Source organism: Halomonas elongata (genome assembly GCF_029081005.1).
Lineage (GTDB): Bacteria > Pseudomonadota > Gammaproteobacteria > Pseudomonadales > Halomonadaceae > Halomonas > Halomonas elongata_B.
The window spans coordinates 1-53275 of the sequence record NZ_JAJQTQ010000024.1; the positions used below are offsets into that span (position 1 = coordinate 1).

The window sequence follows — 53275 nt, forward strand, 5'->3', positions numbered from 1 at the left end:
CCAGTAGCTTTAGCGCCATGGTATGTCTGGCTTGCATAGACCGTTGCCTGCGTGCTGACTTTTCAGACAAAACCTAGTGGCATCAGCCCGCTCTGTTGAAACCACCATGATCCCGAGGATTTCCCAGCTATGGGAGGGAATCCTCCCATAAAGCCGGAATTCCGGTCTTTCCCGCCTGCACCGATGCCACGAAATGACACAACGCACCCAGGGTCAGGCATCGATCAAATCGTTCAGGTTGCTGCCGGGCTACTTTTCCGAACCCATGGCTCATTCCCACGCTGTCGTTGGGTGCCACCATGGTCGCGTATCTGCTAATACAGCGATGACACAGGCAGCCGGATAGGCTACGGTCATTCCAAGAGTCCTCTAACGGCAAGCCGGTATGAGAAAATCTTGTCCCTATAATGGCATGCTTTATGCAATTGAGAAGGCTTTATCATGTGTTCGTATCGAGTTGAGTCTTTCATGTCGGCTTTCGACCCAAAGGAGACATGCCGGCAAAGGCAGCGAGCACGTTCATTGGAGATATGCAGCATGCACGATGATTGGTGTTATGCTGCCGAGCTATACTTAATTATAATGTTTTTCAGTAGGTTATGGGATGTGCGCTGCGCTGTATAACATTGTTGAACGTGCCTTAGCGTTCATTCAATATCAGAGTGTTCCGTCTAATACCTGTTAGGCATGAGCGACGCCAGCTTAACACTGCCACGCCTGTTGAACGTCATCAAAAGTTAACGACTAGGGCCATGGTTCAATGCAATCTTACTCTCCATTTTCAAAAGCTCTCCGCGACCTGCAATCAGCAGACCTGCAGTACCTCAAGCAAGCTTCCGAAGGTTGGTATATCGAGTACAAGCGAGAGGTTCCTAATGCATCAGCCCTAGCTAAAGCACTTTCAGCATTTGCCAACACCTACGGTGGATGGCTTTTTCTTGGGGTTCAGGAGGAATCAAAAGAGAGCCCTGTCGCTGGCTCTTTTCCGGGGATATCGAAAGATGAGGTCGACCCGGCACTCCAGCGGATGCGCAAATCTGCTGCCGACTCACTTAATCCAACACCACACTTCGAAACCTGTGTGCTGTGGGGGCCGGACGCAAGCATCGACCTCGCACAAGATCGTGCGGTCATATGTGCCTGGATTCCGCAAAGCGTTACTGCGCCTCATGTTCACAAGAGTGGCCATATCTACCGCCGCGTTGCCGATTCCTCCGAACCGCGGCCGGAGAATGATCGATTTGTTCTGGACCAGCTCTGGCGTCGCGCTGACGCAATCAAGCGTCACCACAAGGAGTGGTACGACCAAGATCCTGAGTTCTCTGAACGTGAGGAGGAGCTGCCCTATGTTCGACTAATGCTTGTCGCAGATCGCTGGGCAGAACGAGACGTATGGCTCGAGGAAAGCGAAGACGAAGTCCGCGCCTTACTTAGTGAACCTGCTGGTGTGAGCGCAATACCATTTGACACCGTTCATACTTCCTCCGACGGGTTCATCGCTAGGCAGCTTAAAGGCAACGATCCTCAAAATCTAACGCTTACTTGGCGGCTTCGACGGGACCTTACAAGCGATGTTATCATTCCTTTGCCGCTCTATCAGCGTGATCGCCCAGAAAATCTAAGCATCGACTTAAACGGCTACGAATATGCAGAGAACTTCATGGGGGTTCTTGGTAAATATACGACGAGTACATTGAGGGTGGTTGATCTCAACTATTTGTTTAACATCCTCATCGGCGTAGCCGGAATACAGGATCGATTGTGCGAGCTTGCGGGATGGAAGGAAAGCTATTTCTTGAAGGTGAAGGTATTGAACGCTTGGCGAAATATGCTATTTATTGATGTGCAGGAAATTATTCAGAGGTTCGATAAATTTGGGCCACCAATGTGCCTCGACTCTGTCGCACACTTGCCACGAGGCACCGGACCTGAAAGCTACGTTGAGATCTCTCGTCATTCTGACATGGATAACGAAACTGCAAGGATGCTCGTTCAATCACTATTGATGTTTCATCCTCTTGCAGTCTTGTTTGGCGTGCCTAGTTGGATTCCGCATGACGATAACGACACAGTTACGCCTTATCATGAGGCTCTCCAAGGGGCCGGACGTCGAGCAATAGAAGTCCAACGGCGCAGGAACAGCCAGTCCACCCGGTAGGAGCTCTGGGGCGTTCCATCGGAAGGTGATGGGTGCGAAGAAGCAAAAGTGAGGATTTTCTTAACTCGGAGCGCGAGATTTCAACTTTGAAGCGCAACGCCGAAGATCGCCTAACCTGGCGGTAAACCGGACGCTCCGCCGCGTTGCGGCTCCGCGCCGGTTACCTTTTTCGTTATGCAATGGTCAGTGGCACCCGGAGGAGACATGGGAAGCTTTGAAATTACGGAACTGGGCACCGAGAGTTGCCCAGAATGTGGGCGGCAATATCGCGTGCGGTACCAAAGCCTTCCGTTGAAAGATAAAGATGATGCCCGTTGTGTATGCGGCCACGTGTTCCGCAAATGGAATGAAACGGGGATGTATATGTATCAAGAGATCAGCGAAGACCGGGAGTAGCACTGCAGCGCGTTGGAGTGCATTTCCGGCGACGCTGACGATGACGGCGCGGCTGACGCGTCCGGTGTGGAAAATGGGGCAACCAACCAGCCCCATAAGGAGAGAGTAAATGGCTGTAAAGCACACGCCCACTGGCGAAGTACACAAAGGAACCAAAGGCGGCACCACTGGCTGCGGGTTCAATACGCGCGAGAATCCAAGTCATTGGGTAAATACATCCGAACGGATCACGTGCAGTAAAAACGGTTGCAAGAACTGATCAAGCACTTGCATAACAAACGGTTCTAGGCGACCCGGGCAAGCAGCGCGGCTGCTAGCCCGGGTCGCCTGAACAGTGCCGTTATGCGTTACAGGAGGAATTATGCCTGAGAAAAAGCCATACAGACGCCTGAACGTACTTTTGGCGAAGGACGAGTTCTCAGGTAGCGAATACCGCGACCTCCTTAGTCCCGATGCAAAAGTATCCGAACTGGCAATAGAGGAAGCTCACGACTTTGATGGCGTTATATATGTGAAGAACCAAGAGGAAAAGAGACCTCGTTGGGCCCCGTTGATTGACACCTTGGCTGGCACAGAAGTTGATCAACTCTCAAATAGATCGAGCTCCGCCGTGTTTCTTATTCGTGTAGATAGAAAAGTGTTAGCCTTCACGTTCGGTTACGGTCGATTCCTTCTCAATTTAGGGTGCTTTCAGCAAGATTTCGGCTTAAAGACAGCTTTAAATACTCTTAACCATCAAAGCCTTCGAAGTGTTGATCTGCATACGCTTGAAGACCAGCCTATCCAGAAAAGATCGCAAGCCGCACGAGGCTCTGAAGCAAGTGTCTTCGGTATCGATATCTTTCGCGATGTTCTCCGGGCAGTCACTGGTTCGCCACGCTCTGGAGTGGGGTTCAATAACATCTCTGGTGGTGATGCGATTTATTCTTTCAGTCAGGAAATGTTAGTCGAAGAAATGCCTCGTGTAGCCTCACAGCTAATTTACTTTTACGAACTCGATTTATATAAAAGCTCTTTTGGCTGGGTAGACAATATTCGCCGTATTAAGGATGGTGACACTATCTCAGCGCTGGACGGATTGTTGCTGGATGCGGTGAAGAACAAGGACCCAGGGTTGATAATCACGCTTTCGGAAGTCATTGAATGGGACAAGGTTCTAGGCTTCAGCTTTACTAGATCCAAGAAAGATATGACTCCGACTATTGATGCGGACCAATATTTAAATAACGTGGACACAGCTTCTGTATCAATTGAATCGATTAAAAGAGACCGACTGTTTGTAACCGATGTCCATGAAAACGAGTTCGGCCATTCAGTTTACTCTTGTTTGTACTTGGAGCTAGATTCTGGAGATACAAAAAATGTCATATTTGGCGGCAATTGGTATGAGATAGGTAAGTCATTTATGAATGGAGTCGACTCAACACTGGCTATGGTCGCCTTAAGTGATCTAGAGTTTCCCGGAGTCTACGTTTGGGAAGAAGGTGGAAAAGTCAAGATCGAGACTGAGGGCGACTACAATGAAAGAGCCGCCGTGGAGCAAGGATTTTTTCTTTTGGATAAAAAGTTAGTGAAGTGTACACAGACGACCTCACCAATCGAATTGTGTGATTTGCTGACTCAAGATAAGCAGCTTGTTCACGTCAAGCACCGGAAAGGAGGATCAGCAGGATTAAGTCATCTCTTTTCGCAAGGTAGTGTATCGGCTGAAGTAATGTTGGGAGACAAGGAGTTTCGAAAAAAAGCAAGAACGGTACTCCGGCGCGTCAATCCTCGAGCAAGAGATCTTGTGCCATTAAACTCAATTAGAAGTTCCGAGTACGAAGTTATCTTCTTGATCTTGGGTGCTGACGGACAAAGCCTAAAAGAAAGTTTGCCGTTTTTCAGCAAGGTGAATCTTACACGGGTCTATGAAAACCTTTCTCAGCGAGGCTTTACTGTAAAGATCGCCGGCGCTTCACAGATAGAGCGAGATCACGCATAACAATGCAATGCACGCGACAAGCGCGTGCATTGCTGGCGTTATATGAGGACTCTCCGAAAGACCGCTTCTGGCCGAAAGCTGTCCCTTCCGTGAGTACGACGGGTATCCAGATTAAGTGGTTGACGATCTAGCCTTCGTTATCCACGTGGAGCAAACTGGCACGCCTGGGGCACTGCAAAGGGGAACTGACGATGCGCTTGAGGATACTGTCGGACCTGCATCTGGAAGGCTTCGACGAACCGCGAACACTGCCGCAGTCCGATGCCGATCTCGTCATTCTGGCCGGTGACATTCACGCAGGCGTCCAGGGCCTCAGCTGGGCAGTGGAACATTTTTCCGATACGCCTATCCTCTACGTCCCCGGCAATCATGAATTCTACGGCACTGCCATGCCGGCTCTGCGGCGGCAACTGGAGGATGAGGCTGCACGGCTCGGTATCCATCTGCTGGACAATCGCACGCTGACCCTGAACGGTATACGCTTTCATGGCACCACGCTGTGGACCGATTTTGCCCTCTATGCCGGGCAGCCCAACTACGATCCGTCACTCACCGAGGCCAGGGCGCTGGACCTGATGCCAGACTTCCGAATCATCGAGCAGCCGGACGGAGAAGTTTTCACCCCGGCGGAAAGTCGACGCTTGCATGTCAAGGCGTTGGCCTGGTTGGAAAGGGAGCTATCACGGCCATTCAGTGGTCCAAGAGTAGTGATAAGCCACCATGCGCCCCTGTCTGCCTGTATCCCATCACGCTACCGCGGTGATGCACTCTCCCCGGCTTTTGCTTCCCATCTTCCGCAGCTGATGGGCCGCATGGATCTTTGGATTCATGGACATGTGCACGAGCCAGTGGATCTCAATGTGAGCGGAACACGTGTCATCGCCAACCCCGCTGGCTATCCCGACGAGTTCGATCCGCCCTTGTTCTCACCAGACCTGATTTTTGAGGTCAGCCACTCTTGATATGAACTGTATCCGCTGATGAGCTCCTTGCTGTCATAGCCGTCCATCAACCAGTTAATCCGGATACCCAGTACGACTTGATGAGTTCCTCGAGAATCCCAGGTCGTTTCAACCTGCCCCCTTGGTCCCCAGAGGCTCCGAACCTCGAGAAGCCCGAGCCGGTTAGCGCTGCGAGGTTGAGCGATCTCAGCCGGTCGACCAGCGGGCGGGGTGTCTGTGACAGTTGCTCGCTATCCGTTGATGGAGTCGCTCCAGCAGGGTCTGTTCCGTGCCGGGGAGGGCGATCATCCCGAGGTCGGCGTGGGTGTCATCCAGGGTGGCAAGCATTCGCTCGGCCAACCCGGTGCCTTGTTTGATGAAATAGCGTGGCTGGAAGCGCATCGAGCGGGCGAGTGATTCGAGGTGCGATGCCTCGATGCTGCCGGGCCGGTTCTCCCCGTTGACCTGGAAAGCGAAATGCCGTGACAAGCCGCGGTAGAGCGTGGTGCTCATCAGGTCATAGAAGGGTGCCAGCCGTGGCCCTGCTTCGGTGTACAGGAGGGAAAGGTTCTTGGCGTGGCTGTCGTTGTTGCCGATCAACAGGTTGAAGAAGAACCAGCCGATGAGTCGTTGCAGGTCCCTGGCCGGTACGCCGGCATGCTGTAGCAGCTCTCGGCATCTCACAAATCCGGGGCCGCCATCGCTTTCGTACTTGATGCTCGATGGGGTCCCGGCGAGCTGGCAGATATCCAGTTGATGCAGTCTTCGTAATCCTCCTTGCCCGTCGGGGATGCGGTCGTAGCGGCGAACGAGGCAGGCGCGAGTTTCCCGCTGATAGCTGGTTTCCGCTGCATCGAGACCAAGCCGGTTCGCGAGTTGCATGCAGAAGGTCTCGTTCAGTGCAGATCCCCATACACCGTTCAGGCGGCGAATGTCCGGCTTGAGAATATGGCTGGATGGGGCCGATCCCTCCGGGATGGCGGGGAGGCCGTTATCCTGGACCATCAGCAACAGCTTGTCCTGAGCACCGGCCAATGAGATCCGGGTGTCATCGCCGTGCCAGGCAAGTAGCGAGCCTTGCTCGGGATGATGAAGATGCTCGGCCACGGCCTCCCAACTGAGCGGGCGGTAGTGGGGAGAGGCCAGTTCCTCGCCTTGCGGTAACAGGGTGAAACCGCTGGCGGTATCACCGCCGATGGCTTTCAACAGGCCGAAGAGGCTGTTGGTTTGATGGCGGATTTCGAGGTGGTGACGAAGGTCGCCTTCCGGCAGGAGATTTTCGAAGTACGCGATGACATCGTCGCCGACATGGGTGCGGCGGGTAACGGGCAGCGATGGGGAGAGGCTGGTCGCGTGTGGAGAGGCCTGCCAGGTTGGCGCGTACTCGAAGCGAAGTGGTTGGGCGTTGTATAGCCTGCCCACCAGGTCGTGGTCATGGTAGACATCCAGCGCCTGGTCATTCGCCATATGGGGCGTTTCCCTTGCGTTGCACGATGACTTCGAGGCCCATGAGATCCAGCACGTCCAGGACTTTCTGCAATTGCAGCGTGGGTTTGCCGCGTTCCAGGTCCACGATGAAACGGTTGCCGGTGCCGGCCAGTCCGGCCAGGTCGCTTTGCAGCAGTTCCTGTTCGGCTCGGACCTGGCGGACCAGCTTGCCGAGGTCTTCGCTGTGACGAACGTGTTCGCCAAGCGTCTTGGGCGGCTTGAAGTCGGCCATGGACGATCCAGAATTGAGTTACCGTTCGGTAAGTATAGCGTCATGCGCCTGCGCGTACAGCCATGAATTTACCGATCGGTAATTCTTGTCGTCGGCAGACGTCTTCTAACTCAGATTATTACCGATCGGTAATGTCGAGTAGGCAAGCGATTGCCATGGCGTCGGTCGACTCCGTGGCTGGAAGGGGGCGAGAATGGGGTGAGCGGTATCCCCTGACAGAGGAGGTCTGATGTCTCATCAACATGATCATGGCACCCATGGGGGGCACGACAGCCAGCGTCGCCTGGGCTGGGCCATCCTGCTCACGGGTGGCTTCATGGTGGCCGAGCTGGTCGGCGGTGTGCTGTCGGGATCGCTGGCGCTGCTCGCCGATGCGGGGCACATGCTCACCGATGCCGCGGCGTTGGCGCTGGCCCTGTTCGCCGCCTGGATCAGCCGGCGTCCGGCCGATACGCGACGCAGTTATGGGTATCATCGCGTTCAGGTGCTGGCGGCCTTCGTCAATGGCTTGACGTTGATCGCCATCGTCGTCTGGATTGCCATCGAGGCGATCCGTCGGCTGTTCACGCCGATCTCCGTGGCCGGTAGCACCATGCTGGTGATCGCCGGGCTCGGGCTGGTCGTCAATCTGGTGGTCTTCGCCATTCTGCACATGGGGGATCGCGAGAACCTCAATATTCGCGGTGCGGCCCTGCATGTGCTGGGCGATTTGCTGGGCTCGGTGGCCGCGATCGTCGCCGCCGTGGTGATACTGCTGACTGGCTGGACGCCGATCGATCCCTTGTTGTCGCTGCTGGTGGCGGCGCTCATCCTGCGCAGCGCCTGGAAGCTGACGCGGGAGTCCGGGCATATCCTGCTGGAAGGCACGCCGGAAGGCCTGGATGTGGAGCAGGTCAAGCGCGAGCTTGCCGAGCGGCTGCCGGAGGTCCGCGATGTTCATCATGTGCATGCCTGGTCACTGACGCCGGGGCACCATCTGATGTCGCTGCATGCGATTCTGGACGAGGGGGCGGACCAGGAGCGGGTGCTGGTCGAGATCAAGACGATGCTGAGCGACGCTTTCGCCGTCGAGCACTCGACGATCCAGGTCGAGTCGTGGCAGGGCTGTGTCGATGAGACGGGTCACTGAGTGATGGGCGGCGGGCGCCGCCCATCATGACGGCGCGAGGGAAGACTTATTTGTGGCACTGTCACCAGTGGCAGTGATTGGTCACAGCCATGAGCCGGGCTTGTGGCTAGTTAGTGGTCTTCCGGTCGTAATGCCCAGACCGGGTGCTCGGCAAGCCGATCTTCCAGGAATGCCACGAACGCCCGCACTCGGGGCGGCACTAGTTGCCGCTGGGGCATCACCGCGTGAATACCGGTTTCCGGTAGTCGGTAATCCGGCAACACCACTTTCAGCCGGCCGCTGCACAGATGTTCGTGGATATGCCACACCGAGTGCCGGGCGATACCCAGGCCGCCGAGTACCGCCTCGGTGAGCATCTCTCCCTGATTACTGCGTATGCGACCCCCGACCTGTATCGCCTCACTTTGCCCCTGGTTGTCGGTGAGGTGCCAGACATCCTGTCTCTGCCGGCTGCTGGAAAGCACCAGGCATTGGTGGTCGGCAAGATCGGCGGGGCGTTGCGGGGTGCCGTAGCGGTCGAGGTAGCCGGGAGTGGCGCACAGTACCCGTTGGTCGTCGGCCAAGCGTCGGGCCACCCAGCTGGAATCTTCCAGAACGCCGATACGAATGCCCAGGTCGTAGCCCTCGCCCACCAGGTCCGTCATCTGGTCGGTCAGGCTGACACACAGGTCCAGCCGGGGATAGCGGTTCAGGAACTCCGGCAACAGCGGCGAGATGTACTGGCGCCCGAAAGAGTGGGGCAGGGTGACGCGCAGGGTGCCGGTGACATTGTCGGCGCTGCCGCGTAGATCCTGGGTGAGTGCTTCCAGTCCCTCCACCAGGTCGCGGCCTTGTTCCGCCAGCGCCAGCCCCTCCGGGGTGGGATGGAGGCGTCGGGTTGTGCGATGTAACAGCCGCACGTTGAGGCCTTTCTCCAACCGCTGCAGACGCTGACTGGCCACCGCCGACGACAAATCAAGGCTACGGGCGGCGGCGCTGATCGTGCCCAGATCCATCACGCGAAGAAAGAGGGCGATGTCGCTCAGACGATCCATGGCGGGCTCATTATCAATAAAATATTGAAAGTGATTGAAGATAATAAAGGTATCAAGGAAGAAAATTCGAATCTAGCATTCGTCTCATCATTCCTTGAGGGACGTTTCAATGATGACGGCAAGCTCTTCGCGCTCGGTCTCCTGGGCGCTTTACGCCTTGACCATTGGTGCCTTCGGCATCGGCACCACCGAATTCGTGATCATGGGGGTGCTGGAGCAGGTGGCCGCGGATCTGGATGTGAGCATTCGCCGCGCGGGCCTGCTGATTTCCGGCTATGCCCTGGGCGTGTTCGTGGGTGCGCCGTTGCTCACCATCGCCAGTACCCGCTGGCCGCGCAAGACGGTGTTGGTGGTGCTGATGGTTATTTTCACCCTGGGCAACCTTGCCTGCGCACTGGCACCGAGTTACCCCATGCTGATGGTCGCCCGGGTGGTCACTTCCCTGGCACACGGCACCTTTTTCGGCGTCGGTTCGGTGGTCGCCACCGGCCTGGTGGCGCCGGACAAGCGGGCCGGCGCCATCGCGATCATGTTCACCGGCCTGACCGTGGCGACGCTGATGGGCGTACCCGCCGGCGCCTGGCTGGGACATGAGTACGGCTGGCGTACCACCTTCTGGGCAGTCACCGGCGTGGGCATGCTGGCGACTCTGGTGATTGCGCTCGTCGTGCCCCGCGACAGCGGCGACGGCGAGGAATCTGGCTGGCGCGCGAGTCTGGCGGCGATCGGCCGACCAATGGTGTTGCTGGGGCTGCTGATGACGGTGCTCGGCTTCGCCGGGGTGTTCACCGTATTCACCTACATTCAGCCGATGCTGACCGGTATCGCCGGCTTCTCCCAGGAGGCGGTGTCGCTGATTCTGCTGGTGTTCGGCGTCGGCATGATCGTCGGTAACCTGCTCGGCGGAAGACTGGCGGACCGGGGACTGGCGTCGGCGCTGCTGACCACGCTGACAGTGTTGGTCGCCGTACTGGGTCTGTTTCCTTTTGCGCTCGATTACCAATGGACGGCGGTGGTCTTCGTCGGCCTGCTGGGTATGGCCGGCTTCGCCACCGTGGCGCCCTTGCAACTATGGGTGCTTAACCGGGCGGAAGGCGCGGCCAGCCTGGCGTCAAGCTTCAACATCGGCGCGTTCAACCTGGGCAATGCCCTGGGCGCCGGACTGGGTGGTGTGGTGATAGAGCAGGGTGGCGGCTTTACCGCCGTGCCCGGCGCCGCCGCCCTGGTGTCTCTGGCCGGGCTGGCAGTGGCCGCCTGGGCAATCAAGCGAGATCGGGGCACGGCTATCCAGCCCGCCCCGTCAATTTCCTGCGAACAGGAGAGAGTGTGATGGAATACCGTTATCTGGGGCGGTCCGGTTTCAAGATGCCGGCATTGGGTTTCGGGGCCGGTACCTTCGGCGGCAAGGGGCCGCTGTTCAGTGCCTGGGGCAATACCGACGTAGCGCAAGCGAAACGGCTTATCGATGTATGCCTGGATGCCGGCGTCAATCTGTTCGACTCCGCCGATGTGTATTCCGACGGCGCCTCGGAAACGATTCTCGGCGCGGCGATCAAAGGCCGTCGCGACCGAGTGATCGTATCCACCAAGCTGTCGCTGCGCAGCGGCGAGGACGCCAACGACGTCGGCAGTTCCCGCCACCACCTGATCCGCGCTACCGAGCGCGCGCTGAAACGGCTGGAAACCGACTATATCGATGTGCTGCAGCTGCATCATTTCGACGCCATGACGCCGGTGGAAGACGTCATGTCGGCGCTGGATGATCTGGTGCGGGCCGGCAAGGTGCGCTACCTGGGCGCTTCCAATTTCTCCGGTTGGCAGTTGATGAAGTCCCAGAGCGTCGCCGAACGCTACGGGTATGCGCGCTTCGTGGCCAACCAGACGTACTACTCGTTGGTGGGCCGGGATTACGAGTGGGAACTGATGCCCCTGGGACAGGACCAGGGGCTGGGTGCCTTGGTGTGGAGCCCGCTGGGCTGGGGGCGTCTGACCGGCAAGATTCGTCGTGGCCAGCCGCTACCCGCGGGGAGTCGTCTTCACGAGACAGAGGGGTTCGCGCCACCGGTACCGGACGAACGATTGTATCGGGTATTGGATGTGTTGTTCGAGATTGCCGAGGAAGTCGACAAGACCGTACCGCAGGTGGCGATCAACTGGTTGCTGCGACGGCCGACGGTGTCGTCGGTGCTGATTGGCGCCCGGGACGAAACCCAGTTGCGGCAGAATCTCGGCGCCGTCGGCTGGTGTCTCGACGACGCTCAGGTCGCGCGTCTGGATGCGGCGAGTGCGGTGACCCCGCCTTACCCCTATTACCCTTATTGGAACGGTCAGTTCGCGGAACGTAATCCACCATTGGTATGACTGAAGCGCACTGAAAAAGGGGCGCTCAGGAGGCGGTGTGAATGGGCGGCGGGCGCCGCCCATCACGACGGCGTGAGCGGAGACTTATCCGGGAACGCCCTGGCTGCCCAGGTAATCGTCATAACTGCCACTGAAATCGACGATGCCGTCGTCTTTCATCTCGATGATGCGCGTGGCCAGCGAGCCGACGAATTCCCGGTCGTGGCTGACAAAGATCAGCGTGCCGGCATAGTGTTCCAGTGCCAGGTTGAGCGCTTCGATGGACTCCATGTCCAGGTGGTTCGTGGGCTCATCCATGATCAGCACATTGGGCTGTTGCAGGATGAGCTTGCCGAAGAGCATGCGCCCCTGTTCGCCACCCGAGATGACCTTCACCGACTTGCCGATTTCATCGTTGGAGAACAGCATCCGCCCCAGGGCGCCGCGCACGGTCTGCTCGCCGCCGGTCGTCCACTGCTGCATCCATTCGAACAGCGTCTCGCCGCCGTCGAAATCTGCCGCGTGGTCCTGTGCGAAATAACCGACTTCAGCGGCATCGGTCCATTTCACTTCACCGGCATCGGGCGGCATCGTGCCCATCACGCAGTTGAGCAGGGTGGTCTTGCCGATGCCATTGGGCCCGATGATGGCCACGCGTTCCCCCGCTTCGACTCGCAGGCCGAGGCGCTCGAACAGAACGTTGTCGCCCCAGGCCTTGGAGAGGTCTTCCACGTTCAGGGCCTGACGGTGAATCTTCCTGTTCTGCTCGAAGCGAATGAAGGGGCTGACGCGCGAGGAGGGCTTGACCTCCTCGAGCTGAATCTTGTCGATCTTGCGCTGACGCGACGTCGCCTGCTTGGCCTTGGAGGCATTGGCCGAGAAGCGGCTGACGAATTGCTGCAGTTCGGCGATTTCCGCCTTCTTCCTGGCATTCTCGGCGTGCAGGCGCTCCCGCGCCTGAGTAGCGGCGGTCATGTACTCATCGTAATTGCCGGGAAACAGCTGTAGCTCGCCGTAGTCCAGATCCGCCATGTGGGTACAGACACTATTCAGGAAGTGGCGGTCGTGGGAGATGATGATCATGGTCGACGAGCGTGCCTTGAGGATGTCCTCCAGCCAGCGAATCGTGTTGATATCGAGGTGGTTGGTCGGCTCATCGAGCAGCAGCACGTCGGGGTCGCTGAACAGCGCCTGGGCCAGCAGCACGCGGAGTTTCCAGCCCGGCGCGACAACGCTCATCGGCTGGTCGTGCTGCTCGAGGGGAATGCCCAGGCCCAGCAGCAGCTCGCCGGCACGGGCCTCGGCGGTATAGCCATCGAGTTCGGCAAAGCGCACTTCGAGATCGGCGACCGCCATGCCATCTTCTTCACTCATCTCGGCCTGCGAGTAGATGCGCTCACGCTCCGCGGTGACGTTCCAGAGTTCTTCGTTGCCCATGATCACCGTATCGATGACACGCTCGTTCTCGAAGGCAAACTGATCCTGGCGCAACTTGCCCAGTCGCGTGGTGGCGTCTTTCATCACCTGACCGCTGGTAGGCTCCAGGTCTCCCCCGAGAATCTTGATCAGGGTCGATTTGCCGCAGCCGTTGGCCCCGATCAGGCCGTAGCGATGGCCCTGGCCGAATTTGACGGAAACGTTTTCGAACAGCGGCTTGGGGCCAAACTGCATGGTGATGTTGGCAGTAGAGAGCACGGCGGAGAATCTCGCGGGAGGATCATGAATGAGAGACTTCGGCCGACACCGGGAGCGGCTTGGACCAAAGGGGAGGGCGCATTGTACGCGCCGGACCGCGGGGCTATCTACACGCACTGCCGACCGGCCGCGTCAGCGCGGTTCGGCATCCAGCCGTCTCCACGGTGGGATCATGCCTTGACCTCGAGCAACTCACTCCAGCGAGTGGTATAGCGCGATGAGAGGTTGCCGCAGCGCAGCTTCCAGGGGGCGTTGGCGGCGGGGAGGCCGAAGCCGATGGTGTGGCGGCCCATGCGCCGGTTCAGGGTATCCAGCGTATTCATCAGGCGTTCGCCGCATTGGCGTTCGGCGTCGTCGGGGGCGTCCAGCAGCGAGAGCTGCTGGTGCTCGATGTCCAGCAGGTCGAGCAGCATCACGCCGGCCTTCATGTAGTGGTAACCGGGACGATGGATGCGGGCCAGTGCCCGGCGGGCGGTGGCGATGATCGGTCGGCTGTCGTTGGTGGGATGGGGCAGCTCGACGACGAGTCCGGGCGTGTGCTGGGGCTGGTCGTGGCGGTGTCGGTTGGTCCTGAGGAAGACGTACAGGGCGCAGGCCAGACCGCGCTGGTGCCGCAGTTTCTCGGCGGCGTGCTGGGCATGCTGGCCGATGGCCTCGCGCAGATGCCGCCATTCGCCGGTGGCACGACCGAAGGAGCGGGAGACCATGATGCGCTGGCGAGCCTCGTCGTCCTGCATGGTGATGCAGCCGATGCCACGCAACTCGAGGAGGGTGCGTTCCAGCACCACGGAGTGATGGCGGCGCAGGGTCTTGGCGTCGGCGTTTCGCAGGTCCCAGGCGTTGCGCAGGCCCAGCAGCGCCAGGCGTTCGGCCATGCGACGGCCCAGTCCCCAGATATCGCCGAGCGGGGTGCGCTGCAGCAGGTGCCGTGTCTCGTCGCCATCGGCGGCAAGGACACAGACGCCCCGATACGCGGCGGATGACTTGGCGACATGATTGGCGAGCTTGGCGAGGGTGTGGGTGGGCCCGACGCCGACGCACACGGGCAGGCCGGTATGGCGCCGCACGTCGTCGTACAACGAACGAGCCAGGCGCCGCAGCGCGGCATCGTCGAAGCCTTCGAGCCGCACGAACATCTCGTCGATGGAGTAGGGCTCCACCTCGTCGACCCTGTCCTCGAGTACCATCCTGACGCGGGCCGACATGTCGCCGTAGAGTTCGTAGTTGGAAGACTGCAGGTGGATTTCGCCACGTTGCAGGCAGGACTGCAGCCTGAAGGCCGGGGTGCCCATTTCCACGCCCATGGCCTTGAGCTCGCTGGAGCGAGCGATGACACAGCCATCGTTGTTGGACAGCACGCCTACGGGCCGGCCCTCCAGGCGCGGCTGGAAGACACGCTCGCAGCTCACGTAGAAGTTGTTGCAGTCGACCAGTCCGATCATATCGGGAACTCATGAATGACCGAGCGCACCACGCCCCATATCTGCAGGCTCTGTTCATTGACGGGGATGGGCGCGTGTTCGGGATGCCCGGAGCAGAGGAAGGCGCGGCCGTGGCGCTGTTCGAGGCGCTTCACGACGATCTCGCCGTCGACCAGGGCGATGACGATGTTTCCGAAGCGGGCCGTCACCGAGCGGTCCACGATCAGGATATCACCGTGGTGAATGGCATGGGCCTGCATGCTGTGCCCCTCGACACGCATGAAGAAGGTCGCGGCAGGGTGTTTCACCAGGCGTTCGTTGAGGTCCAGTGTGCGTTCGGCATAGTTCTCCGCGGGAGAGGGGAAGCCGGTGAGCCCCGCCCGTGCGGTGGTCGACGGGAAGGCACCGGGGCGCTGCGGCGGCGTCTGGGGGGTGGTGTCAGGCATGATGCGGCACCCGAATGCTGTATTTATATATAGTATCGGGCGGGAGGTGGCGGCAAGGCAAGTCCGTTTGCGCTGGATGACCTGTGGGGAGAATGCTTCATTCGTGGAGGTTAAGGCTCTCATGGCCTATCGAGGATGTCTTACAGGATGTGCCTCCAATGGCGTGCGGAGCCGTCGGAAGGGATGCGCCATGCTCAAGGTGTGACGCAGATTCCGCCATGCGTGCTGCCCCTCCTTCTCGGCTCGCGTTCCCCTGCTGCGTCACGCTCTCGGCACCCCGGCCATTCAGGCCGGGGTGCCGTCTTGTTGATGGGCCGTCGTTTGCTTGCCGCCGGCGACCGGATATGGCTCATCCCAGCAGCAGGGCGCCGTAGCCGATGCCGAAGCACACGACCAGGGCGGGGTGGACCCGGGTCGTCGTGAGCAGGAGGGCGGCGACTCCGCCGATGATGGCGGTATGCAGCCAGCCGAGGGTGTCGAGGCCTTCGTTCAGGAAAGACCAGGTCAGGTAAGCCATCAGCACCATCACCACCGGGCGGACCCACTGGCTCATGGCCCTGACCCGGGGCGAGTTCCGATAGCGGTAGAGTGTGCCGAGGGCGACCAGCATCAGCAGCAGCGAGGGGGCGACAGTGGCCAGCACGGCGATCAGCGCGCCGGGTAGGCCGGCCACGTCGTGGCCGATGTAGCCGGCCATCTTGGTGGCGATGGGGCTGGGCAGGGCATTGCCCAGCGCCAGGGTCTCGGCGAATCCCTGGGAGGTCATCCAGCCATAGCGGCCGACCACCTCGTTCTCGATCAGCGGGATGATGGCGGGGCCGCCGCCGTAGCCGACGATGTTGGGCACGAAGAAGGCCAGGAACAGTTGCCAGTAGATCATCGGGTGGGCTCCTCGGCCGAGGTTCGGCGCATGGGACGCAACAGGGCGGCGATCAGGATGGCGCCGATCACCAGGCCCGGATGCAGCCCCAGGCCATGGATCAGGCCGCCGGCGGCGAACCCCAGCATCACGGTCGCCAGCCAGCCCAGGCCGGCTCGCGACTTGGCGAAGAAGTCGAACGTCAACTGGGCCATCATGACCATCACCACGGGAATCACGCCCTGGCCCATGCCCTGGACCCAACGCTGGTCGCCGTGGCGGGCGTACAGGCCCAGCAGGGCGATCATCGCCAGGATCAAGGGCACGGTGACGGCGACGACCGCGTTGACGGCGCCCAGCGGGCCGCCCACCCGATAGCCGATGTAGCCGGCCATCTTGGTGGCGATGGGGCCGGGCAGGGTGTTGCCGATGGCCAGCACGTCGGAGAAGCCGTCATCGTCCAGCCAGGCGTGGCGTTGGACGGCCTCCCGACGAACCAGCGGAATCATCGAGGGACCGCCGCCGAAGCCGAACAGGCCGACGCGCAGGAAGGCCATGAAGAGTCGAGTCTGCCGTTGCCACATGGTCACAGCACCGCGATGCTGGCGTCGGTGCGTGGCTCGGTGCCCCCGCTGTAAACGCCGCTGTCGGGATCGCGCAGGATGACCTGACCACGCCCGAAACTGCGCTCGTCATGAGCGATCCGCATGTCGTGGCCGCGCTCGGCCATCGCCTTGACGAGATGCGCCGGATAGCCGCGCTCGATGCCGATGCGTCGATCGCCCAGCCACTGCCAGCGGGGCGCGTCGAGGGCGGCCTGGGGGTTGAGGCCGAAGTCGACCAGGTTCATCACCACCTGCACATGCCCCTGGGGTTGCATGTAGCCGCCCATCACGCCGAACGGGCCGAGCGCCTTGCCGCCTCGGGTCAGAAAGCCGGGGATGATGGTGTGGTAGGTCTGCTTGCCGGGCGCCAGGGCATTGTCGTGGTTCGGGTCGAGGCTGAAGTCGTGACCGCGATTCTGCAGGGCGATGCCGGTACCGGGTACCACCACGCCGGAGCCGAAGCCGTGATAGTTGCTCTGGATGTAGGACACCATGTTGCCCTCGGCATCGGCGGTGGCCAGGTAGACCGTGCCGCCGGCGGGCGGCGTGCCGGGGGCGGGCGTCAGGGCGTGGTCGTCGATCAGTCGGCGTCGCGACTCGGTGTAGGCATCGCTCAGCAGGGCCTCGACGGACTGGCTCATGTGGTCGGGCTGGGTGATGTAGGCCTGGCCGTCGGCGAAGGCGAGTTTCATGGCCTCGAGTTGACGGTGCAGCACGTCGGGGTCGTCGCGGTGGCCGGGCTCGAACCCATCGAGGATACGCAAGGCCATCAGAGCCACCAGGCCTTGCCCGTTGGGGGGAATCTCCCAAACATCGACGTCGCGGTAGCGTGCCGAGATGGGCGAGACCCATGTCGGCCGGTAACCGGCCAGGTCCTCGGCACGCAGATAGCCGCCGGTGCGGCGCGAGAAGGCGTCGATGCGCTCGGCGAGCTCGCCGCGATAGAAGCTCTCGGCGTCGGTCTCGGCGATACGTTCGAGCGTGGCGGCCTGATCGGCGCAACGATGCCACTCACCGGCTCGGGGTGCCCGGCCGTTCGGGGTAAAGGTCTCGAACCAGGTCTGGGTCGCTTCGCCCTCCAGGTGGCGACGGAAGGTGGCCTCGTCGCGTTGCCACAGGCTGGCGATCACCGGCGAGACGGGAAACCCATCGCGGGCCAGGCGGATGGCGGGTGCCAGCAGGCTGGCGAAGTCGAGCCTGCCGAAGCGTCGCGATAGCTCGGCCCAGGCGGCGGGCGTGCCGGGCACGGTGACCGGCGTCCAGCCATGCAGGGGCATCTCGGCATGGCCGGCGGCGGCCACGGCCTCCGGCGTCAGGGCGGCCGGCGCGGTGCCGCTGGCGTTGAGACCATGGAGATGGCCATTGCCGGTATCGTCGCTGGCGATCCACACCAGGGCGAAGGCGTCGCCGCCGATGCCGCAGCCGGTGGGCTCGACGACGGTCAGTGCCGCCGCCGTGGCGATGGCAGCATCCACGGCGTTGCCGCCCTGGGCCAGGATATCGCGACCCACCTGGCTGGCCTGCGGCTGGGACGCCGCCACCATGCCGTGACGTGCGTAGGTGAGGCTGCGCTGCGAGGCATAGGGGGTGGAGGCGGAAAGGGGTGTTGGCATGCCATCTCCTGCTGAATTAAATCGTTTATAATAAAAAAATCGATTTTATGGCAATGACTATGGCGTCAGAATTGGATACCGTCAACCGAGGACATGCCCCGTGGGGGCGATCAGCCAGAGCGATATCATGAGCACTGTCATGAGTACACCAGACGCCAGCGGGGCCGACTCGGTTTCATCGGGCGCTACCGCCGCCAGCCGGGTCTTCGATGCCCTCAAGCAGGATCTGATTTGCGGACGTTTTGCGGCCGGGGAGAAGCTCGCCATCGGCAGCCTGAAAACCCACTATCGGGTGGGGCTCAGCCCGTTGCGCGAGGCGCTCAACCGCCTGGCTGCCTATGGGTTGCTGGAGCAGGTCAACCAGCGCGGTTTTCGCGTACCGGCCCTGAGACTCGATGAGCTGGACGACATCGCCGACCTGCGCAGTCAGCTCGAGTGCAAGGCGTTGACCCAGGCCTTCCAGTACGGCGATGCCGAATGGGAGTCGCAACTGCTGGCGGCGCATCATCGGCTGCGGCGTGCCGATGAACGGCCGGAGCATGTGGAGGAGTGGGAGCAGGCGCACCTGCGCTTTCATCGGACGCTGCTGGCGCCCTGTGGCTCGCCGTGGCTGTTGCGTTTCATCGAGCAGTTGCATGATCAGTTTGATCGTTACCGGCGCCTGGCGCCGCCCGACCCCGGGGTTCGCGAGGTGCTCGACCGGCAGCATGGCGAACTGGTGCAACTGGCGATGGCGCGACGCATTTCACAGGCCCGGGCGTTGCTCGACGAGCACATCGGCCTGTCGCATGGCGTGGCGCGGGGCGCCTGCTCGGCCCCCTGAGTGCTTTTCGTACAAGATCTAGGCGATGCCTAGGCCATGGCCCCTTCGTGCCCGTCACGATCGGGTGGCGGCTGGCTGACCCATTCCAGGGCGGCCCGCTTGTCGCGCACGCGGAAGGTTCGCATCTCCATGGAGCGGAAGACGTGGTTCTCCAGCTTCACCAGGTGGCGGATCCAGTGCTTGTCACTGACCGTGGCGGCCCGGTAGTAGCGTCCCATGTCACCGATCTGGGTCAGGCCGTAGCCGAGATCGCGCAGGAAGGCCGTGAAGGTCATCCAGCGGATGTCGTCGATCTCGGCGTAGAGACTGACACGCGGGTTGGCCTTCTTGGCGGACTCGATGGTGTCGATGGCCCGCTGCAGGTCATTGGCGTCGACGCGCCCGCTGACGCGCATCGCGACCACGTGAGCGGCGCCCGAGGGCAATAGTTCCAGCATGGTTCGATCCTCCTTGGAGGGGCTTGAACGCGCCGGCTGACGGGCCACACTCGGTGGGCAGGCTGGCGCGTATCAATCGCCATGTATTCGGTGCTTCCCCACAGTATGGCACTGATCGGGTGACAGGCATGCCGACGCCGGGTTCCAGCCGGTGCGCTTCACCTTCGATGCCGACAGCGACAGGTATTCCATCATTGGCGCACGTCGTCCCTATCGGCATGGAAAGCCTCGATGGGGTGGTATTATTGTTATGTTATAACGTATATTATTTGCCGTGCTGCCATGTTGAATGCGGGACATGCCGAATGGAGGAGAGACGACGATGACAAATGTCCGGGAGCCGCTGCCCGTTACCGTGCTGTCAGGCTTTCTGGGTGCCGGCAAGACCACCTTGCTCAATCGCATCCTGGCCAATCGCGAGGGGCGACGCATCGCCGTGATCGTCAATGACATGAGCGAGGTGAACATCGATGCCGACCTGGTGCGTGGCGATGGAGGCGGGCGTGGCGATGTGGCGTTGAACCGCGCCGAGGAGCGCCTGGTCGAGATGAGCAATGGCTGCATCTGCTGCACCTTGCGCGAGGATCTGCTGGAGGAAGTGGGACGCCTGGCCCGCGAAGGGTGTTTCGATCAACTGGTGATCGAATCCACCGGCATTTCCGAGCCCCTGCCGGTGGCCGAGACCTTCACCTTCGAGGACGAACTGGGACGCAGCCTGTCGGATGTAGCGAGGCTGGACACCTTGGTCACGGTGGTCGATGGCGTAAACTTCCTCGAACAGTATCGCCAGGCCGACTCGCTCGAGCAGGCGGGGCAGAGCCTCGGCGAGGACGATGAGCGCAACCTGGCCGATCTGCTGGTCGATCAGGTGGAGTTCTGCGATGTGCTGTTGATCAGCAAGGTCGACCTGCTCGAAGCCGAGCAACTGGCGGAGCTGGAGGCCGTGCTGCGGGCCCTCAACCCGCAGGCCGAACTGCTCGCCATGCGCCATGGCGAGGTGCCGCTGTACAAGGTGCTGGATACTGGCCTGTTCAATTTCGAGCGCGCCAGTCGGGCGCCCGGCTGGCTCAAGGAACTGCGTGGGGAGCATAAGCCGGAGACGGAGGAGTACGGTGTCTCGAGCTTCGTCTATCGGGCACGGCGTCCCTTCCACCCTCGGAAGTTTTTCGACCAGCTGCACGAGCGTGGATTCGGCGACCGCCTGCTGCGTTCCAAGGGATTCTTCTGGCTGGCCAGTCGGCCGCGCCATGCCGGCCAGTGGAGTCAGGCAGGCGGTATTGCGCACCACGGGTTGGCCGGGATGTTCTGGAAGGCCATTCCCGAGGAGCACTGGCCCGATGAGCCGGCCTTTCGGCAACGCATTCTCGAAAAGTGGCAAGAGCCGTTCGGCGACATGCGCCAGGAACTGGTCTTCATCGGCCAGGACATGGACGAGGCCGGCATCCGGCGTGCCCTGGACGATTGCCTGCTCGACGACGAGCTGCTGCAGGCAGGCCTCGATGCCTGGCTCGCCTTGCCCGACCCGTTTCCGAGCTGGAATACCGTCGATGAACGGGAGGCGTCATGATGTCGGAGACACTCGAGGACGTGGCCGCGGGCCGCACGGCGAGGCATGGCACGTTGAACTGGGTGGGCATGGAAGGAATTGCCCTGCCGGTGCGCGTGGCCGGTCACCCCGTCGACGCACGGGTGGCGGCATCGGTCAGCCTCGACGATCCCGGTGCCCGGGGCATTCATATGTCCCGGCTCTACCTGTTGCTGGGGGAACTGGCGGAACGCGAACTCGGTGTCTCTCGACTCGCCGGACTACTGGAGGCCTTTCTGGCGAGCCACACCGGCCTCTCCCGACGGGCGCGGATCGCGCTGACGGGCGAGTTGACGTTGCGGCGGCCGGCGCTGGTCAGCCCCTTGGCGGGCTGGAAGGCCTATCCCGTCGCGCTTCGAGGCTGGCGCGAGGGCAACAACGTCGAGACGCAGATCGAACTGACGGTGGGCTATTCCTCGACCTGCCCCTGTTCGGCGGCGCTGGCGCGCCAATTGATCCAGCAGCAATTCGACCGGGACTTCGGCGATGAGGTCCCCGAGCCTGCGGTAATGCGCGACTGGCTTGGCGAATCGCATGGCATCCTGGCCACGCCCCACAGTCAGCGCAGCGAGGCACGGATCACGGCGCGGCTTGCCCATGGGGTCGATGCGCCGCCCTGGCTGGCCTTGATCGAGCGGATCGAACAGGCGTTGGGCACGGCACTGCAGACAGCGGTCAAGCGTGTCGACGAGCAGGCCTTCGCCCTGGCCAATGGTCAGAACACGATGTTCTGCGAGGATGCGGCGCGTCGATTGCACCAGGCGTTGAGTGAGGCGCCGGGCATCGAAGGGTTCCATGTACGGGTGGCGCATGCCGAGAGCCTGCACGCACATGATGCGGTGGCGGAGACGCAGGCTGATTGGTGGTGGATAGATTGACGGTTGCCGGGTTTCGGCGAGCTGCCTATGTTGAGGCTGTACCCAACAGGAGCCAAACCGATATGCAGCCCAGGATCAGCATGATCACGCTCGGGGTCGATGATATCGAGCGGGCCGTACGTTTCTACGAGCAGGGGCTCGGCTGGCCGCGGCTCGAGTCGCCGCCGGAAGTGGCCTTCTTCACCTTGAACGGCACCTGGCTGGGGCTCTATGGCCGCGTGGCCCTGGCCGAGGATGTCGGCGTGCCCGCGGGTGAAAAACCGGCGTTCGGCGGCGTGGCGCTGGCCCACAACGTGGCGAGCGCGGCCGAGGTGGACGCGGTACTGGCCCGGGCGGTGGACGCCGGGGCCAGCCTGGTCAAGCCGGGCCAGAAGGTCTTCTGGGGTGGCTATTCCGGTTACTTCGCCGACCCCGATGGCCATCTCTGGGAAGTCGCCCATAACCCCTTCGTGTGGATCGGCCCCGAAGACTCGTGAGGCCTTTTCATCCCGAGAGTACCTGGGGCAACCACAACGCCAGCTCGGGCCAGACGCTGATGATCAGTGCGGCCAGGCACATCAGCGCGAAGAACGGCGCCGCCGCCAGGGCCACGCGGCTGATGCTCTCGCCGGTCAGCCCCTGGAGCACGAAGAGATTGAAACCCACCGGCGGGGTAATCTGCCCGAGCTCGACCATGATCACCAGGAAGACGCCGAACCACAGCGGGTCGTAACCGGCCTGGATGATGATGGGCAGGGTGATCGGCAGGCTCATCACGGTGATCGAGATGCCGTCCAGAAAGAGTCCGAGCAGGATGTAGAAGAGCGCCATGGCCAGCAACAGGGCGATCGGCGAGAAGCCCTGTCGGGCGATCCAGCCGGCGAGCTCGCTGGGGAGATGCAGATAGCCCATGGCCGTCGAGAGCAGGGCAGCGGCGACCAGCAGGCTGCAGACCATGACGGCGGTGATCAAGGCGCCGCGCAAGGCGGAGAGAAACAGGCCGAGGGTCAGCTGGCGCTCCATGGCCAGCAGGATCAGGGTAGCCCCGCAACCGATGGCGGCGGCTTCCGAGGGGGTGGCGATCCCCGTGTAGATCGCGCCGAGCACCACCACGACCAATCCCAGTACCGGGGCCAGCAGGCACAGGGCCTGCCAGGGCGTGGTCGAGTCGACCACCTGCCGTGGAGCCAGGGACGGACGCGCCAGGCAGCGCAGCATGACATAGCCGATGTAGAGCAGCGCCACGATCAGGCCGGGCAAGACGCCGGCCATGAACAGCTTGCTGATCGAGACCTCGGCCTGGACGCCATAGACGATCATGACGATCGATGGCGGGATCAGCAGCCCCAGGCTGCCGGCACCGGCCAGCGAGCCGATCGACAGGCTCCGGTCATAGCCCCGGTCGGCGAGCTCGCGGGTGGTGATCTTGCCGATGGTCGCCGTGGTGGCGGCGCTGGAGCCGCTGACGGCAGCGAACAGGGTGCAGCCCAGCACGTTGGTGTGCAGGATGCCGCCGGGCAGGCGTCGGGTGAGGGGCGTCAATCCCCTGAACAAGCGCTCGGAAATGTCCGAGCGAAAGATGAGTTCTCCCATCAGGATGAACAGTGGAATCGCCGAGAGCTCCCAACTGTTGGCGGCACGAAACAGGATCTTCGACAGGATTAGCCCGATGCGGTCGAAGCCGAAGTCGCCCAGGCCCCAGAGCGACAGCATCGCGACGATTACCAGACCGGCGAAGACCCAACTGCCCAGCGCCAGCACGCCGAGCAACAGGGCCAGGACACCGAGCCCGATCAATAGCATATCCATTCATTGCACTCCGCTGTCGAAGGAGGCGCGCTCGACCAGAATCCTGAGCGTTCGGGCGACGAGTATCAGGCACAGCAGGTATAACCCGACCAGCACGGCGCCCTGGGGAATCCAGAGCGGCGTTTCGGCCAGCGTCTCGCTGACGATGCCGCGGGCGTGGCTGCGCTCGACGGCGATGGTCCAGAAATGCGCCAGCCAACCGAAGACGAGCAGGGTGGAGAGACTGGCGAAAAGTTCGAACGGCCAGCGCCAGCGTTTCGGAAACCGCTCGAGCACCAGCGAGACGCGGATCAGGCCGCCCTGCTCGAGGGCGTAGGGCAGGCTGAGAAAGGTCATGGCTGCGACGCTGTAGCCGATGAACTCATCGAGCACGAAGGTGGAGCGGCCGAACAGTCGCAGGACGATCTCGAGCAGGATGTGGCCGAGCATGTAGACGATCAGCAGCATGCCGAGCCAGGCCCCCAGCCTTGCCAGTCCGGAGGAGACCTGGCAAAGCCGGGTGCCGAGTGTCTCGAGCAGGCCCCGGGGGCGTGCGGGCGTCGTCGGCATTATTGCGGCGCCTGGGCGTTGTCGAAGTCTTCGAGGATGCGTTCGCCGCGCTCGCCGATGTTGTCGAGCCAGTTGTCGACCACCGGAGTGGCGGCGTCCTCGAGGCCGGCACGGAAGGCGTCGGGAATCGGGTCGTGGATGGCGATGTCATGCGATTCGAGGGTCTCGTAATTCTGGGCGACCCGCTCCTTCACGACCTCCCAGTTGTGCTCGTCGGTCTCCCGGGCGGCCTGCATGATGGCGTCCTGCTCGGACGCGTCGAGCGATTCGAAGGCGTCACGGTTCATGTGCACCATGTTGAGCGGGATGGCGTACTTGATCGCGCTGAAGTCGTTCAGGTGTTCCCAGAAACTGCCGTTGGCGCCGGATTCCGCCGAGGTCAGCACGGCCTCGATGCCGCCGGTGGCCAACTGGGGCACGACGTCCGCCCAGGAGAGCTTGACCGGGGCAGCCCCGGCATTGCGCAGGATCTCGGTCCCGTTGCGGTCGTAGGTGCGGATCTTGAGGTCCTGCAGGCCCTCCATGTCGGTGACGGGGTCTTTCGACCAGATGCCGCTGGCCGGCCAGGGGGAAGCGTAGAGCAGCACCTGGTTGTTCTCGCTGAAGACCTTCTCGTACTCGGGGCGGGCAATCTCGTAAAGCGTCTTGGCCGATTCGACGTCGTCGGCGAGAAAGGGCAGTGACGACAGGAGGAAGATGGGATCGATACCGCCGAGGGTGCCGGACAGGGTATCGGCGATCTGCACGGCGTTGTCGGCTACCGCATAGAAATGGTCGGCGGAGCGAAAACCGAGAGAGGCCCCCGTGTGCAGGGTGATCTCCAGTTCGTCGTCGGTCAGTTCCTCGACGCGCTGAATGAACCAGGCGTCGCCTTCGGCATGGATTGAACTGGCATTGTACTCGTTGGAAAAGTCCATCTGAGTGGCGGCTTGCGCGTTCAGCGCCAGTCCACCGGCGGCGGTGCCGGCGATGAGGGCAAGCAGGCCTATGCGGTGGTGCAGGGAATCGATCATGGAGGGGGTCCTTGTAGAATTGTTCTTGAACGGTCGTCGTTTCAGCTTCCGGCATTTGCGCATGGCAAGGAAGGCGCCGACACGACAGACACTGTCTTCATCACGACGAGCTGCATCATGATGGTCTCCACCAAGACAGCCTAGTCGGACGAACTGCATCTCCACCATGTCTTGCAGGGTCGCGTGCTCGTCGTTGCGTCAACGTTCCCCGGGAAAGGCGCTGGGCCACCTGCTCGGCGACCCGGCGGGGTGGGGGATGGCATCAGTGGGAGGGAGGGTGCTCGGCCATCTCGCGATCCAGTCGCTGAGCCACGGCACCGGGAGAACCGGTGCGTCGGGCCAGTAGATCATAGGCCACGGGGACCACGAACAACGTGAACAGCGTCGCGGTGGCCAGCCCGCAGAGGATCACCGTGCCGAGCACCAGGCGCGTCTCGGCCCCGGCGCCACTGGAGACGATCAGGGGCACCGCACCGGCCATGGTGGTCACGGCGGTCATCACGACCGGGCGCAACCGGGTCACCGCGGCCTCGACCAGTGCCTCGTGGAAGGCGTGGCCGGCATCGCGCAGCTGGTTGGCGAACTCGACGATCAGGATACCGTTCTTGGCAGCCAGCCCCACCAGCATCACCAGTCCTACCTGGCTGTAAGTGTTCAATGACTGGCCACTGAGTCCCAGCCCCAGCAGGGCGCCGATCATCGCCAGCGGGACCGTGAACATGATCACCAGCGGATGGATGAAGCTCTCGAACTGGCCGGCGAGCACCAGGAAGACCACCAGTACGCCGAGGGCTAGCAGGAAGGTGGTGGCGCTGCTGGCCTCCTGGTAGTCCCGTGCATCGCCCTTGACGTCGGTCTGTACCTCGGGAGGCAGGAGCTCGTTGGCCGTGGTTTCCAGGTACTCGAGTGCCTCGCCCATGGAGTAGCCGTCGGCGAGATTGGCCTGGAGGGTGATCGCGCGCAGGCGGTTGTAGCGATTCAGGGTGCTGGGCCCGGCGAAGTCGGTGAGGGTGACCATGCTGGACAGCGGGACCAGCTCGTCCGAACGTGACGAGCGCACCATGATGCTGTCCAGTGAGCGGGGGCTGGGCCGGGAGCCGCGTTCGCCCTCGAGGATGACGTCGTATTCCTGACCGTCGTCCACGTAGCGTGTCACGGTGCGTCCGCCGAGCAGGGTTTCCAGGGTGCTGCCGATCTCGCTGACGGTGACGCCGAGATCGGCGGCGCGGGTATAGTCGATGTCGACCCTGAGTTGCGGCTGATTCTCCTCGTAGTCGCTGTCCAGATTGAGCAGGTTGGGGTTGTCCTCCCGGATGTGCTCGATCATGGTGTCGCGCCATTCGGCGAGTTGTTCGTAGGTGCCGCCGCCGAGGACGAATTGCATCGACTGGTCCATGCTGCCGCCACCGCCGAAGCCCTGGGGCATGATCGGGAATGCCTGAACGCCGGGGAGGTCGGCGAGGCGTGAGCGGATCTCGTCCATGATCGGCCAGGCCGCGCGCCGGTTGTCCCAGTCGCTCAGGTTGACGATGACAAAGCCACCGTTGAAGTTCTCGATGGTGCCCCAGCCGCGTGGCGCACGCACCAGGATCCGCTCGACCTCGCCACGCTCGCGCAGTGGCAGCAGCCGTGCCTCGATCTCGTCCATGTAGTCGAGCATGTAGTCGTAGGTGGCGCCGGGAGGCCCGTTGATCAGCACGAAGAAGGTGCCGCGATCCTCCTGGGGAGTGTACTCCCGGGGCAGTTGAGCGTTGAGCCAGACCATGGTCCCGATCAGGGCGAGAAACAGCGCCATGACCGGCCAGCGCCAGCGCAGCACGCGTTCGAGCATGCGACGATAGACGGCACGGCTGGCGTCCAGGGCGCGGTGCACGCCGTGGGCAATGCGGCCTTCATGCATGTCGCGCTTGAGGACCTTGGACGCCATCATCGGCGTCAGGGTCAGTGCCAGCAATGTGGAGATGGCAACGGCGGCGGCCAGGGTCAGGGCGAATTCCGAGAACAGCCGGCCGATGTCGCCTTGCAGAAAGCTCAGCGGAACGAACACCGCGATCAACACCAGGGTGGTGGCAATCACCGCGAAGGCGATCTGGCGACTGCCCCGGTAGGCGGCCACCAGCGCCGTTTCACCGAGCTCTTGCATGCGTCGGTGGATGTTCTCCAGCACCACGATGGCGTCGTCGACGATCAGGCCGATGGCCAGCACCAGGGCGAGCAGGGTCAGCAGGTTGATGGTGAAGCCCATGGCCGCCAGGGCGGCGAAGGTGCCGACCAGGGCGATGGGCACGGTGACTGCCGGGATCAGGGTGGTGCGAAGGTTGCCGAGGAAGACGAAGATCGCGACCACCACCAGCGCCATGGCGATGAACAGGGTCCGCACGACTTCGAAAATGGCGTTGGAGACGAAGGTGGAGGCGTCATGGTGGAGCTTGAGTTCCATGCCGTCCGGCAGGGTCGGCGCGACGCGGGCCAACTCCGCCTTGACCGCTTCGGAGAGGGCCAGGACGTTGGCGGTGGACTGTTTGCGGATGCCCAGGCCGACCATGGGCACGCCATTGCCCCGGAACAGCGAGCGTTCCTCCACCGCGCCGATTTCCACGCGGGCCACATCGCCCAGGCGGACCAGATAACCGTTGTCGTCCCGTGACAATGCCAGGGTCCGGAAGTCCTCGGGGGTGGCGAAGTTGCGAGGCAGGCGCACCATGAACTGACGGTCCAGGGACTCCACGGAACCGCCGGGCAACTCGACGTTTTCCTCGCGCAGGGTATCCTCGACGTCGCTCACGGTGAGGCCCCGGGCGGCCAGGGCGTTGGCATCGAGCCAGACGCGCATGGCGTATTCGTAGCCGCCGCCGACGATGACCTGAGAGGCGCCATCCTGTACCGAGAAGCGGTCGGTGAGATAACGCTCGGCGTAGTCGGTGAGCTCGCCGATGTCGTAGTCGCTGCCCGACAGGGAGAGCCAGATCACGATATCGGAGCCCGAGTCTTCCTTGCGCACCTCGGTGGCGTCGGCGGCATCGGGCAGGTTATCCCGAGCGCCGGCGATGCGGTCACGGATGTCGTTGGCCGCCGCGTCGATATCCTTGTCCAGGCCGAACTCCACGCTGATGCTGGAGCTGCCATCCTCGCTGGACGAGGAGATCACCTCGATGCCGCTCACGCCGCTGATGCGATCTTCCAGCACCTGGGTGATGCGGGTTTCCACCACGCTGGCCGATGCACCGGGATAGTCGGTATCGATACTGACCACGGGTGGATCGATGGAGGGATATTCCTGCAACGGCAGGCGATCGAGCGCGAGCAGGCCGAAGGCCACGATCAATGCCGCCAGTACCGTGGCCAGTACCGGACGCTGAACGGAAATGTCGGACAGGCGCATCAGGCATCTCCTGCATCGCGGTTGGCCTCGAGCAGTTCACGTACCGAGGTGTCATCATCGGCGATGCCCAGCAGGCGAATCCGCGCCCCGTCGTGGGCGCGCTCCACGCCGTGGCTGACGATCAGGTCGCCGGCGGCGAGCCCCTCGAGGATCTCCGCTTCCCCGGGGCGTCGTTCGCCGACTCGGACCTGACGGCGCGTTACACGATCGTCATTGCCTTCGTCTATGACCAGTACATAGTGACGCTCGCCTTCGGGAATCAGCGCCGCCTCGGGTATCGCCAGGGTCTGCCGAGGGTGAAGAGGCACGGTGACTTCCATCAGCATGCCGGGGCGCAGCTTGCGCTGCGGGTTGTCGATCAGGGCGCGAATCGACACGCTGCGACTGACGGGATCGACGCGGGTGCCGATGGTGGCGATTTCTCCCTCGAAATCGGATTCCGGGAAGGCGGCGCTGGTGGCGGTGAGCGACATGCCGGGTGACAGGGAGCCGAGCGCCACCTCGGGGACCTGGAAATCGAGCTTCATGCGGTCGATCTTGTCGAGTGTCGCCAGCTCGGTGCCCGGCGTGACCAGGGTGCCGACGCTGATCTGGCGAAAACCGACCACCCCCGAAAACGGTGCCTGAACCTGGTAATTGTCGAGCTGGGCCTCCAGGGACTCGACTTCTGCCTGTGCCTGGCGAAGCTGGGCGCGACTGTCTTCGGCGTCGGCGCGGGTTCCCAGGTTGCGCTGCTGCAACTGGGTGAGGCGGTTTACCGCCGACCGGCGTTCGTCACGCAAGGCCTCGGCAGCGCGCAGGTCGGCTCGAGCCTCGGCATCGGAGAGGCGTACCAGGACGTCGCCGGCCTCGACTCGCTCGCCGCCCTCGAACTCGAGACCGGTGATGGTCTCGGTCACGGTGGCCGACAGGGTCACGCTCTCGTCGGCCTTGAGGGTGCCCAGAGCATCCAGCGGGTCGCTCCACCGGGCAAGCTCGGCGCGGGCGGCGATCACCGCGGTGGGTTCCCGGGAAGACGGGTCCTGAGCGAACAGGGGAGACGCCAGGCTCAGGCCGAGCAAGAGTAGCGACAGGCGTTTCCGCCAACAGGCGGCTTCGGGTCTCGAGATCATGACGGGCTCGTTGGGTCCAGCGGGTGGTGAGATCGGGCCTCCAGCCCTGGCTAGGGTCTGTACGAAAAGTGCCTGCACTCGGTGATACGGTGTTGAAATCGGTCTCAAACTGCTCATTTACTCCTTGTAAACTGCGCTTTCTCGACCGATTTCGCCTTGTCTCACCTTCGCTCGCCGGCTTTTCGTACAAGACCCAGCATGTCCCAGATTACCCTGCTTCGAGAACCAGAGTGTGGCAAGAATGCACAAGTTCTGATCCGCCATCGGCGGCGTGCTCTGCTAGAATGCGCGGTTTTGCGTTGCCATGGGCATGATGGGGAGACGGCGTGCGTTCTGCAGGGGAGAGGGGCATGACATACGACGTGGTCGTGATCGGTGCGGGCGCCGCGGGCCTGATGTGCGCCTTGACGGCGGGGTACGCAGGACGCCGCGTGCTGGTGGTGGATCATGCCAACAAGGCCGGCAAGAAGATCCTGATGTCCGGGGGCGGTCGCTGCAACTTCACCAACATGGCGACCACGCCGGCGAACTTCTTCTCGCGCAATCCGCATTTCTGTATCTCGGCGCTCAAGCGCTATCGTCCCGAGCATTTCGTGGAGCTGGTCGAGCGGCACGGCGTCGAGCACGTGGAAAAGGCGCCGGGGCAGCTGTTCTGCGCCGGTTCGGCGAAGGAACTGCTGGATGTGCTGCTCACCGAATGCGACTGGGCCGGCGTCGACCTGCGTCTCAAGACCTCGGTGAAGACGGTGGAGCGACTGGGCGAGGGCATGCGACTGTCGACCAGCCTGGGGCGCATCGACGCGGGGGCGGTGGTGGTGGCGACCGGTGGCCTGTCGATTCCGACCATGGGTGCCACGGGGTTCGGCTATGACATCGCCCGCCAGTTCGGCCTGGACGTCACCGAGACCCGGGCCGCCCTGGTGCCCTTCACGCTGACGTCGAACTGGAAGGCGCGTGCAGCCTCGCTGGCCGGCCTCAGTCACGAGGTGGTGGTGCGCTGCAATGGCGGCGAGTATCGCGAGCCGATGCTGTTCACCCATCGAGGCCTCTCCGGGCCTGCCATGCTGCAGATTTCCAGCTACTGGCAGGCCGGCGATGCCCTGACCATCGACCTGTTGCCCGATACCGATGCCTTCGACGCCCTGGTGGCCGCACGCCGGGAGACACCCAAGCGGCGTCTTGCCACCTGGCTCGCCGAGCGGCTGCCGCGTCGCCTCGCTCAGGCGATGGTGGAATGGTATGGCGGGGATACCCCCCTTGCCGAGTGCTCCAATGCCACGTTGACGGCCTGGGCCGGTCATCTCAACGACTGGCATCTGAAGCCTGCCGGCACCGAGGGCTGGCGGACCGCCGAGGTGACCCTGGGCGGCATCGATACCCGTGATCTGTCGTCCAAGACCTTCGAGGTCCAGGGCCTGCCACCGCTGCGTTTCATCGGCGAGGTGCTCGATGTCACCGGCGAGCTAGGCGGCTACAACTTCCAGTGGGCTTGGGCCTCCGGTGTGGCCTGCGGGCAAGCGGTGTAGCGGCAGGCTGGCCAGTCGCCGCTCCCTGCCTTCTATACTGAGGGTGTCATCGCGAAGGGAGGCTGCCATGGGCAAGTCGCTGCAACGCCGTCGCCTGGGGAGCGTGGTCGGTGAGGTCGGGCTGGACCTGCTGAATGATGCGCGCCGAGCCAGGCCGCGCATCATGGATCCCGAGGATGCCGAGGGGCTGCATGATTTCCGCGTGGCGGTACGTCGCTTGCGGGTGTGGCTACAGGCCTATCGGGATCAGCCCGGTGTTTCCTTTCCCAAACCCTTGAGACGCGAGCTGCGCGATCTGGCCCGGGCGACCAATCGGGCTCGGGATGGCGAGGTGATGCTGGTCTGGCTGGAGCAGACGCTACCCATGCTGCCCGTCGCCGAGCGTGGCGCGGGCGAGTGGTGGCGGCAACGCCTCGAGCACGAGGTGTCGGAGGCCTACGACGCGGCGAACCTGGCGATCGAGACCCACTTTTCCGGGCTGGAGGCCCGTCTGCAATCACGGCTCGACAACCTGCGAACCCGCAAGAAAGGCCGGACACCGAGCTTTGGCGAGGCCAGCGCCGAGGTATTGTCGACGCTGCGCCAACGCCTGGTCGCAGAGGTCGAGGCGGCGGGATCCGTGGATGAGGCCGAGTCCCTGCATCGACCGCGCATCACCGGCAAGCGCATCCGCTATCTGTTACGGCCATGGCGCAAGGTGTCGCCGCGTTGTCGGCACGCGGAGCGGGCGATGAAGGATTTCCAGGACGCCTTCGGCGTACTGCATGACGACCTGGTGCGAGGGATGGCGATCCGTGCCATGGCCCTCGATCAGGCGTCCGAGGAACTCGATGCCAGGCTCGCCGAGGCGGCCCGAGGTGCAGCGCCTCGAGCGTCGGCACCGCGTCACCTGCGAGGGTTCATGGGCCTGCTCGGCGAGAACCGGCGGCGCCTGCTGACGCATTACGAGCTTGCTATGGGCGCCGAGGGGGTCGGCAACATCGGGACGCTGTCGGCGCGCCTGGAGTCGGCCGGCACGGCCATGCGCGATGCGTCATCCTAGGCGCTGGTCCAGTTCATGCCACAGGGCCTGGTAGTTCCGGGCGGCGACACTGCGCGGCGCGTAGGTGTGGACCGGAGCGCGCTCGAGTCCCATGCGTTCGACCACGCTGGCCGAGGGAATCACCGTGGAGAGCATCAGCGGCCACTGCGATTGCATGGTGTCGATGACCTCGCAATGCAGCTTGCGACGTCGGTCGGCCAGGGTGATGAAGGGCCAGAAGGTGCAGTCCTGATCCCGGTCGTCGAGGAAGTCTCGCAACTGTTCCAGGGTGCGCAACGAGAGGGTGGTCGGCACGACCGGCACCAGCAGGGCGTCGACGCTCGAGAAGATGTTTTCGGAGAGGTGCGAGAGGCTCGGCGGGCAGTCGAGGATCACCAGGTCGTAGTCGTCGCGAACCGGCTTGAGGATCTGACGCAGGTGGCTGTTGCCGCGCTTGGCCAGCAGACGGTCCATTTCCCGCGAGGCCAGGGCCGCCGGAAGCAGGTCGAGGTCGTCCACCTGGGTGGATCGGATCACCTTGTCGAAGGACGCCTTGCCCTTGACCAGTTTTTCAACGCCGCCTCGTATCTTGGGCTTGCTGCGCAGGTAAAAGCTGGTAGCGGCCTGGGGATCGAGGTCCCAGAGCAGCACGCGGTTCCCGGCGCGGGCGGCCTGGGCGGCCAGGTTCACGGCCGAGGCGGTCTTGCCGACGCCGCCCTTGATGCTGTAGAGCGCCAGCATGCGCATGGGGGGTGGACTCCTTGATCGTCATTATCCGGTTATCGGCTTGACACATAACCATAACAGGAGTGACACACGAGAATGTTACGGCGCGATGATATTAACCCGGCAAACTTTTATGTTGGGTTAATCGCGGCACAGGGAAGTGCCGCCGCCGGCCGTCAGGCTGGCGCGAGCCCGCGCCACACCAGAAGATCCACGTATCTGCGCCAGCGTGGTGCGGGCGACAATCAAATAGATCAGGACGATCTATTTGATTGCCAGGTTAATAGATGGCGGCGAACCGCTCGGGCGCGCCGGCGCGAAGGGGAACGTTCAGTGACGACTGGGCAGCAGTGTCTGGAGTCGCTTCAGGGTCAGGGCACCGAGAACCAGGTGTCGCCCGAGCTTCAGTGCCTTGCCTGGACGTCGCAGCAGGGGCCAGAGTAACAGGCCGCCCACCGTCAGGGCCGGCGTGCGATAGCGCCTCGCCAGTTGCCAGCCGGCCTCGAACGGGCCGGCCGCATCGTGCCAACGCTCGGCGGCCAGCAGGATATCGACGCGTTGCTGCTCGATGGTCGCCTCGAGCGCGGCCTTGCGTTCACGACGGTCCGGCTCATTCCTGCGCGTCACGTTGCGACTCCACCAGTTCGCGGTCCAGGGCCAGGTGCTTCAGGGTGCTGGCCAGCAGGGTGGGGCGACGTGCCAGGTGCATGACCCAGGCCGCCAGCCCCGCGCCGCCGAACAGCAGGACGCCGGCGCTGACGGCAATCGCGGTCAGGCGGTGGCTGTCCCAGAAGGCGACGATGATCAGGGCGGTCAAGGCGCCCAGGCCGAGCAGCAGCAGGATCAGGCTGAGCCCGGCCAGCATCAGCAGGGTGATCAGCCGGGCGCGTTCTTCCTCGAGTTCGAGCACGGCGAGACGCAGGCGCGTCTCGCCGGTGGCCAGCAGGCTGCCCAGCAGGCGCTTGGCGGCGTCGAACAGACGCTGTGCCGGTCCTTGGCTCGCCGACATCAGCGCCGCCCGAGCAGCATGCCGACGACAACCCCGACGGCGGCACCGATGCCGATGCTGGTCCAGGGGTTGTCATGGACGTAACGGTCGCAGGCATCGGCCTGGCGCGTCACATTGTCGCGAGCTTCGTGGTAGACGCGCTCGCCGCGGGCCTCGAGGCGAGCGCGGGTATCCTTGAGGCTCTTCTCGGCGCGTTCGCGCAGTTCCTTGACGTTGTTGCGCGAGTCGTCGGCGGTGGCGTTCACCAGTTCCTCGACGGTCTGGGTGAGGTTGTTCAGGTCTTCCCTGAGCTGCTGGGAAGCTTCACGGCTATGTGGAGTGCGATCGGTCATCGGGTCTTCCTCTGACGGTACATGACAGGTCCAGCATAGCAGGCGCCGTTTGCGGCGCAATCATTCTGGAGTCCGCTCAGCGCTCGAATTCGCCCGAGGAAAACAAGGGGTTCAGGCTGAACCCGATACCGAGTCGGTGCACGCTGCGGTCATAGTCGATCAGGCTGTCCCCGTAGCCATGGAAGTACTGGACATGACCGCGGACCTTGCCGAACAGCGGCCAGGAATAATCGAACTGGGCACCCATGTGGCCGCTGTCCGGGTTGCCGCGCCACATCAGGCTGGCTTCGTGACCGTCGAACAGTCGCCGTGCCACGGTGACATCGCCATAACCCACGAAATCCTTGATGTCGGGATTGTCGTCATCTTCCTCGGATTCCGGTACCCGCCAGAAGGGCGCCAATGAGACGGCCCAATCATCGTTGACGAAGGTGCTGGTCAGGATGACGCGGTTCCAACTGCGTGACATGTCGCCGGAACGTCCGTTGGATTGGTGGTTGAGCGAGAGCCGATTGTGAATATTGGTCCAGCCGGCGAATGCCCAGTCGTTGTCGAAATCGGCGAAGATTTCGGGTTCATAGTTGGTCTCGCGGAACGGTGAGGAGGCATCCGTGTTGTAGGCCTGCCACCAGCTGCGCTGGGTATAGCCGAAATAGAGGTCGCCGCCGGCGGGCAGCAGTTCTTTGGCGAGTTCGAATTTGGCGCTGAACTGGAATTGCATCTCCATGCGATCAGCATCGGCCCCATCGTCGATGCCATCGAGGGTACGGTCGCCAGGACGGGCGGTATAGCTGAATGGCAGCAGGTAGTTGCGCCGGTGCGTGGTGATGGCGAAGGGATTGTGCTCGGATTCCTGTTCGAGCAGGCGGCGCTTGGCCACTGACTCTTCCAGTTCCTGATTCTGGCCGTCCTCGGCGGGCACCTCGGTGCGAGGGACCGTAGCGGTGTCGTCGCGCAGGCGTCCGCGCAGTTGCCGGAGTTCCGACTGCAGGGACTGAATGCGTGATTCGATGGCTTCCCGCTCGGCGTCGGTGAGCGACTCGGCGGCCGCCCCCTCGGAAACCAGGCCAACCAGCATCAGGGAAAGAATGAGTCGTGAGGGCTTCATGCGCCGCCTGCAATTACCGGGGTATAGGACGCCGTTTCTACCATGCCGGTGAGGCAAGTCAACTGTGGCGGCATGGCGACGTCTGGAATTGCCTTGTCGGCGATATGCATCGAGAATCACAGGAATCCCCTTGGTGTCACCGACGATGAGGTGTCCGTGAGCGTAGTGTCGCACCGTGCCGGCATGAAAGTATTGCACATTGTTTGCCTGTTGATGGTCCTGGTCGGCTCGACGGCCTGGGCGGTCGAGCCACCGACCCGCGAGACGATCGAGCAGCGCCTGGACGAATTGCGTCCGTCCGAGGGCCAGGAGCCCGATGCAGCCACTCAGGAAAAGATCGATATCCTGCAGGCGGCACTCGATGATCTGGCGGCGAAGAAAACCGCCGAGACGCGGCTCGAGGATCTCGAGGCGCGAGTGGAACGTGCACCCGCTGAACTCAGGGAATTGCAGCAGGCCCTGTCGGAGAACCAGGACGAGGCACCCACGGCCTCCCTGGAAGCGTTGGAGTCGCTGGAGCTGGGGACGCTGGAGGAGCGTCTGGAGGAGGCTGCCGAGGCGTTGCGTCGCGATCAGGATCGTCTATCGGAAATCGAGACGCGCCTGCTCGGCACCCAGACATTGCCCGAACGCGCCCAGCAGGGCATTTCCGACGCGACCCAGACCGTGGAGGAGAGCCGCCGTACGCTCGAGGACCTGGCGGCCCGCGACGTCGACGCAAGCGACCCACGCCATATTCGGGCTCGTGTCCAGCGAGCCCTGGCCGAGCAGCGCCTGGCGTTGCATCAGCGGGAACTGGCGACCAATTCCCGGTTGCGGGAACTGGCACAGCAGCGTCGCGACTTGCTCGAGCGTCGCGTGACCAGCCAGGAGGCCCAGGTATTGACCCTGCGGCGGCTGATCGACCAGCGCCGCAGGGAGCGCTCCGAGCAGGCCATCGCCGAGGCCGTGCAGGACGAGCCCGATGACGTGGCGAGCCATCCGTTGGTCAGCGAGGCTCAGCGCGTCAATCGAGACATGAGTCTGGAGCTGTTGCGCATCACCAGTCGTGCCAACGAGCTGGTGCGGCAGGGGCTCGAGGCACGGCGGCAGCTCGACCAGGTACGTCAGCTCCAGCGGGGCATGGATGAGCACGTGGAAGCGATTCGCGGCAGTACCCTGCTGTCACAGATCCTGCGCGAACAGCGCCAGGCCTTGCCCAAGGTCGAGGTGCGAGGCGGGTTGAAGGACGAGATCGCCGACTGGCGACTACGCCAGTTCGAGCTGGATCGGCAGCGCGAGTCGCTCAAGAATGCCGAAGCGCTGGCGCGGGAACGGATGGAGAATGCGACGGGCGACGAGGTGTCGACGGCATTGGTCGCGCCGTTGTCCCAGTTGTTTCGCGCGCGCCGCGATCTAATGGATCAGCTCGAGCCGACCTATGGCGAGATGCTCAGCGCGGCCATCGAGCTGCAGCTCCATCAGCAACAATTGCTGTCCACCAGCCGTTCGCTGCGCGACACCATCGACAAGCAACTGTTCTGGGTGGCCAATGCGCGCCCTCTGGATCTTGCCTGGTTGCTCAAGCTGCCGGATCACCTGATGACCGAGTGGCGGGAAGGCGAATGGCGTCATGTCTTGCCGAATCGCTGGACGATGCCAGATGCCGGGGCATTGCTGGCCGTACCGCTGCTGCTGCTGGCGGCAGGGCTGCTGATGCTCAGGCAGCACCTCAAGCGCCGACTGCTGCGCCTGCACGATGAGATCGGCCATCTGCGGCGTGACAGCCAGGCCCATACCCCCAAGGCGGTGTTGTTCAATGCCCTGTTGGCGATCCCCTTGCCTTTGACCCTGGCGAGTATCGGCGTGGTGCTGGTGATGGGAGGGCAGGGAGTCGCTCCGGACATCGGTGGGTCGCTGGCGCAGGTCGCCCTGGCCTGGGCGGTGGTGGCCTGGGCGCGCCGCTTGCTGGTCGCCGACGGCGTCGCCGTTCGCCAGTTCTACTGGCCGCCGGCCTATGTGGCGAGGCTGCGCTACTGGTCGTTCTGGTTGCTCGCGGCGATGATTCCGGTTCTGCTGGTTGCGCCCCCCGCCCGCGATGCCGGCATCAACCTCAACCACCGTCCCCTGGCCATGGCCGTGCTGCTGGCAGGGTTTGCGGGGATGAGCCTGTCGCTGGCCAAGCTGATCATGGCCCATACGCCTTTCTTCGGCGTCAAGTTCTTTCGACTGGTACTCGGGTTGGCGATGGCGGCGGTGCCACTGCTGCTGGGGGGGCTGGTGGTGTCCGGCTATGCCTATACGGCCTTGAGCCTGGTCAGCCGGTTCGTGATCACCCTGTACGTGCTGGGTGTCTGGATTCTCGTCGAGGCGGCGGTGGTGCGTGGCCTGGCCGTGGCTGCCCGTCGCCTGGCCTATCGTCGTGCCCTGGCGCGTCGACGCGCCCTGCAGGAGCATGAGGGCGAGAGCGGGCTGGATGTCGTCGAGGAGCCGCCACTGGACATGCAGCAGGTCAACCAGCAGTCCTTGCGCCTGGCCAAGCTGGCGTTGTTGATCGGCTTCCTGGCCGTGCTCTACCTGGTCTGGGCCGATCTGCTTACCGTGTTCGGTTACCTGGAACAGGTCATGCTGCTGGGTGGCGAGGGCCAGCAGGGGGCCGAGCTGGTGGGCGGCGCGGTGTCGGTGGCCGATACCATCGTGGCCTTGCTGACCATTGCCTTGACCCTGATGCTGGCGCGTAACCTGCCCGGACTGCTCGAGGTGATGGTGCTGTCGCGACTGGAGCTCAAGCAGGGCAGTGCCTACGCCATCAGCTCGCTGCTCTCCTACACCATCGTCGGCACCGGCGTGGTCATGGCGCTGGGAACGCTGGGCGTCTCCTGGGGCAAGCTTCAGTGGCTGGTGGCGGCGCTGGGCGTCGGGCTGGGCTTCGGGCTGCAGGAGATCTTCGCCAATTTCATCTCGGGGTTGATCATCCTCTTCGAGCGCCCGGTGCGCATCGGCGACACCATCACGCTCGGTCATTTGACCGGCACGGTGAGCCGTATCCGCATCCGAGCGACCACGGTCACCGATTTCGATCGCAAGGAAATCATCATTCCCAACAAGACATTCGTCACCGACCAGCTCATCAACTGGTCGTTGTCGGATAACATCACGCGGGTGATCCTGACCTACGGGGTGGAACTCGGCTCCGATCATCGCCTGGTACAGCGCCTGTTGCAGCAGGCCGCCGACGAGAACGAGCGAGTGCTGCACGATCCGCCGCCGGAAATCTTCTTCATGCGCTACAGCGAGAATGCCATGGAGTACGAGCTGCGCATCTACGTCAACAGTCTCGGCGATCGGCTATACGCTACCGACGAACTCAACGGGCGGGTCGGCGAGCTGTTGGCCGCGCACGACTTGAGCATTGCCTTCAACCAGATGGACGTCTGGCTGCACCGTCGCGACGGGGCTCGTACCAAGCTGCCGTCCCGGTCGTCCTCGCCGTCTTCGGGGAGCGAAGCGCCACGTCATCCGCCACCCGGCGCGGCGGGGGATCCCGGTGATGTGGATGGTGGCGGCGATGGTGGGCGTTAAGAGGGTGGTGACAAACGCCGCTTTTTCGGCTGATTTCGCCTGGCCTGGCGGTCGCTCGTGACGTTTGTAAACACTCTCTTGGGTGTCTCAGCGTCGTCGAGCGTACAGGAGAAACTCGCGGTTGCCGTCGCCGCCGCGAATCGGACTTTCGCGCCAGTGGTGAATCGCGAAACCGGTGGTCTCGCAGGCGGCACGCAACTTCGCTTCCACGTCGGCGTAGCGGTGCGGTTCGGTGACCAGCCCCTGAGCGTTGACCCCTTCGGGGCCGACTTCGAACTGTGGCTTGACCAGTGACAGCAGTTCGCTGCCCGCGGGCAGGATGGCAGCCAGTTCGGGCAGGATCAGGGTCTGAGAGATAAAGGCAACGTCCATGACGGCGACGTCCACAGGATGCGAGCGCAGCGCCTCGAGCAGCCGGGCGTCGTCGCGCATGGCCCGGGCATTCAGGCCTTCCAGGCAGAGGACGCGATCATCTTCGCGCAAGCGGTCATCGAGCTGGCCGCGGCCTACCTCCACGCCTACCACGTGGCGAGCGCCGTGGCGCAATGCGCAGTCCGTGAAGCCGCCGGTGGACTGGCCCACGTCGAGGATGCCCCGGCCGCTCAGGGGGAGCGACAGGGTCTCCAGCAGGGCTTCGAGCTTGAGGCCGGCCCTGGACACATAGCGTTCTTCGGGATCTTCATCGACCATCAGCTCCACCGTCTCGGCGAGTTTTTCGCCGGGGCGCCTCAGGACCTTGCCGTCGTCTGTCCGACGTACCCGACCATGACGAATCAGTCGCTGGGCGCGGGTGCGTGAGCGGGCCAGGCCCTGGCCGAGCAGGAGTTGATCGAGGCGTGGCATGATGAGCGGTTCCGGCAGCGAAAAGCGCCATTATGTCATAACGAATGATGGGGCCGGCGCACCGCGGATCCGGTGCGCCGGCCCCGTGGGTATCAGGAACGCGGAGGGGCGCCCCTGGAGGCTTGCAGCCCTGCCGGCGGAAGGCGATCGGCTCCCCAGCTGCGCTCGATAAAGCCGATGACGCGGTCGAGCTCCTCCTGGGGTACCTCGGCCAGTTCGCCGCGTTCCAGTGGGTCGTGGTGGAAGATGTAGAGACGGGAAGCGAACTGGTCGAAGGGCAGCGAGGCTTCGCCGAAGCGCTCGCCCCGACCGGCGGTGCTGACCGTGACGCCATCGCCCCAGTTCTGTCCGCTGTCGTTGTTGGGGTTGTAGAAGTAGACGCGGGTGATGCCCTCGGGATCGATCCCGGCGCGCAGGATCGTGATGGCGTGCCAGCCGATGAACCGGGCGGCGCTGTCGGTCACGGCGATGCCCGCCGGCTGAGGGTGGATCAATGGCTGGTTGCCGTTGTAGTCGGGATGGTAGCTGGCATAGAAATGGCGCAGGAAGGTGTCCAGTTCGCTCAGCTGGCCGCTGGCCACATCGACGTTGATGCGAAAGCCGCGTCCCGACCACCAACCGTGAAACTCGGGGTTGACCCAACGGTGCGGATCGCCTTCCCGGCCGATGCAACGACGGCCCATTTCGGCATAGATCCGGTCCAGGTGGGGCACCACGATCAATGAGACCGGGTCGAGATCCATGGGCAATTCGTTGGCCACGCCTGACAGGCTCGCCATTGACGAGATCGGCTGGCCCTCGAAGTGCATGATGATCTCGTCGTCCCGGGCCGCCCAGGCGACCATCTGCAGCAGATAGTCGGGATCGTTGTAGGCCCACATCGACAAGGCTCGCGCCGATTGGCAGGTCGGATTGTTGCCCTGGCCGATTCCCAGCGGCAGTCCCAGCATGCAGAGCACGCCTTCCAGCAGCCTGGCACGGGGCGGAACGCTCTCGCCGTAGGCCAGGTTGAGGCGCAAGCGGGACCACTCCGATATCACCAGGCCAAGCTGGCGCCACATGGCCGGTGCCACCGGCGGCTGATAGAGAATGCCACGTTCGAGCAGCAGTGCCAGGCCATAGGCCGCCTGGGCCGTTTCCGGCAGGATGGCATCACGGATCAGGGCGCGTACCAGTTCCCGGTAGCACAGCAGACCATCACGTCCCGTGGCGGAGAGACCCAGTGCCTCGGCAAGCAGATGATCGCTGTGATCGGTGAGGTGCAGCAGCAGCACGGGATGATAGGGCGATACCAGGCCCGTGTCGTGCATGGCCCGTGCGAAGCCCGTGGCCTCCGCCTGCAGGGCGGTCGCATCCATGCTTTCCAGGCGCTCGCGATAGATATCGACGCCGGGATCCTCTCGACAGGCCTGGGTCGGGCCGAACAGCGAGCTGACGAGGCGGTCGGCCCCTTGCCCGCTGGCGCCCAGGTCGATGGCCGGATCGGCCTGACAGATCGCGATCTGCGTGATCATGCGCTTGACCGGCTCGACCTGGATCGGTCGCTGATTGAGGATGCGCCAGATCTCGTCGATCAACTGGTCGATGATGTATTCATAGCCGATGCGCGTGGCCAGATGCTGGAACAGCTGGCGAGGCAGGTTGACCAGCCGCCCTTGGGTGGCCCGCTCCGCTTCGGTGGGGGCACCGAACAGCAACGAGAGGTTCAAGGCCATGACCTGGGTCATGTAATGGTGCGCCTGCTCGGTGGAGATCAGCGGATGGCGTGTCTCGCCCTTGGCGACGGGCAGCAGGCGCAGCTCGCTCAGGGCCTCGATCACGACGGTGTTCGGGTCGGGACTATGCAGCGCCTGAACGGTCAACGAGGGCAGCAGAAATTGGGGCGTTTCCCAGTCGGAGCCTTGGAAGATGCCCGCGATCTCCATTTCCGCGGCCCGGGATTCCACTGCCGCGCATCCGCCGTCCTGCAGCATGGCCCGACGAGCCGTGTCCAGCACCTGGGGTAACTTGCCGGGCTTGGCAAAGGCCGGTGCCTCGGCCAACTGGCGGATGGCGGTATCCAGCCTGGTCAGCAGGGCGGCGAGCCTGCCGTCGTCGGACGACTCGCCGTTCTGGGGGTGGTTCGATTGCGTCGTCACGCGGACTCCCGATCATCACTTTTCGTCATGACGCCCCGTTCAGACATAGAAATCAAGTTCTTCCAGCGTCTTGAGCAGGTCGCGCAGGCGATGGGGATCGTCGCCCTTGAAGTAGGTCAGGCCCCAGTGAGTCCCGAAGGCAGTACGCTTGGTGACGGTTTCCTGCAAGGGGGGCGTGAGTTCGTGAGATTCGAAGTAGGGGTGATCTTCCACTTCCTCGGGAATTTCCAGGCGACTGACGACGCGCAGGCGCGGATAGACGCCGAAGCAGCCGGCGTAACCGTCGGCATCGACGACTTCCTTCGGGAAGAAGGCGGCGACTTCCTCGGGGGTGGCCCTGGGATCGAAGACCAGCATGCTGGCCTGGTAGGCGTTGAAGCCGTAGACACGCTCGAGGAGCTCGAAGACCTTGAAGCCGGGCGGGCGATAGGCGACTTCGCCGAAATACATCTCGCCGTCGCTGGTGACGAAGTACTCCGGGTGGATCAGGCCGAACTCGATATCGAAGGTCTTGATCAGTTTCTCGATCTGGGCGGTGATCTGCGGACGGTAGCGCTCGAGCTCGGGAGAGGCGGGCACGAACACCGAATAGCCCAGGGTCACGTACTCGGAGATATTGAGAAAGGCGATCTTGCCGTTGTGGATCCAGGCCTCTACGGCGAACTCCCAGCCATCCAGGTGGGACTCCATCAGCACCGGGAATTCCTCGTCCGGAATGGTATCGACCTCGTCGGGGGTGCGAATCACCCGATGGCCCAGGCAGCCGGCCTTGTCGAATGCCTTGAGGTGAATGGGGTCGTTGGGATCGCCGTCGAGCTTGAGCAGCGTCTGGTTGACCCGCTTGAGAAAGCGAACGACGTCGTCCTTGTCGTGGGCTTCTTCGAAGATGCCGACGCGGATGCCGCCGAGCTGTGCGCGTCGCTTCATCAGGGCCTTGTCGCGCAGCAACAGCGATTGCCCATAGAGCCGCGGATTGTCGAGCAGCACCGAATTGATGGCACCCGCCCATTCCACCGTTTCCTCGTATAACGGGATGGCGACGTCGACGCCCATTTCCTTGAGCGTTTCGGCGATCTCCATGGAGCGGTCGTTCAGGCGCTCGAAGTTCCAGGAAACGTAGGGGAGGTCGTGCTTCTGGCAATACTCCTCTGCCCAGTCAGGCGCCACGACCACATAGCGGCGGTCGAAGTTCTCGGCGGCCTCGATGGCATTCAGGCTCCAGCCCAGCAGGGCGATGTAACCCTTGTCGGGGTCTTTCTGCATAGGTACCTCCTCAGGGTAAACGACGACGTGCCGGCACTCGGATGACCGCACGCTCATGGTGTTCAGCATAGCCGAGTTCCATGGTGGCCGGGCGTATCCGGCGTCAACGGTACCCCCCGTTCGGTCGTCGAGGCTTGCTCGGGGCCATCACGCTTGTTATAGTGCGCGCCCTCGATAAGCACTTGATCGCACGTCGAGTTCGGCATCAAAACATGTCGTCTGTGGTGGCCCCGTCGGTCCTCCCGCAACGCTAGATCGCAAACCCCGCCAGGCCCGGAAGGGAGCAACGGTAGTGATGGACGCGTGTGCCGGGATGTGGCTGTCGGGGCCGCCTCCATTTCGGCCTTGTGTTTCGATGGCCCGATGCGGGTTCTCCTTCCGCTCGTTTCTCCTCATCTCCCTGTCTCTGTATTTCCCTGTCGTCAGCGCTCCACCGCGTTTTCTCGATGGCAATCGTCGCTCGCCTATGGCTCGCTTGATGAAACGAAGCGTCGAGCCGATCATCCAAGGCAGTGGCGAACGCGATAAGGAGGCCAGGATGAACGCCAAGCGCATTCTCGATCAGTTGATGAAACAAGCTGGCAGCAGCGGCTCCGGGTCGGGCGGTACAGACCTCAAGGGCATGGTCGATAGCCTGTCGTCCCAGTTGGGTGGCGGCAGTGGCCAGAAGGGCGGCCTGGATCCGAAACAGCTGCTGGGCGGGGGCGCCCTGGGCATGTTGGTCGGCTCCAAGCGGGGGCGCAAGATGGGCGGCAAGGCGCTCAAGTATGGCGCCATCGCCGGTGTCGGCATGCTGGCCTGGAAGGCCTGGCAGAATTCCCGAGGTAATACCGGCAGCAGTGTCGAAGGCGAAGAAACGCGAGAGGGTCGGCCCATGGATCACCTCGAAGGCAACCAGCAGGAACAACGTAGCCTCGAACTGCTCCAGGCGATGATCATGGCGGCCCGCGCCGATGGCCATATCGACGAACGAGAACGCGCCTTGCTCGCCGAGCAGATCGACGAGATGGGCGCCGATGACGAGCTGCATGACTGGGTGGAGCGTCAGCTCAAGGCGCCGCTCGATGCGCTGGCCCTGGCCCGTCAGGCAGACTCTCCCCAGGCGGCTCGGGAGATGTACCTGGTCAGCGTCGCGGTGATCGACGACGACAACCCCATGGAGCGCGCCTGGCTCGACCAACTGGCATCCGCGCTGGGGCTCGATGATTCGCTCAAGCGCGAGCTGGAGCAGCAGGCGGTATCTTCCTGAAATGCCTGTTCCTGGATGCTACGCTTTGTCTGAAAACTGGCTGCGCTTGCTCACCCAGCGTTAAAAATCGACTCAAAATACTCATTTAAACGGCGTAAACTCCGTCTTCTGACTCGTGACATCCCTGTCACTCGCTCTCCGAGCAGCGGAGCGGCCCAAATCGTCCATCCTGACGATTTGTCGTCGATTTTTGCCTTGTGACCCACATGGATGTGGGAAATGCGCTGGCCCGCCGGGAGCGGGCTTAGCCCTGACTATCGCTCGCCGACTTTTCAGACAAAGCTTGGATCCGGCGATATCCTGTCAGGCTTCCGAGATGCCCAAGGATCCGATGCCGATGTTGACCTTTCACAGCGCCGCCACCCAGCAACGCCGAGCCCGCACCGAGCTGGACGGCGGCGTTCTGGTGACGCCGTACGAGTGCCCCGAGCGGGTCGATCTGGTACTGAAACGTGTCCAGGAAAGCGCGCTCGGCGAGGTACGTGAGCCCGATGATTTCGGGCTCGACCCCGTGCTCGCCATTCATGACCGTGACTATGTGAACTTTCTCGCCGGATGCTGGGAGGAATGGCGAGCCCTGGGGCGCCAGGGCGAGGCGATCGCCTGGATCTGGCCGACGCGGACCATGCCGGGCGATGTCATTCCCGATCACCTCGATGGACGGCTCGGCCACTATGCGCTCTCGGCGGATACCTCGATCTGCGAAGGCACTTTCGAAGCGGCCCAGGCGAGCAAGGACATCGCCCTGTCCGCGGTACGCCACAGTCTGACCACCGGCGAGCCGAGTTTCGGCCTGTGCCGCCCGCCGGGCCATCACGCCGCCACCGACCAGTTCGGTGGATACTGCTTCTTCAACAACGCCGCGGTGGCCGCCCAGTACGCGCTGGATCACGGGCTCGGCCGGGTGGCGGTGCTGGACGTCGACTTCCACCATGGCAATGGCACCCAACAGATCTTCTATGAACGCGACGATGTATTGTTCCTGTCGCTGCATGGTGATCCGCGCCAATGCTTCCCGTATTTTCTCGGTCATGCCGAGGAGGTCGGTCGTGGACGGGGCGAGGGCTTCAATGCCAATTACCCGTTGCCGCCGGGCACCGACTTCGCGGCCTGGGCGAGGGCGCTGGACGATGCCCTGGAACGCATCCGCGCCGCCGGCTGTGAACTGCTCGTCGTTTCGCTCGGCGTGGACGCCTTCGAGCATGACCCGATCAGCGAGTTCAAGCTGACCAGCGACGACTTCATCGAGGTCGGTCGCCGCCTGGCAGATCTGGGGCTGCCGACGACCTTCCTGCTCGAAGGGGGATACGCGGTGGAGGAAATCGGCATCAATGTCGTCAATGTGCTGACCGGTTTCGAGAGCGGGGCGGCGGCTTGAGTGATCGGCATGGGGAGTGCAGGCACTTGCCGCGACTTTGCGCCCCGGCCACCACCCGGTAGAATGATTCGACTTTTACAGGGTTCGCCGTGGCCGGCGGATCAGATGTCTCCGGCTGCCAGCCGGCCCAGCTGCAAGGATTCCGAGCCGCATGAGCTATCAGGTACTGGCCCGCAAGTGGCGGCCGCGCACCTTCCATGAACTGGTCGGTCAGGAGCATGTCCAGCGTGCGCTGGTCAATGCCCTGGATCAGGGGCGGTTGCACCATGCCTACCTGTTCACCGGGACTCGGGGCGTGGGCAAGACGACCCTGGCGCGGATTCTGGCCAAATGCCTGAACTGCACGGCGGCCGGTGCGGGGGATGAGGGCGTGACCTCGCAGCCGTGCGGACAATGCTCGAACTGCCAGGCCATCGACCAGGGGCGTTTCGTCGACCTGCTCGAGGTCGACGCCGCCTCGCGCACCAAGGTCGAGGATACCCGGGAGCTGCTCGATAACGTGCAGTACGCGCCGACCCAGGGGCGCTACAAGGTGTACCTCATCGACGAGGTGCACATGCTGTCGACCAGCAGTTTCAATGCGCTGCTCAAGACCCTGGAAGAGCCGCCGCCGCACGTGAAGTTCCTGCTGGCGACCACCGACCCGCAGAAGCTGCCGCCCACGGTGCTGTCGCGTTGCCTGCAGTTCACGCTCAAGCACATGCCGCCGGAGCGTATCGTCGGCCATCTCTCGATGGTGCTCGAGGCTGAGTCCGTGCCCTTCGAGGAAAGCGCGTTGTGGCTGCTCGGCAAGGCGGCCGAGGGGTCGATGCGCGATGCCATGAGTCTGACCGACCAGGCCATCGCCTTCGGGCAGGGAGAAATCCACCACGCCGATGTGGCGGCCATGCTCGGCACCCTGGATCATCGGCACGTGCTGGCGCTGATCGAGGCGCTGGCCGAGGCGGATGCCGCCCGGTTGCTGGCCGAAGTCGCTTCGCTGGCCGAGCAGGGGCCCGATTTTGCCGCGGTGCTCGATGATGTCACCGCCATCCTGCATCGGCTGGCGATCGCCCAGATGGTGCCGGATGCCCTGGATAATGGACACGGTGATCGGGATGACCTGCTGGCGCTGGCGGCGCGCTTCACTGCCGAGGATATCCAGCTCTATTACCAGATAGGCGTGCAGGGGCGTGGCGACATGAGCCACGCACCGGACCTGCGCACCGCGCTCGAGATGACGCTGCTGCGCATGCTGGCCTTTCGCCCTCAGGGCGTGCCCAAGCCTGCCAGGACGCCGCTGCCGATGCGTGGCGAGAGTGGAGGTGGCGAGAACGGAGGCAGCGGAAGCCAGGGTGGCTCGCCTGCCGGTGAGCAGGGAGGCGTAGCGCCCGCCGCTGTCGAGCCGTCGACACCTTCCGCAGAGGCGGTGAGTGCACCGCCCCCCGAAGCCGCGCCTGGCCCTGCCCGGGAAACGGTACCCGAGCCGGCTCCCGAGCCCTCCGTCGGGCCGACATCCGACGAACCGCCGCAGCAGACGTCGACGCCGCCCTGGGAAGAGGCGCCCGTCGACCTGAATGACGCCGCCGCGCCGGCCTCGGCGCCAGAGGGGAATGTCGAACCCGAGGCGGTCGCGCCCGACGAAGCGGCAGGCACGGCACCGACCATCACGCCGGCCTCCGAGGTCGACAGCGAGCCGCCGACCGAGGTCGCTCCCGAGGAAGCAGAACCGGTGCCTGCCGAGCCGACCGGGGACGCGTCGGCGACACCGGCCGCCGAGTCCGTCGCGTCCGATGGTATCCTGACCCATGAGGTCTGGCTGTTGCGCTTCGATGCCCTGAAATTGTCCGGGCTCACGCGCAACCTGGCGGCTCATTGCATGGTCGAAAATGATGACGGCGAGGCCCTCCATCTGCGGCTGGACCCCTCTCAGGCGGCGATGCAGGCCGAGGTTCATGTGGAGCGCATTCGGGAGGCCCTGGCCGGGGCGGGCTTCGATCGGCGCCTGGTGATCACCGATGGCGAGCTGCCTGGATCGATCGAAACGCCCAGGCAGCGTGCCGACCGGCTCGCCGCCGAGCGTCATGCCCAGGCGGTTGACGCCCTGAAGGCCGATCCCCATGTTAAACAGTTGCAGCAGGCATTCGGAGCGCGCCTGATCGAGGCGTCGGTCAAGCCGTCGGGCGAGCACGCACAGGGGTGAGCACAAGGGGCCGTTTCGGCCCAGTAGACAGGACACAAGCGCCGGTGGCAGAGACTGCCGACGGCGTCGACATATCACGAGATGAGGATACCGCCATGATGAAGGGTGGAATGGATGGCCTGATGAAGCAGGCCCAGGAAATGCAGGAAAAGATGCAGCGGGCCCAGGAAGAGGTCGCCAAGGCCGAAGTTCAGGGCGAGGCCGGGGCCGGCATGGTCAAGGTGACCATGAATGGTCGCCACGACGTGATCTCGGTCGATATCGACCCGAGTATCATGGAAGAAGACAAGGAGCTGCTCGAGGACCTGCTCGCCGCCGCGGTCAATGATGCCGTGCGCAAGGTCGAGGCCAGTTCCAAGGAGCTGATGGAAGAAGCCACCTCCGGGATGAATCTTCCGCCGGGTTTCAAGATGCCCTTCTGAGGAAATACAGTACAAATGCCTGCGCGCGTAAATCACTTCGTTGCGCGGTGCTCGAAAACTCGCCTAACTATTGTTATGTCTCGTTTTCTGCGCTCCGTGCGCCTTGTGCTTTTCAGCGCTCGGCTATTTGAACAGCATTTCCCGCGCCTGCAAAGGACTACGCTCGTCTCCTTTGCACCGGTGGTTTCTCATGTCGCGTCAAGCATGATGTCTGCACGTCATGTTGTTCTCTTGCGAGATCGCGCATCGTGTTGAGTGGCTGATTCATGAATAGCCGCTTCTGCTGCCCCTTGAATGTAGGCACCGTATGAGCTTTTCCCCTCTGGTCGATCGGTTGATGGAGGCCTTCCGGGTGTTGCCCGGGGTGGGCCCGAAGACCGCTCAACGCATGGCCATGCACCTGCTCGAACGTGATCGCGAGGGTGGTCAGCGCCTGGCCGAGGTGCTGGGTGTGGCCCTCGAGCAGGTCGGCTATTGCCAGCGCTGCCGTACCCTGACGGAAGAAACGATCTGCGCATTGTGCGAGAGCGATCGACGTGACGACAGCGTGCTGTGCGTGGTGGAGTCTCCTGCCGATCTGTTGGCCATCGAAGAGGCCAGGGGATATCGGGGGCGTTACTTTGTCCTGCATGGCCACCTCTCGCCGCTGGATGGCATCGGTCCCGAGGACATCGGGCTCGATCAGCTCGATGCCAGGGTGGCCGAAGAGGGCGTCGAGGAAGTGATTCTCGCCACCAATCCCACTGTGGAGGGCGAAGCCACTGCCCACTACATCGCCTCCCAGCTGGGACCGCGAGGCGTGAAGCTGTCGAGGCTCGCCTATGGGGTGCCCATGGGGGGCGAGCTGGAGTACGTCGATGGTGGCACCCTCAGCCGCGCCTTCAATGGTCGCTTGCCCTTCGAGAGCGAGTGACCCCATTTCCTCACCGGAATACCGCATGCCCCTGACTCCCGAGATTCGCTGGATCGATACCCCCGAGGCCCAGGATGATGCCTGCGCCGAGGTGACCGAGGCCGACGTCATCGCCCTGGACACCGAGTTCTTCCGCGAGAAGACCTTTCATCCCGTTCCCGCCCTGATCCAGTTCTGCGTCGGAGGCGCGGCCTATCTGGTCGATCCGACGACGGTGGCCTGCACCGATGCCTTTCGCCGCCTGCTCGGCGAGGGGCCTCTGAAGCTGCTGCATGCGTCCAGCGAAGATCTGGAGGTCTTCAACCACTGGGCCGGCGTGGCGATATCGCCGCTGGTGGACACCCAGATTGCCCAGTCGCTGCTCGGCGAGGTACCGGCGATGGGGTATCAGAAGCTGGTCGAGTTCTGGGTCGGCGAGACCCTGCCCAAGGACGAGACGCGTTCGAACTGGCTGGTACGTCCCTTGAGCGAGACGCAGAAGACCTATGCCGCCCTCGATGTGATCTACCTGCTGTCGGTCTGGCAGGGCCAGCGCGAGTCGCTGGAGCGCCATGGGCGGTTGGGCTGGCTGGAAGAAGAGTGTCGGAAGCTGGTCGAGCAGACGGCGCGCGACGAAGAGAGCGATGGCCAATGGTACCTGCGACAGCGCCAGCTATGGCGGCTCTCGCCTCGCCAGATCGAGGCGTATCGGCGGCTCACCATCTGGCGTGAGGGGGAGGTTCGCCGTCGCGACTTGCCGCGCGGCTGGCTGGCCAGCGACAAGTTGCTCTACGGCATCGCCGAACGCATGCCCGAGAACCGCTTCGAGCTGGCCGGCGTGGAGGGCATGAAACCGCCTCTGGTCAAGCGTGAGGGTGATACCCTGCTGGCGCTGGTGCGCGAGGCGCGCCACGTCGAGGAGGGGGAGTTGCCGACGCCTCCCTGGTCGCCGATGGAAGCCGCCTTCAAGAAACGCTACAAGGCGCTGAAGAAGGTGGTCGGTCGCGAGGCCGAGGCCTTGGGGGTGGCGCCGGAGGTATTGTTGCGTCGCCGAGATCTCGAGGCCCTGGTGAGTGCCTCGCTGCGGAATGAGCCACTGCCCATGCCCGGAGGCTGGCGAGGCGAGTGTCTCGCCGAGGCCCTCGCGGATGTTCTCCACCAGGCATCGGAGGCATCATGACGTATCTCAAGGGCAAGTTGTTTTGCGAGGTCTTCAAGAGTTCGCACAAGGACGAGATGTATCTCTTCGTGGACAAGCGTGCGGGGCTGACCGAGGTACCAGACGCCTTGCTCGAGCGCTTTGGCAAACCGATACCGGCCATGAGCCTGCTGCTTACCGAGGAGAAGGTGCTGGCCCGAACCACCGGGGCCGCCATCATGGCGGCCATCGAGGAAAAGGGCTATTACTTGCAGATGCCGCCGGCCAAGGAGGATTACCTTCTGGATCTGTATCGCACGCCGACGGAAGCAAAGTATTGAAGTGACGAGCGACGAGTGAAAAGTTGCGAACCTCGTGGCTCGTAGCTGTCGATGGGAGAGGCATGAGAGAACGTTTCTGGGAGCGCTTTTCCCTCGAGGAATTGACCGACGAGGAGTGGGAGGCGCTGTGCGATGGTTGCGGCCAGTGCTGCCTGATGAAGCTCCAGGACGATGACGGGGATCTGGCAGTGCTCAACGTGGCCTGCGAGCTGCTGGATATCGGCAGTTGTCGGTGCGGTGACTATGAGCACCGTTTCGAACGCGTGCCGGACTGTCGGCAGTTGACGCCCGACCGCGTCGAGGCGTTCAGCTGGCTGCCGGGCTCCTGCGCCTATCGTCGTCTGGCCGAGGGGCGCAAGCTCGCCGGCTGGCATCCGTTGATTTCCGGTGACACTGAACGGGTCCACCGCAAGGGGATCAGCGTGCGAAGCTTCGCCGTGCCGCCGGAAGGGATATCCGAGGACGAACTCGAGGAGCATGTTATCGCGATTCTCCCCGTCAACGGTTAGGGAGACACTGAATAAATGCCTGTGCATGCAAATCGCGTCGTTGCGTGGTGCTCGAAAACTCGCCTAACAACCCGTTATGTCTCGTTTTCTGTGCTCCATGCGCCTTGCGCTTCACTATGCTCGGCGACTTATTCAGCGTCTCCTTAGCCACGAGGCCACGGTATGACCCGTACCCGACATGAGATTCCGAGCCTGCAGCTCAGGCTGGTCGCCGACAAGGACGTGGTGATCGGTCCCGGCAAGGCCGACCTGCTCGATGCCATCGAACGCACCGGGTCGATTTCCTCGGCTAGCCGAGAACTCGGCATGAGCTACAAGAAGGCCTGGCAGCTGGTGGCGACCATGAATCGTCACCTGCCCGAGCCGGTACTGGATACGGCCTCAGGGGGCCAGCAGCGAGGCGGTGCGCGGCTGACGACCACCGGCCATGAACTACTGACGCGCTATCGCGCCTTGCAGGCGCTTCTCGATCCCGACGCATCGCCTGCCGCCGAGCGCCTGCTCGAGCTGCTCGATCCTGCCGATCTCCCCGATTCCCCCACCTCGTGACCCTGGCGCTACGCCGCCCTTTGTCGCTGCCGGATCCCGGTGCCGATGCCCCATCGATAATCGCCGCCTTGCGACGTCGTGCGCGAGATGGGCGGTGGCGCTGGGTGGATGCTTGTCGCATGGTGTGTCGCGGGGCTATAGTATTTTCGTTATTTCCATTTATACATAACGGGGTCTGCAGCAATGCGGGGGACACGAATTCGGCGTGGGCAGGGGGGCATGGTTCTGACGTTGCTGGCGATGGTGGCGCCGGCGTCGGCGGACGATCGGGTCGAACTGTTCGCGGCAGCCTCGATGACCGATGCCATCGACCGGGCGGTAGCACGCTTCGAGGCGTCGCACGATGTGGATGTGGTACCGGTCTATGCGGCCTCTTCCACGCTCGCACGCCAGATCGCCAATGGGGCACCCGCCGAGCTGTATATCTCCGCCAATGTCGAGTGGATGGACTGGCTCGGCGAGCAGGGGGTGACGCTGACCGAGCGCACCGACCTGGTCCACAATCGCCTGGCTCTGGTGGCGCCGACCGATGCGCGCCGAGAGCCTTTCACTCCCGACGCGGGGGAGACAATCGCCGCGCGGCTTGGCGAGGACGAACGCCTGGCCGTCGGTGACCCGTCGCATGTACCGGCCGGTATCTACGCCAGGCAGGCGCTGGGATCGTTGGGGGAGTGGGAGGTGCTGGCACCGCGTCTGGCGCGTGCCGATAACGTGCGGGCGGCGCTGGCCCTGGTCGAACGGGGCGAAGTGCCCCTGGGGGTGGTCTATCGCACCGATGCCGAGGCCAGCGACGCCGTCCAGCAACTGGGCCTCTTCCCGTCGTCCTCCCACGAATCGATCACCTACCCGATCGCTGCGATCGGCGAGAATCCCTCGGAAGGAGCCCTGACACTGCGCCGCTGGCTGGAGAGCGACGATGCCATGGCGATATTTCGGAGGGAGGGGTTTGGAAGCCCGGGCTTCGCCCGGAGCGATAAGCCATAAGCTTGAAGCTGGAAGAAAACCCACCCGGGCTTCGCCCGGAGCTATAAGCCGTAAGCTTTAAGCTGGAAGAAAAACCCGGCCGGGCTTCGCCCGGAGCTAGAAGTCATAAGCTTGAAGCTGGAAGAAAAACCCTTGACCCCATGCCGTCGGGGTTCATGCTGCCTTCCAGCTTCCAGCTTCCAGCTTCCAGCTTCCA

Annotated in this window: 46 protein-coding genes and 1 other RNA gene; 24 read left to right on the forward strand and 23 right to left on the reverse strand. The window is 63.1% G+C overall.

Annotated elements, in window-relative coordinates; all coding sequences use genetic code 11:
• The first annotated feature begins 760 nt into the window (after nucleotides 1-760).
• The 3 genes from LU493_RS15215 to LU493_RS15225 all read left to right on the forward strand — a co-directional run bounded on the left by LU493_RS15215 (nucleotide 761) and on the right by LU493_RS15225 (nucleotide 5500).
• Complete coding sequence (locus LU493_RS15215; protein ID WP_275288646.1) at nucleotides 761-2158, forward strand: AlbA family DNA-binding domain-containing protein; 1398 nt, start codon at nucleotides 761-763, stop codon at nucleotides 2156-2158.
• 757 nt (nucleotides 2159-2915) lie between these two features.
• The gene (locus tag LU493_RS15220; protein ID WP_275288647.1) at nucleotides 2916-4538 is read left to right on the forward strand and encodes a TIGR04141 family sporadically distributed protein; all 1623 of its coding nucleotides are present in this window, start codon (nucleotides 2916-2918) and stop codon (nucleotides 4536-4538) included.
• Between the two features lie 191 nt (nucleotides 4539-4729).
• Complete coding sequence (locus tag LU493_RS15225; RefSeq protein ID WP_275288648.1) at nucleotides 4730-5500, forward strand: metallophosphoesterase; 771 nt, start codon at nucleotides 4730-4732, stop codon at nucleotides 5498-5500.
• A 186-nt stretch (nucleotides 5501-5686) separates the two neighbouring features.
• On the opposite strand, the gene LU493_RS15230 is transcribed toward LU493_RS15225, so the two are convergent.
• Both LU493_RS15230 and LU493_RS15235 read right to left on the reverse strand, forming a co-directional pair.
• On the reverse strand, nucleotides 5687-6946 hold the full coding sequence (locus LU493_RS15230; protein ID WP_275288649.1) for a type II toxin-antitoxin system HipA family toxin: 1260 nt from the start codon (nucleotides 6944-6946) through the stop codon (nucleotides 5687-5689).
• Complete coding sequence (locus LU493_RS15235) at nucleotides 6936-7199, reverse strand: helix-turn-helix transcriptional regulator (RefSeq protein WP_275288650.1); 264 nt, start codon at nucleotides 7197-7199, stop codon at nucleotides 6936-6938. Before LU493_RS15235 ends, LU493_RS15230 begins: the two co-directional genes overlap by 11 nt.
• A 229-nt stretch (nucleotides 7200-7428) precedes the next feature.
• On the opposite strand from LU493_RS15235, the gene LU493_RS15240 reads away from it, so the two are divergent.
• A complete protein-coding gene (locus LU493_RS15240; RefSeq protein WP_275288651.1) occupies nucleotides 7429-8328 on the forward strand; it encodes a cation diffusion facilitator family transporter in 900 nt (299 codons plus the stop codon).
• A 110-nt stretch (nucleotides 8329-8438) separates the two neighbouring features.
• On the opposite strand, the gene LU493_RS15245 is transcribed toward LU493_RS15240, so the two are convergent.
• The gene (locus tag LU493_RS15245) at nucleotides 8439-9362 is read right to left on the reverse strand and encodes a LysR family transcriptional regulator (protein ID WP_275288652.1); all 924 of its coding nucleotides are present in this window, start codon (nucleotides 9360-9362) and stop codon (nucleotides 8439-8441) included.
• A 109-nt stretch (nucleotides 9363-9471) separates the two neighbouring features.
• On the opposite strand from LU493_RS15245, the gene LU493_RS15250 reads away from it, so the two are divergent.
• Together LU493_RS15250 and LU493_RS15255 are read left to right on the forward strand one after the other, a co-directional pair.
• Entirely contained in the window at nucleotides 9472-10692 is a 1221-nt protein-coding gene (locus LU493_RS15250) for an MFS transporter (RefSeq protein WP_275288653.1), read from the forward strand.
• Complete coding sequence (locus tag LU493_RS15255) at nucleotides 10692-11723, forward strand: aldo/keto reductase (RefSeq protein WP_275288654.1); 1032 nt, start codon at nucleotides 10692-10694, stop codon at nucleotides 11721-11723. Before LU493_RS15250 ends, LU493_RS15255 begins: the two co-directional genes overlap by 1 nt.
• 84 nt (nucleotides 11724-11807) lie before the next feature.
• On the opposite strand, the gene LU493_RS15260 is transcribed toward LU493_RS15255, so the two are convergent.
• The 6 genes from LU493_RS15260 to LU493_RS15285 all read right to left on the reverse strand — a co-directional run bounded on the left by LU493_RS15260 (nucleotide 11808) and on the right by LU493_RS15285 (nucleotide 18341).
• On the reverse strand, nucleotides 11808-13397 hold the full coding sequence (locus LU493_RS15260) for an ABC-F family ATPase (RefSeq protein ID WP_275288655.1): 1590 nt from the start codon (nucleotides 13395-13397) through the stop codon (nucleotides 11808-11810).
• 170 nt (nucleotides 13398-13567) lie between these two features.
• Nucleotides 13568-14839, reverse strand: coding sequence for a Y-family DNA polymerase (locus LU493_RS15265; protein WP_275288656.1), 1272 nt, complete (start codon nucleotides 14837-14839; stop codon nucleotides 13568-13570).
• On the reverse strand, nucleotides 14836-15264 hold the full coding sequence (locus LU493_RS15270) for a LexA family protein (RefSeq protein WP_275288657.1): 429 nt from the start codon (nucleotides 15262-15264) through the stop codon (nucleotides 14836-14838). The genes LU493_RS15265 and LU493_RS15270 overlap by 4 nt, the downstream gene beginning before the upstream one ends.
• A gap of 349 nt (nucleotides 15265-15613) precedes the next feature.
• Complete coding sequence (locus tag LU493_RS15275) at nucleotides 15614-16144, reverse strand: chromate transporter (protein ID WP_275288658.1); 531 nt, start codon at nucleotides 16142-16144, stop codon at nucleotides 15614-15616.
• The gene (locus LU493_RS15280) at nucleotides 16141-16707 is read right to left on the reverse strand and encodes a chromate transporter (protein WP_275288659.1); all 567 of its coding nucleotides are present in this window, start codon (nucleotides 16705-16707) and stop codon (nucleotides 16141-16143) included. Before LU493_RS15280 ends, LU493_RS15275 begins: the two co-directional genes overlap by 4 nt.
• 2 nt (nucleotides 16708-16709) lie before the next feature.
• Nucleotides 16710-18341, reverse strand: coding sequence for a gamma-glutamyltransferase family protein (locus LU493_RS15285; RefSeq protein ID WP_275288660.1), 1632 nt, complete (start codon nucleotides 18339-18341; stop codon nucleotides 16710-16712).
• 139 nt (nucleotides 18342-18480) lie between these two features.
• Between LU493_RS15285 and LU493_RS15290 the strand changes: the two genes are divergently transcribed.
• Nucleotides 18481-19164 (forward strand): GntR family transcriptional regulator, encoded by a 684-nt coding sequence (locus LU493_RS15290; protein WP_275288661.1) that lies wholly within the window; start codon nucleotides 18481-18483, stop codon nucleotides 19162-19164.
• Nucleotides 19165-19193: 29 nt separating this feature from the next.
• Here the strand turns inward: LU493_RS15290 and LU493_RS15295 are convergent, their stop codons facing one another.
• Nucleotides 19194-19601, reverse strand: a complete 408-nt coding sequence (locus tag LU493_RS15295) for an STAS/SEC14 domain-containing protein (protein WP_275288662.1) — start codon at nucleotides 19599-19601, stop codon at nucleotides 19194-19196.
• 322 nt (nucleotides 19602-19923) lie between these two features.
• On the opposite strand from LU493_RS15295, the gene zigA reads away from it, so the two are divergent.
• The 3 genes from zigA to LU493_RS15310 all read left to right on the forward strand — a co-directional run bounded on the left by zigA (nucleotide 19924) and on the right by LU493_RS15310 (nucleotide 22540).
• Nucleotides 19924-21168: a zinc metallochaperone GTPase ZigA gene (zigA, locus tag LU493_RS15300; RefSeq protein ID WP_275288663.1), complete on the forward strand. Its 1245-nt coding sequence runs from the start codon at nucleotides 19924-19926 to the stop codon at nucleotides 21166-21168.
• Entirely contained in the window at nucleotides 21165-22064 is a 900-nt protein-coding gene (folE2, locus tag LU493_RS15305) for a GTP cyclohydrolase FolE2 (protein WP_275288664.1), read from the forward strand. The genes zigA and folE2 overlap by 4 nt, the downstream gene beginning before the upstream one ends.
• 62 nt (nucleotides 22065-22126) lie before the next feature.
• Entirely contained in the window at nucleotides 22127-22540 is a 414-nt protein-coding gene (locus LU493_RS15310; protein WP_275288665.1) for a VOC family protein, read from the forward strand.
• 7 nt (nucleotides 22541-22547) lie between these two features.
• Here LU493_RS15310 and LU493_RS15315 read toward each other — a convergent pair whose 3' ends face one another.
• The 5 genes from LU493_RS15315 to LU493_RS15335 all read right to left on the reverse strand — a co-directional run bounded on the left by LU493_RS15315 (nucleotide 22548) and on the right by LU493_RS15335 (nucleotide 29908).
• The gene (locus LU493_RS15315; protein ID WP_275288666.1) at nucleotides 22548-23852 is read right to left on the reverse strand and encodes a TRAP transporter large permease; all 1305 of its coding nucleotides are present in this window, start codon (nucleotides 23850-23852) and stop codon (nucleotides 22548-22550) included.
• On the reverse strand, nucleotides 23853-24401 hold the full coding sequence (locus LU493_RS15320) for a TRAP transporter small permease (RefSeq protein WP_343076096.1): 549 nt from the start codon (nucleotides 24399-24401) through the stop codon (nucleotides 23853-23855). It abuts the gene before it with no gap.
• On the reverse strand, nucleotides 24401-25414 hold the full coding sequence (locus LU493_RS15325; RefSeq protein ID WP_275288667.1) for a TRAP transporter substrate-binding protein: 1014 nt from the start codon (nucleotides 25412-25414) through the stop codon (nucleotides 24401-24403). Before LU493_RS15325 ends, LU493_RS15320 begins: the two co-directional genes overlap by 1 nt.
• A gap of 262 nt (nucleotides 25415-25676) precedes the next feature.
• Nucleotides 25677-28796, reverse strand: coding sequence for an efflux RND transporter permease subunit (locus LU493_RS15330; protein ID WP_275288668.1), 3120 nt, complete (start codon nucleotides 28794-28796; stop codon nucleotides 25677-25679).
• Nucleotides 28796-29908 (reverse strand): efflux RND transporter periplasmic adaptor subunit, encoded by a 1113-nt coding sequence (locus LU493_RS15335; protein ID WP_275288669.1) that lies wholly within the window; start codon nucleotides 29906-29908, stop codon nucleotides 28796-28798. The genes LU493_RS15330 and LU493_RS15335 overlap by 1 nt, the downstream gene beginning before the upstream one ends.
• A 350-nt stretch (nucleotides 29909-30258) precedes the next feature.
• On the opposite strand from LU493_RS15335, the gene LU493_RS15340 reads away from it, so the two are divergent.
• Together LU493_RS15340 and LU493_RS15345 are read left to right on the forward strand one after the other, a co-directional pair.
• On the forward strand, nucleotides 30259-31434 hold the full coding sequence (locus tag LU493_RS15340; protein ID WP_275288670.1) for an NAD(P)/FAD-dependent oxidoreductase: 1176 nt from the start codon (nucleotides 30259-30261) through the stop codon (nucleotides 31432-31434).
• 67 nt (nucleotides 31435-31501) lie between these two features.
• Entirely contained in the window at nucleotides 31502-32476 is a 975-nt protein-coding gene (locus LU493_RS15345; protein ID WP_275288671.1) for a CHAD domain-containing protein, read from the forward strand.
• Here the strand turns inward: LU493_RS15345 and LU493_RS15350 are convergent.
• From LU493_RS15350 to LU493_RS15370, 5 genes are all read right to left on the reverse strand, one after another.
• Complete coding sequence (locus LU493_RS15350) at nucleotides 32468-33202, reverse strand: ParA family protein (RefSeq protein WP_275288672.1); 735 nt, start codon at nucleotides 33200-33202, stop codon at nucleotides 32468-32470. The genes LU493_RS15345 and LU493_RS15350 overlap by 9 nt on opposite strands.
• Before the next feature lie 309 nt (nucleotides 33203-33511).
• Entirely contained in the window at nucleotides 33512-33808 is a 297-nt protein-coding gene (locus tag LU493_RS15355; protein WP_275288673.1) for a YqjK family protein, read from the reverse strand.
• The gene (locus LU493_RS15360; protein WP_275288674.1) at nucleotides 33792-34190 is read right to left on the reverse strand and encodes a phage holin family protein; all 399 of its coding nucleotides are present in this window, start codon (nucleotides 34188-34190) and stop codon (nucleotides 33792-33794) included. Before LU493_RS15360 ends, LU493_RS15355 begins: the two co-directional genes overlap by 17 nt.
• The gene (locus LU493_RS15365) at nucleotides 34190-34522 is read right to left on the reverse strand and encodes a DUF883 family protein (protein WP_275288675.1); all 333 of its coding nucleotides are present in this window, start codon (nucleotides 34520-34522) and stop codon (nucleotides 34190-34192) included. Before LU493_RS15365 ends, LU493_RS15360 begins: the two co-directional genes overlap by 1 nt.
• 76 nt (nucleotides 34523-34598) lie before the next feature.
• On the reverse strand, nucleotides 34599-35630 hold the full coding sequence (locus LU493_RS15370) for a phospholipase A (RefSeq protein WP_275288676.1): 1032 nt from the start codon (nucleotides 35628-35630) through the stop codon (nucleotides 34599-34601).
• A gap of 42 nt (nucleotides 35631-35672) precedes the next feature.
• Between LU493_RS15370 and mscK the strand changes: the two genes are divergently transcribed.
• A complete protein-coding gene (gene mscK, locus LU493_RS15375; protein WP_428994570.1) occupies nucleotides 35673-39191 on the forward strand; it encodes a mechanosensitive channel MscK in 3519 nt (1172 codons plus the stop codon).
• Between the two features lie 87 nt (nucleotides 39192-39278).
• Here mscK and LU493_RS15380 read toward each other — a convergent pair whose 3' ends face one another.
• From LU493_RS15380 to LU493_RS15390, 3 genes are all read right to left on the reverse strand, one after another.
• Complete coding sequence (locus LU493_RS15380; protein WP_275288678.1) at nucleotides 39279-40034, reverse strand: TlyA family RNA methyltransferase; 756 nt, start codon at nucleotides 40032-40034, stop codon at nucleotides 39279-39281.
• Between the two features lie 92 nt (nucleotides 40035-40126).
• Nucleotides 40127-42172 (reverse strand): hypothetical protein, encoded by a 2046-nt coding sequence (locus LU493_RS15385; protein WP_275288679.1) that lies wholly within the window; start codon nucleotides 42170-42172, stop codon nucleotides 40127-40129.
• A gap of 39 nt (nucleotides 42173-42211) precedes the next feature.
• Nucleotides 42212-43435: an ATP-grasp domain-containing protein gene (locus LU493_RS15390; RefSeq protein WP_275288680.1), complete on the reverse strand. Its 1224-nt coding sequence runs from the start codon at nucleotides 43433-43435 to the stop codon at nucleotides 42212-42214.
• Between the two features lie 231 nt (nucleotides 43436-43666).
• Between LU493_RS15390 and ffs the strand changes: the two genes are divergently transcribed.
• The 11 genes from ffs to modA all read left to right on the forward strand — a co-directional run bounded on the left by ffs (nucleotide 43667) and on the right by modA (nucleotide 53079).
• Nucleotides 43667-43763, forward strand: an RNA gene (gene ffs / locus LU493_RS15395) — signal recognition particle sRNA small type.
• A gap of 210 nt (nucleotides 43764-43973) precedes the next feature.
• Complete coding sequence (locus tag LU493_RS15400) at nucleotides 43974-44684, forward strand: tellurite resistance TerB family protein (protein WP_275288681.1); 711 nt, start codon at nucleotides 43974-43976, stop codon at nucleotides 44682-44684.
• A gap of 337 nt (nucleotides 44685-45021) precedes the next feature.
• Nucleotides 45022-46062 carry a histone deacetylase family protein gene (locus LU493_RS15405; RefSeq protein ID WP_275288682.1) on the forward strand — a complete coding sequence of 347 codons (1041 nt, stop codon included), beginning with the start codon at nucleotides 45022-45024 and terminating at the stop codon, nucleotides 46060-46062.
• Nucleotides 46063-46213: 151 nt separating this feature from the next.
• Entirely contained in the window at nucleotides 46214-48244 is a 2031-nt protein-coding gene (gene dnaX / locus LU493_RS15410) for a DNA polymerase III subunit gamma/tau (RefSeq protein WP_275288683.1), read from the forward strand.
• Nucleotides 48245-48339: 95 nt separating this feature from the next.
• Nucleotides 48340-48666, forward strand: coding sequence for a YbaB/EbfC family nucleoid-associated protein (locus tag LU493_RS15415; protein WP_275288684.1), 327 nt, complete (start codon nucleotides 48340-48342; stop codon nucleotides 48664-48666).
• Nucleotides 48667-48973: 307 nt separating this feature from the next.
• Nucleotides 48974-49579, forward strand: coding sequence for a recombination mediator RecR (recR, locus tag LU493_RS15420; protein ID WP_275288685.1), 606 nt, complete (start codon nucleotides 48974-48976; stop codon nucleotides 49577-49579).
• A 25-nt stretch (nucleotides 49580-49604) separates the two neighbouring features.
• Nucleotides 49605-50738, forward strand: coding sequence for a ribonuclease D (rnd, locus tag LU493_RS15425; protein WP_275288686.1), 1134 nt, complete (start codon nucleotides 49605-49607; stop codon nucleotides 50736-50738).
• On the forward strand, nucleotides 50735-51037 hold the full coding sequence (locus LU493_RS15430; RefSeq protein WP_275288687.1) for a YcgL domain-containing protein: 303 nt from the start codon (nucleotides 50735-50737) through the stop codon (nucleotides 51035-51037). The genes rnd and LU493_RS15430 overlap by 4 nt, the downstream gene beginning before the upstream one ends.
• A gap of 62 nt (nucleotides 51038-51099) precedes the next feature.
• Nucleotides 51100-51546: a YcgN family cysteine cluster protein gene (locus LU493_RS15435; RefSeq protein WP_275288688.1), complete on the forward strand. Its 447-nt coding sequence runs from the start codon at nucleotides 51100-51102 to the stop codon at nucleotides 51544-51546.
• A 162-nt stretch (nucleotides 51547-51708) separates the two neighbouring features.
• Nucleotides 51709-52095, forward strand: a complete 387-nt coding sequence (locus tag LU493_RS15440; protein WP_275288689.1) for a winged helix-turn-helix domain-containing protein — start codon at nucleotides 51709-51711, stop codon at nucleotides 52093-52095.
• Between the two features lie 219 nt (nucleotides 52096-52314).
• Nucleotides 52315-53079 (forward strand): molybdate ABC transporter substrate-binding protein, encoded by a 765-nt coding sequence (gene modA / locus LU493_RS15445; RefSeq protein WP_275288690.1) that lies wholly within the window; start codon nucleotides 52315-52317, stop codon nucleotides 53077-53079.
• The last annotated feature ends 196 nt before the right edge of the window (nucleotides 53080-53275 follow it).

Bases quoted from the DNA above. Each gene is read 5' to 3' on its own strand.
- LU493_RS15330 (WP_275288668.1), bottom strand. From the start codon at position 28,796: ATGCGCCTGTCCGACATTTCCGTTCAGCGTCCGGTACTGGCCACGGTA.
- LU493_RS15295 (WP_275288662.1), bottom strand. From the start codon at position 19,601: ATGCTGGAACTATTGCCCTCGGGCGCCGCTCACGTGGTCGCGATGCGC.
- recR (WP_275288685.1), top strand. From the start codon at position 48,974: ATGAGCTTTTCCCCTCTGGTCGATCGGTTGATGGAGGCCTTCCGGGTG.
- LU493_RS15255 (WP_275288654.1), top strand. From the start codon at position 10,692: ATGGAATACCGTTATCTGGGGCGGTCCGGTTTCAAGATGCCGGCATTG.
- LU493_RS15265 (WP_275288656.1), bottom strand. From the start codon at position 14,839: ATGATCGGACTGGTCGACTGCAACAACTTCTACGTGAGCTGCGAGCGT.
- LU493_RS15435 (WP_275288688.1), top strand. From the start codon at position 51,100: ATGAGAGAACGTTTCTGGGAGCGCTTTTCCCTCGAGGAATTGACCGAC.
- LU493_RS15390 (WP_275288680.1), bottom strand. From the start codon at position 43,435: ATGCAGAAAGACCCCGACAAGGGTTACATCGCCCTGCTGGGCTGGAGC.
- LU493_RS15285 (WP_275288660.1), bottom strand. From the start codon at position 18,341: ATGCCAACACCCCTTTCCGCCTCCACCCCCTATGCCTCGCAGCGCAGC.
- LU493_RS15430 (WP_275288687.1), top strand. From the start codon at position 50,735: ATGACGTATCTCAAGGGCAAGTTGTTTTGCGAGGTCTTCAAGAGTTCG.
- LU493_RS15270 (WP_275288657.1), bottom strand. From the start codon at position 15,264: ATGCCTGACACCACCCCCCAGACGCCGCCGCAGCGCCCCGGTGCCTTC.
- LU493_RS15415 (WP_275288684.1), top strand. From the start codon at position 48,340: ATGATGAAGGGTGGAATGGATGGCCTGATGAAGCAGGCCCAGGAAATG.
- LU493_RS15310 (WP_275288665.1), top strand. From the start codon at position 22,127: ATGCAGCCCAGGATCAGCATGATCACGCTCGGGGTCGATGATATCGAG.
- mscK (WP_428994570.1), top strand. From the start codon at position 35,673: ATGCCGGTGAGGCAAGTCAACTGTGGCGGCATGGCGACGTCTGGAATT.
- LU493_RS15340 (WP_275288670.1), top strand. From the start codon at position 30,259: ATGACATACGACGTGGTCGTGATCGGTGCGGGCGCCGCGGGCCTGATG.
- LU493_RS15275 (WP_275288658.1), bottom strand. From the start codon at position 16,144: ATGATCTACTGGCAACTGTTCCTGGCCTTCTTCGTGCCCAACATCGTC.
- LU493_RS15370 (WP_275288676.1), bottom strand. From the start codon at position 35,630: ATGAAGCCCTCACGACTCATTCTTTCCCTGATGCTGGTTGGCCTGGTT.
- LU493_RS15235 (WP_275288650.1), bottom strand. From the start codon at position 7,199: ATGGCCGACTTCAAGCCGCCCAAGACGCTTGGCGAACACGTTCGTCAC.
- LU493_RS15230 (WP_275288649.1), bottom strand. From the start codon at position 6,946: ATGGCGAATGACCAGGCGCTGGATGTCTACCATGACCACGACCTGGTG.
- LU493_RS15280 (WP_275288659.1), bottom strand. From the start codon at position 16,707: ATGTGGCAACGGCAGACTCGACTCTTCATGGCCTTCCTGCGCGTCGGC.
- LU493_RS15360 (WP_275288674.1), bottom strand. From the start codon at position 34,190: ATGTCGGCGAGCCAAGGACCGGCACAGCGTCTGTTCGACGCCGCCAAG.
- LU493_RS15315 (WP_275288666.1), bottom strand. From the start codon at position 23,852: ATGGATATGCTATTGATCGGGCTCGGTGTCCTGGCCCTGTTGCTCGGC.
- dnaX (WP_275288683.1), top strand. From the start codon at position 46,214: ATGAGCTATCAGGTACTGGCCCGCAAGTGGCGGCCGCGCACCTTCCAT.
- LU493_RS15225 (WP_275288648.1), top strand. From the start codon at position 4,730: ATGCGCTTGAGGATACTGTCGGACCTGCATCTGGAAGGCTTCGACGAA.
- LU493_RS15240 (WP_275288651.1), top strand. From the start codon at position 7,429: ATGTCTCATCAACATGATCATGGCACCCATGGGGGGCACGACAGCCAG.
- LU493_RS15365 (WP_275288675.1), bottom strand. From the start codon at position 34,522: ATGACCGATCGCACTCCACATAGCCGTGAAGCTTCCCAGCAGCTCAGG.
- zigA (WP_275288663.1), top strand. From the start codon at position 19,924: ATGACAAATGTCCGGGAGCCGCTGCCCGTTACCGTGCTGTCAGGCTTT.
- modA (WP_275288690.1), top strand. From the start codon at position 52,315: ATGGTTCTGACGTTGCTGGCGATGGTGGCGCCGGCGTCGGCGGACGAT.
- LU493_RS15335 (WP_275288669.1), bottom strand. From the start codon at position 29,908: ATGATCTCGAGACCCGAAGCCGCCTGTTGGCGGAAACGCCTGTCGCTA.
- rnd (WP_275288686.1), top strand. From the start codon at position 49,605: ATGCCCCTGACTCCCGAGATTCGCTGGATCGATACCCCCGAGGCCCAG.
- LU493_RS15345 (WP_275288671.1), top strand. From the start codon at position 31,502: ATGGGCAAGTCGCTGCAACGCCGTCGCCTGGGGAGCGTGGTCGGTGAG.
- LU493_RS15220 (WP_275288647.1), top strand. From the start codon at position 2,916: ATGCCTGAGAAAAAGCCATACAGACGCCTGAACGTACTTTTGGCGAAG.
- LU493_RS15290 (WP_275288661.1), top strand. From the start codon at position 18,481: ATGAGTACACCAGACGCCAGCGGGGCCGACTCGGTTTCATCGGGCGCT.
- LU493_RS15400 (WP_275288681.1), top strand. From the start codon at position 43,974: ATGAACGCCAAGCGCATTCTCGATCAGTTGATGAAACAAGCTGGCAGC.
- LU493_RS15380 (WP_275288678.1), bottom strand. From the start codon at position 40,034: ATGCCACGCCTCGATCAACTCCTGCTCGGCCAGGGCCTGGCCCGCTCA.
- LU493_RS15250 (WP_275288653.1), top strand. From the start codon at position 9,472: ATGATGACGGCAAGCTCTTCGCGCTCGGTCTCCTGGGCGCTTTACGCC.
- LU493_RS15440 (WP_275288689.1), top strand. From the start codon at position 51,709: ATGACCCGTACCCGACATGAGATTCCGAGCCTGCAGCTCAGGCTGGTC.
- LU493_RS15325 (WP_275288667.1), bottom strand. From the start codon at position 25,414: ATGATCGATTCCCTGCACCACCGCATAGGCCTGCTTGCCCTCATCGCC.
- LU493_RS15350 (WP_275288672.1), bottom strand. From the start codon at position 33,202: ATGCGCATGCTGGCGCTCTACAGCATCAAGGGCGGCGTCGGCAAGACC.
- folE2 (WP_275288664.1), top strand. From the start codon at position 21,165: ATGATGTCGGAGACACTCGAGGACGTGGCCGCGGGCCGCACGGCGAGG.
- LU493_RS15215 (WP_275288646.1), top strand. From the start codon at position 761: ATGCAATCTTACTCTCCATTTTCAAAAGCTCTCCGCGACCTGCAATCA.
- LU493_RS15320 (WP_343076096.1), bottom strand. From the start codon at position 24,401: ATGCCGACGACGCCCGCACGCCCCCGGGGCCTGCTCGAGACACTCGGC.
- LU493_RS15405 (WP_275288682.1), top strand. From the start codon at position 45,022: ATGTTGACCTTTCACAGCGCCGCCACCCAGCAACGCCGAGCCCGCACC.
- LU493_RS15245 (WP_275288652.1), bottom strand. From the start codon at position 9,362: ATGGATCGTCTGAGCGACATCGCCCTCTTTCTTCGCGTGATGGATCTG.